Below are 56,796 nucleotides of genomic sequence, written 5' to 3'. Positions count from 1 at the left end.
GCTTGTGCAGCACCAGCCCGATCACGGCGGCGGGAATGAAGGCGATCAGCAGGTTGCGCACGAACCGGATCGACACCGGGTTGCGCTTCAGCAGCCCCTCCAGCACCGCCCAGAAGGTGCGCCAGTAGAGCACCACCACCGCCAGGATCGCACCCAGCTGGATGACGACGTTGAACATCGCCCAGCGTGCCGAATCATAGCCCATCAACTCGCTGGCGAGGATCAGGTGCCCGGTCGAGGAGACCGGCAGGAACTCGGTAACGCCTTCGACGATGCCGAGCAGGATCGCCACCAGCAACGTGGTCATGGAAAGGGCTCCTTCAAGGGGTCGCGCCGGGCGACCCCCTGCAAGGCGCCGCCCGGCAGGGGGAACGGGATCAGGCGGTCGCGCGGAAGCGGCTGAAGCGGCCGGCCTGGCGGAAACGCACCAGCCAGCTCGGCGCCACCGTCGCCAGCGGCGTCGGCTGCACGCCCAGCGCGGCGAGACCCTCGGCACCCGCCGGCACGACATTGTCGGCCTGCAGCATTGCGAACTGATCGCGCGTGATCGGCGTGCCGGGCAGCGCGGCGATCAGGCCGCTGAGCGAGTCGGGCAGTTCGACGAAGCACGGCGTGCGGCCGATCGCCCCGGCGATCCAGCGCATCAGCGCGGTCATGCTCAGCACGTCGGGTCCGCCCAGCGCATAGGTTTTGCCGCCATGCGCCGCCGGATTGGCGAGCGCCGCGGTCACCGCCTGGGCAACGTCGGAGACGAACACCGGCTGGAACTTCGTCTCGCCGCGGACCACCGGCACCACCCCCAGCGGCGCCCCTGCGATCATGCCGGCGAAGCGGTTCACGAACGCATCTTCCCGGCCGAACACGATCGAGGGACGCAGGATGGTCGCGCCTGGGAACGCGGCGAGCACGGCCTGCTCGCCGGCCGCCTTGCTGCGGCCATAGGCCGAAGGCGAACCGGCATCCGCGCCGAGCGCCGAGAGGTGCACCAGCGCCGACGCACCGGCAGCCTTGGCGGCCTCGGCGACGTTGCGGGCGCCGTCGACATGCACCTTCTCGAAATCGCCCGAGAGGATGCCGACGAAGTTTACCACCGCATCGCTGCCTTGCAGGGCGCGAGCCAGCGTTTGCGGCTTGGTGATGTCGCCGACAACGAGTTGGGTCTGGCCCAGATTGCCCTGGGTCTTCAGGAACCACGCGTCGCGCGGCTTACGCTCGACGACGCGGACGCGCGCACCGGCGCTCAGCAGCTCCTGCGCCACGTAGCGGCCGAGAAAGCCCCCACCGCCGATCAGGGTTACCAGCCTGTCCTTCATCTTCCGCCTCACTGCCTCGCGAACCTGCGGCCCCAATGCCGTGTGGAGGGCTAAACGGCAAGCGCGACGCGAAGTCCAATATTTTTCGCAGAAAGTCGTTGACACCCCCCGCAAAGCTCCACTAGAGGCGCCGGCCTACCCCGTGCCCAGATGGCGGAATTGGTAGACGCACCAGCTTCAGGTGCTGGCGATCGCAAGGTCGTGGAGGTTCGAGTCCTCTTCTGGGCACCACTTCCCCTTAGGGGGAGGTAATCATTGGATTTCTGTAGCTTACGGCAGTCGGTGGCACATAAACCTGTCACAGAAGAGGCTCGCGACGTGTCGCGGAAATCCAACCTGATCCAGCGAAATGGGCGCTGGTCCTTCAACAAGGCGTACCCCAAGGAGCTGTGGCCGGTCGTAGGTCGCGCGCCTTTCCGTCTTGCGCTGAATACGGACGGCTTGGAGCAGGCGCAGCGCCTCCGTGGCTTCGCCGAGCAGCGGTATTGGGCAGCCGTTGATGAAGCCCGCAAGCGGTTGGGCGAAGTCGTCGCACGCCCCCTCACCAGCATCGAAGCCGTTGCCATCGTGTCCCGATGGTTCCTTCAGCGAAACGAAGAGCTGGACCACTCCCATCTTCATGAGCCCACCCCCCACGTCATCCTGGACGAGGTCAGAAACGAGCTGACGTACAGCGAACGCGAGCTGTCACGGCGCTTGGCGGACGGAGACATTCAGGGGTTTGGCGCGCTTGCGTCGAGGGTGCTGGAGGCGGAGACGTGGTCAACTGCTGTCCCCGTGGCTCCGCGAACAGGAAAGCTGCCTCGTCTGGGCGGCGGCAGGCGTGGGGAAGACGATGTTCACCTTGTCTCTGGCCCTCGCCATCGCGGGCGGCGGGAGCCTGATGGGCTGGACCTCGCAGCGTCCCCGCCGGGTCCTGCTGATCGACGGCGAGATGCCGTTGGACGACCTGCAAGAGCGCCTGCGGATGCTGGCGGGCACCATCGAGGGCATCGACCTAGGCGCGGCCGGTACGAACCTCACCGTTCTCGCCCGCCATGGCCAGTCACCGGACGCCATCTTCCCCGACTTCGGGAAGGAGGAAGAGCAGGACGCGAACCTTGCCCTGGTCCGCTCCTACAGGCCCGACGTGGTCATTCTGGACAACCTCACGCCTCCTCGGTCACCCGCGAGGATGCGCGCGGCGTCGTCGCCATGCTGCGCGACTTGCCGGCTGGGATGGGCCGCCATGCCGCCCTGAAAGGGCTGTCGGTGCCGCAGGCTATCGAGGCGGGCAAACGCCTGAAGATCGAGTCTATCAAGCCGGCAACGATCAACCGCGCCTACCTTGCGCACATCGCCGCGCTCTTCAAATGGGCCCTGAAGGAAGGCTGGATCACCAGCACGCCCTTCACTGGCCTGGCGGTCAGCATGACACCTGCGTCGCCATGGAGCCCGGCGCGCTCAATTTCGCGAGAGCTCGCCCACCGCGCCGAACCATAGGTGGTGACGTTGCTCGAACGGCGCGCACGCCAGAGCGAACCGAAGATCGCCGCCGCGCAGCCGATGAAGCCGCTGGCGCCGGCCAGCATGCCAGCCTTGTCGAAGACGACCGGGGCATAGGCATCATAGTGATACCGCCATGCTCTTCTTGACGTTCGCCAGATCGACGCCCGTCCCGTCCGCTTTCACGCGGGGCTTCACGTTGTAATCAAGCACCCGCTTGACCGGTACCAGGACCTTCATGCGCGCGCCTCCATACGTTCGATGACCATCGCGATACCCTGCCCGCCGCCGATGCACATGGTGATCAGGCCATAGCGCCCGCCGATCCGCTGCAGTTCATACAGTGCTTTCACCAGGGTGATCGCACCGGTCGCGCCGATCGGATGGCCGAGCGCGATGCCGCTGCCGTTGGGATTGACCTTGGCCGGATCGAAGCCCAATTGGGCCGCCACCGCGCAGGCCTGGGCGGCGAAGGCTTCGTTGGCCTCGATCACGTCGATCGCGGCCAGTTCCAGCCCGGCGCGGCGCAGCGCGATCGGCACGGCTGCGACCGGGCCGATCCCCATGATCTGCGGATCGACACCGGCATGCCCCCAGCCGAGGATCCGCGCCACAGGCTGCAAGCCGCGCGCTTCGACCGCGCTTGCCGACGCGAGCACCACTGCAGCCGCGCCATCGTTGAGGCCCGAGGCATTGCCCGCGGTCACCGATCCGTCGCGGCGGAAGGCGGGGCGCAGCGCCGCGAGGCTTTCCGCCGTCGTCTCGGCGCGGACATGCTCGTCGGTGGCAAACACCGTGATGCCCTTGCGCGTGCTGACCTCGACAGGGACGATCTGCGTTTCGAACCTGCCTTCGGCGATCGCGCGGGCGGCGCGGGCGTGGCTTTCGGCGGCCAATGCGTCCTGGGCTTCGCGCGAGACCTCGAAGCGATCGGCGACATTCTCCGCCGTGATCCCCATATGGACGGCGTCGAACGGATCGGACAGCGCGCCCACCATCATGTCGAGCATCGTCGTCTCGCCCATCTTGGTGCCCCAGCGCATGCCGGTAGCGAGATAGGGCGCGCGGCTCATGCTTTCGGCGCCACCGGCCACGGCCACGCCGATCTCGCCCAGCGCGATCATCTGCGCCGCCGAGATCACCGCCTGCAGGCCCGAGCCGCACAGCCGGTTCAGCGTGAGCGCAGGCGCAGCATAAGGAATGCCGGCGCGGACCGCCGCAACGCGTGCCAGATAGGCATCGGACGGCAGCGTCGGGATCACCTGCCCCATCACGACATGCTCGACATCGGCCGGAGACAGCGCGGCCCGGCGGACGGCCTCGCCGATTACCGTCGCGCCCAGATCCGCGGGAGGAACGTCCTTCAAGGCGCCACCAAAGTCGCCGATCGCCGTTCGGGCGCCCGCCAGAATGAAGATTTCTTCTGCCACCTGACCTTGTCTCCTTCTCGCGCGAATGCCCCCGCGCATCGGCCGGCCGAGCCGGCCTTTGGTGCGGGCGATCTAAAGGAGAAGCGCGCGAAACCGGAAGCAAGGACATGCTGCGGTGCGCAAAGATCACCCACGCGATGGCCGACGCGGCGCGCGCGTTCTGGATCAGCGCGCCCCGCGGTACATGCCGTAGTGGATACCAGCTCAGGTGAGCGTGAAGTTCGGCGCCCGCTTCTCCCAGAACGATTGGCGCTTCTCCTTGGCATCCTCGGTGGACTGCGCGATCATCACCGCACGGTTCTCCAGTTCGATTGCCGCTTCCAGGCTGCCGGCCGACTGGTTCAGCCACAGCGACTGTTTCGTCAGCCAGACGCCCAGCGGCACATTCACCATGATGCCACGCGCGATCGTCAGCGCCTCGTCCATCAGCCCGTCCGGCTCCACCGCGCGCAGGATCAGGCCGATCCGTTCCGCCTCTTCCGCTTCCACCGGCCGGGCGGTGAGCAGAATCTCGGCCGCACGCTGGCTGCCCACGGCCTTGCTTACGAGATAGGAGAGACCGAACTCAGCACCCGTGGCAGCGTTATGGATGGTGTTGATGAACTTCGCACCACGAACCGCGATGCACATGTCCGATGCCATCGCCAGCGTATATCCCACGCCTGCAACCGTGCCGTTGACGGCGCAGAGGATCGGCTGGGGCAGGGTCCGCATCGCCAGCGGGATGCGGTTCAGCCACAACATGCCCTGCCGATTGGCGTAGGGCTTGCCCAGCCCCTCCCGCGCATGGGGGAACGGGCCGGCGCTCTTGAGATCGTGGCCCGAACAGAAACCGCGCCCGGTTCCGGTCAGGATCACCACCCGCACATCGGGATCGGCGCGCACTTCCTCCAGCTTGCCGAGGAGCGCGGTGTAGATGTCCCAGTTCAGCGCGTTCAACACATCGGGGCGGTTGAGCGTCATGCGCAGGACACCCTTTTCGGGCGTGTCGAACAGGATCGGATCGGTCATCGCAGCAACTCCGGCGGGATCTTGAAGCCCGCTGACTTGCACGGGATAGGATGCCCGGTCCACGCGGCGCGCCCCGTCTGCGCGGATATCATGTCAGGGATGGGTGCCGCGCCGGACGGCCGCTATTCCAACGCGGCCTTGGGGCGAAAAAGCGCTTCCTGCACGACGCTGGCGATCAGCCGTCCGGCGCGGTCGAGCAACAGCCCGCGCGTGAGGCCGCGCCCCTCCCCCGCTTGCAGACCATCGCAATCATAGAGGAGCCAGTCGTCGCAGTGCGGCGGGTGATGAAACCACATGGCGTGGTCCAGGCTCGCCACCGATAGGCGCGGGGAACGATATTGGATAGGGTGCGGCAGCAACGCCGCGCCCGAGAATAGAAAGTCCGACAGATAGGCCAGCAGCGCCTGCTGGATGGCAGGATCGTCGCAGCCGGCAGCACTCGGAACGCGAACCCAGAACTGGCGGTGCGCGGAAGGGTCCGGCGCGCGCATTCGTTCATGGTCGACCAGGCGGACTTGCAACAGCGGGAAAAGCCTTGCCGCCACCACGATGTTGCCGAGCCCGTCCATCTCGCCCTCCACCGGCATCGCGGCGATATCCGCCAGGCTTTCCGGCGGCGGCACATCCGGCAGCGTCGCAACCTGATGCGCAAGGCCGGATTCGGCATCGTGAAAGGAACATTCCATGTGGAAGATCGCCCGGTCGCCCTGGCTCGCCACGACGCGGCGGGTCGAGAAACGGCCGCCGTCGCGGGTCCGCTCGACGTCGAACGCGATGCTTCGCCGCGCCGATCCGGCACGCAGGAAATAGGCGTGCATCGAATGGCAGCGACGCCCCTCCACCGTCCGGCTCGCCGCCGCCAGCGCCTGGGCAAGCACCTGGCCGCCGAACAGATGATCGTTGCGCGCGATTTCGCTGAACCGGTTGCAGAAGCGATCCGGCCCGACCTGCACGAATTCGAGCAGGCGGATCGCGTCCGCCCCCGGCAAGGCCTCGGCGATCGCGCTCGGTTTCTGTGCGGCCATGCCTGTCTCCACTTCGTTGCTGTGCTTGGTCGCCGGCAAGCCGCGTGCGCAGCCGCCATCCTGAGGTTCCAGGGGCTTCAGGCCATCGCCCTCAGATCCATCTTGGCGATCTTGCCGGTGGCATTGAGCGGCAGCGCATCCAGGAAGCGGACGGACCGCGGCACCTTGTAGTTCGCCATTTCCGCCTTGCACCAGGCGATCACGTCGGCCTCGGCCAGCGCCGTGCCCTTCTCCGGGACGACGAAAGCAAGGCCCACCTGCCCCAGGCGCTGATCTTCCACCCCGATCACCGCAACCGCCGCGATCCCGGGCATCTGCGCCAGGATGCGCTCGATCTCCGCAGGATAACAGTTGAAGCCGCCCACCAGATACATGTCCTTGATGCGGTCCGTAAGGTGCAGGTTCCCGGCCGCATCGAGCCAGCCCGCGTCGCCGGTGAGGAGAAAGCCGTCCTCGGTGAACGCTGCTGCCGTGGCTTCGGGATTGTCGAGATAGCCGGGCGTGATCTGCGGCCCCCGCACCGCCACTTCCCCCACGGTGCCGAGCGGCACTTCCCGGTACGCCGCATCGAGGATCTTCATCTCGATGTTGCTCAGCGGGTGGCCCACCGTGGTGGCGATCACTTCGGGCGGATCGTCGTCATGGGTGATCGTGAGCGAACCGGCCGCTTCGGTAAGGCCATATCCGGTCTGCACGATGGTGCCGGTCCCAAGCTGCGCGCGCATGTCCTCGATCAGGCGGACGGGTACGACGGTTCCGCCGACCGCCATCATCTTCAGGCTGGACAGATTCGTGCTCGCGCGATCGGGGTGATCGAGCAGTGCCTGCGCGACGGGCGGCGCCGTGGGCAGCATCGTCACGCCCTCCTTCTCGATCAGGCGGAGCAAGGCGCCTGCATCGAACGTGCGGGCAGGGATGATGCGCACGCCATTCAGCAACGACGCCTGCCAACCGGCACGATAACCGGCATTGTGCGCGAACGGAAAGGTGACCGCGAACACGTCGTCCGGCGTGAAGCGGTTGATTTCGGCGAGCTGGATGTCGCAGGCGATCAAGCTCTTGCGATGCGTGGTCAACACCCCCTTGGGGCGCCCGGTGGTGCCCGAGGTGAAAATGATGTCCGAAAGATCGGCGCCCGAGCCGGCGGCGATACGGGCGTCGAGCACGGCATCGTCAACGCGGTGCGGCGAAGCGCGAAGCGCAGCGAGCGACTGCAGCCGGTCGCCTTCGGGCCGGGCCCCCTCCTCGAAGAAAACGATCCGCTCCAGCGCCGGCAGATCCTGCGCCAGCAGGGCCTCGACAAAGTCGAAATCGCCGAACCCGGGATCACAGAAGATCAGCCTGGCGCCGGCATCGTTCAATATCCCCGCCACTTCGCGGCCGCGCAGCCGGGTGCCGACCGGAACCAGCACGCCGCCCGCCGCCTGGATCCCCAATGCCGCGATCACCCATTCCGTGCGGTTGACGGCCCAGATCGCGACGCGGTCGCCGCGCTCGATCCCCAGCCCGATCAGCGCCGCCGCCACCTCGCGGCTCGCCTGTTCGAGCGCACGGTAGGTCAGGTGCGCCTCACCCTCCGTGATCGCGACACGCTCCCCATGGATAGCAACCGTCTGCTGGAACCGATGATAGAGTGAAGGATCGTCCATGATGCCACCGTCTGTTGCTGTGTTGCACCTGCGGGCCCGGTCCTGGCACCGCCCATCGGCCGCCAGGATGCCACCCCAAATCCCGCGTGCGAGAGGCGCCGCCAGTCTATAGAAACCGAATCGCCGCAGCACATCCTTCTCGCGGACCGCCGCGGTTCGAAATCAGCGGGTTGATAAGGCGCGCCGCGAGCGCGGTTCTGCGCGCGGCACGATTGCGATGCTCCCATGCTCGGGCACAAGAGCCGCTCAGGCAGATTGGCTTGCCCAGGGAGCTTCACCGATGACCGATCAGGATTCCGTCGCCGCCGTTCAAGCGCTCTTGTTCGACTATATCGAGAAGTTCAATTCCGGCGACTTCACCGCCGCCGCCGCTTCCTATCACTTCCCCTTTTCGTGGATCATCGGCACCGGAATCGCGACCGCCTTCACGGCAGAGGACTTCATCACGCGGATGCACGCGATGCGGGACGGGCTTCTGGCGCAGGGGTTCGAACGAAGCGAGCTCGTCGCCTGCACTGTCCGGATGCTGGGGGCCGATGCCGCGCTGGCGGGCGTCGAGGTCGTCCGGCATTTCGGCGATGGCCGCGAAACCGAAACGACCGGCGGCACCTACACCGTGCATCATGACGGCGCGCAGTGGCGCCTGGCCAACATCATCGGCCACCCGATCGAAGCCATCGTGGGAAGGGGCGGCGCCGACTGACCGGCACCGCCCCAACCAAAACGGCGCGATCCGATCGCGCCGGCAGCCCAAGCCGCCGGCGCGCGGGATCAATGGCCGGGGAAGAGAAGCTTGATGGAATCGCCCAGCGGCGCCGGGCAATAGCCACCCCCCGGCCAATCGATGAAGCCCGATGCCGCGGAGGTGCCGCCATCGACATTGATGTTCACGCCGGTGATCGAACGCGACAGGTCCGAAGCCAGGAACACCACCGTGTCGGCCAGGTCGTCGGGAGTCGCCGCGGTTCCCCGGGGGATGTACATGGCCATCGCCTTTTCGATCACCTCGGGCGGCGTCTCCATCATCACGGCGGTCAGTTCCGGCAGCAGCGCGTTGGCGTTGCCGTTGCTCGGCGTGGTATCCGGCGTGATTTCGTTGACCCGAATGTTGCGGCGGGCGAACTCGACGGCGAGCGCGCGGCGAAGATTGGCGTTCGCGGCCTTGGCACCGGCATAGACCGAGAAGGTGGCGGCCCCGCGATAGGCCTCGATCGTGGTGAAATTGATGATGCTGCCGCCGGTCGTGCGCCGCTCGATCAGCGGCACCGCGAGACGGATCGACTGGATGACATAGCCGAAATTGCGTCGGATATCCTCCGCGTCCTGCTCGTCCGTGCCGGTAAGGAAATCGCGCTGCCGCACGCCGCCCGCGACGTTGACGACGATATCCAGGCGATCGAACGCCGCCCCGGTCTCGGCGTAGAAATCGCGCACATTGTCGCTGGAAAGGACGTCGCCTTCGAACGCGAGACAGCGGCGCCCCAGCGCCTCGACGGCAGCCTTGGTCTCCGCAAGCGCCGCGCCGTCCTTGTCGAACACGGCAATGTCGACCCCCATGCGCGCCAGTCCCAGCGTGGCCGCCGCACCGATCCCGCCACCGCCACCAAGCAGCGCCGCGACCTTGCCATTCAGATTGGCTTTTTCGTCCAGCATCGACCTCTCCTCACTCTACTTTCCGACCCGAAATCATGGGATCCCGGCCGTGCCCGGACGGTCCAGAACATATGGCAGGACAGGCGTCACGCTCCCGCGAGCGTGGCAGCTGCCCCTTGCAATGCACCGATCGTTCCGAATGCAAGCTGGCCGGGCAGTTCCCCCGGGTCAACGCCGATGCGGCTCCATGGCCGTCATTCATCCGGTGCATGATTTAGCGCGGAGAAACCGTTCACGCCGAACGGTGAACGGCACCCGCCTTCACCCTTATGATATTCGCTGCACCGGCTGGCGCCCGCCTGCCCGCAGAGGCAATCAAACAGCCTAAAGGACGTACAAGACAAGGAGAGCCCATGCCCACGGCGGTGCCGTTCACGATCGCCATTGCGGAATCGCGGCTCTCCTGGATTCAGGATCGTGTGCGTGCCTTTCCGTGGGACAGCGTTCCGGACGCGGGCGGCTGGGGTGCAGGGATGGCGAAGGACACACTTCGTCGCATCGTCGACCATTGGGCGAACGGCTATGACTGGCGCGCCGAGGAAGCTGCGCTCAACGGCCTGCCCCAGTTCCGGGCGGAGACCGATCAGGGGCGGCTTCATTTCGTGCATCTGCGAAGCCAGGCCGGCGCGACGCGTCTGCCGATCCTTCTTCTCCATGGCTGGCCGGGTTCTTTCGCCGAATTTCGCGACGTCGCGCCACGGCTGGCCCATCCCGAACGATTTGGCGGCACGGCCGCGGACGCGTTCGATCTCGTAATCCCGTCGCTGCCGGGCTTCGCCTTCTCCGACAAGCTCCGCGCCCCGATCGGTGCCCGGACGATCGCCGGCATGATGCACCATCTGATGACCCGCACCCTCGGTTATGAACACTATATCGTCCAGGGCGGCGACTGGGGCAGCGCGATCGGCAGCTGGATCGCGCACGACTATCCTCAGGCCTGTATCGGGCTGCACCTCAACATGGCGATACTGAGCCATGGCGGCGCACGCGCGGAAACCGAAGCGGAAAAGGCCTATCGCGCCGAACAGGCCCGCTCGCGCGACAGCGAAGGTGCCTATGCCCAGCTCCAGCGCACCAAGCCGCAGACGCTCGGCTTCGCGCTGGAGGACAGCCCGGTCGGGGCGGCCGCCTGGATGCTGGAGAAATTCGTCGCATGGTCGGACCTGCCGCATGTCGACGGCACACCGGACCTGGAGGCAGTCCATTCGATCGACCGCCTGCTGACCAACGTGATGCTTTACGTCGCGACCGGCAGCATGACCACGTCGACCTGGATTTATCTGGGAAATACCCACGATAACGCGGTGCTGCTCGAACATCCCGTCACGACGCCGACGGCGGTCGCGGCGTTCCCCGATCCGGTGTTCTCGCCGCCGCCCCGAAGCCTGGCGGAAAAGAGCTACAACATCGTTCGCTGGACACCGATGCCGCGCGGCGGACACTTCGCCGCGATGGAGCAGCCCCAGGCGTTCGCGGCCGATCTTCGCACCTTTGCAGAAACCATCGCCGCGCCGCCGAAAGCCGGGACGCATCCATCGCCTTGACAACACCGCGCTCCGCTCAACCTCGAAGAGAAAGAACACGCCATGTCCGCCCATATGATCGCCATGCTGTATGCCGAAGACTTCAGCTGGATCGGCGAATATTCTGCCAACGTTCCCCAGATCGTCCGCAAATATGGCGGCGACTATGATTTCGTTTCGGCCGGCATCATCGAGCGGCCCGAAGGCGAGATGCCGATACCCACCGGCATCGGAACCTTCATTTTTCCGTCGCGCGAGGCGATCAGGGACTTCCTGAACTCGGAAGAATACCGCCCGTACGTCGAATTGCGGAACCGCCACTCCAAAACCGAGATTCTGATTTTCGACGGCCGATCGGATTGATCCGGGCCTCGCGCGCATAACGGATCTGGTCTGCAGGCACCGGGGGCGGCCATGAAGCTGGGAATTGAAGGAAAGCGGGCGCTGGTCACGGCCAGCAGCAGCGGAATCGGCAAGGCCGTGGCGCAACGGCTTTCGGCCGAAGGCGTCCAGATCGTCATTCATGGCCTGGACCGCCGCAGCGTCGACCAGACGGCGAGCGCGATCATCGGCGACGGGGGAAGCGCCGAACGCGTGGTCGGCGATCTTTCGACGCCCGAAGGCGCCGCCGCGATCGTTGCCGAAGTCGCGGCGCGGGGCGACATCGACATTCTGGTGAACACGGCGTTCGAGCAGGGAGACGATGCGCCGGACTGGCTTTCGACCCCCGAACTGGGCTGGGAGCGGTGCTATGCGACCAATGTGCTGAGCGCCGTGCGGACGATCCGCGCCTTCGTTCCGGCGATGCGCCGCAAGGGCTGGGGCCGCATCATCAACCTCAGCGGGGCCAGCCCTTTCCTGCCCTCCGCCGATATCCCCGATTTCCAGGCGAGCGCAGCGGCGCTTGCCAATCTCACCATCAGCCTCGCCCGCTCGCTGGGAGGCACCGGCGTGACCGCGAACCTCATCAGCCCCGCCCCGATCCTCGCCGTCGGCCAGCGCGCCCCTTCGGCACGGCCGTCGTCGAAGGAAGGCAATCGCACGGGCCGGCTCACGCGGCAGCCCGACAAGACGGAGGAGTTCAGCGCCGCGGCCGCCTTGCTGGCAAGCAGGCTGGCCGATTCGACGACGGGGACGAACCTCCACATCGGCGGCGACAACACCCATGCGCTGCCGACCACCCATTAGCGCCGCGATCGCCTATCGAAAGGACCTGCAATGCAGACCACCCTCGCGCCGATACCGGCCCATGTCCCGCAAGCGCTTGTCCGCGACGTGGACATCTTCGCCATTCAGGCGATCGACCCGGACCTCCACATCGCCCTTAAGCAGTTGCAGGACGAAAGCCCCTCGCTGATCTATTCACCGCGCAATGGCGGCCACTGGATTCCGATGCGGGCGCACGTGATCGAACGCGTCCTGAGCGACCAGGAAGCCTTTATCAGCGGCGGCGCCTGGGTTCCGCCCAATCCGCCGGGTTCGCTTCCCCTGATCCCGATCCAGTCCGACGGTCAGCTGCATCGCGCCTATCGGAGTTTCATCATGCCCTATGTCCTCGGCAAGCCGCTGAAGGACGCCATCGACAGGGCGCGCGCGCTGGCGATCGAACTGGTGGAGGGGCTGCGCGACAAGGGCGCGTGCGACTTCACTCGCGACTTCGCGCAGCACCTGCCCATCGAGGTGTTTCTGTCGCTGGTCGACCTCCCCAGCGAGGACCGGCTGTTCCTGTCCGAACTGGCGGAAGTCGTGCGGATGCCCGATCCCGCCACGCGGATGGAAGCCTATGGCAGGATGTACGCCTATATCGCCGAGAAGGTCGACGAACGCATCGCGAACCCGGGCAGCGACATGATCAGCCGCATCGCCAATGGCGAAGTGCTCGGCCGCCCGATGACCCGCGACGAGATCGTCGGCGAATGCGCGCAGGTGCTGTTCGGCGGGCTCGACACCGTGGCATCGATGATGGGCTTCATCGCCGCCCACATGGCCGCCAATACACCGCTTCGGCGGCGTCTATGCGCCGAGCCCCAGCTGATTTCGCAGCGTATCGACGAGATCATCCGGCGCTTCGGCGTCGCCGGGCCCGCCCGCCAGGCCGCAGCGGACGTGGAATTCGACGGCATTCAGGTGAAGGCAGGCGACCCGATCTTCATCGCCACCGCGTTGCATGGCCTCGACGAGCGCCGCTGGACGGATCCACTGGTGATCGACCTCGACCGCAGCGCGACCGGACCGGACTTCCAGACCTTCGGCAGCGGCCCGCATCGCTGCCCCGGCGCCGCGCTCGCGCGCAACGAGATGATCCTGTTCCTCGAGGAATGGCTGAAGCGCATCCCGGACTTCGCCCTGGTTCCGGACAAGCCGATGATCAGCGGCTCGGGCAGCGTGATGGGCGTGCTGTCGCTGCCCCTGCAATGGGAGGTGTGATCGCACGGCAGGCGCCCGTTGCACGTCTGGACAGGATTGCAGCCCCCCGCCTAAGAATGGTGCAGCCAGAGCGACAAGATGCCGCCTGAACAGACCTTGACCCTTTGCGAGTAGATGCCGTGTCGGACGCGCCCGAAACCTATGTCTCGCAACGCGAGATGACCGGGAAGCATAGTCGTCGTCGCCAGCAGGCGATCGACATGGCCGCCGCGATCTTCGCGCGAAGCGGCTATCAGGGCGCGAGCACGCGGGCGATCGCCGATGCGCTGGGGATCAAAGTTGCGAGCCTCTACTTCCACATCGCTTCCAAGGAAGAAGCGCTGGCGGAGATCTGCCTGCTGGGCATGGAGCGCTCGCAAGGCTATCTCGATCAGGCCTGCGAAAAGGCGACGCTGGCCGAGCAGATCCGCCACTTCTTCAAATGCCAGCGCGAAGACCTGATCGAGCATGCCGATTATGTGATCGTCGCGATCCGCGAGCGCGCCCAGCTGAGCGAGCCAGCGCTGCTGCGGATTCGCAGCATGACCGCGCGGTTCCGCGCGACGATGGACCGGATGTTCGAGCGCGCCGCCGAGCGCGGCGAACTCGATCCCGCACTGACGCCGCGCCATTGCCGCTTCATCATGATCGGCACGCTGCGCGGCATCAGCGAGATGCACCTGAGCGGCCTCGATCTGTCGTCCAACAACATCATGGACAAATGGGTCGAGACGCTGATTCGCGGCATCGTCGCGAAGAATCGCCAGGAAGGCGGCGCGCGCGCCGACTAAGGCCCGCGCGCTCCCATGCCGGCCCCAGCGGTCCGACGCGGGAGTCGCACGGGTTCGATCAGCGCTCGGCGCGCAGCCGAATAACGCTGTCGCCGAACGGGCCGTCGCGGTTGGCGAGCGCCTGCTTCAGCCCGCCTTCGCGCATGTCCGAGCGGAAGCGCATCCGCGCCGGGCCGGTGCCGAGATGGGCTCGGGCATCCATTTCCCGGGCGAAGCGCTGGACGGTCATCATCCCCATCTGCTCCATGGCGATGTTGACGATGCGTTTCTGGGCGGCGGCGAGTTCCGGATCGACCAGCGCCACGCGCTGCGCCAGGTTCATCGCGAACGCGTCGATCTCGTTGGCCGGTACTGCATCGAGCACCAGCCCGATTTTGGCAGCGTCGCGGCCCAGGATGACGTCGCCGGTCAGCAACAGGCGCTTCGCCCATTGCGGCCCGACATGATAGGTCCACATGTGCGACGGCGGCGACCCGTTGGCGCGGGTGGCCGGGAAACCGATCTTGGCGTCGTCGGCGGCGACGATCATGTCGCAGCGAAGCGCGAGATCGGTCCCGCCCGCGAGGCAATTGCCGTGAATCTTCGCGATCACCGGCTTGTGCATCGACAGGATCAGGTCCGGGATCGCCTGAAAGCGCTCCATCCCCCAGCAGTCGTTCTCGAAGCTGCCATAGGCCGGTCGATAGTCGATCCCCGCCGCTTCGGCCGCCTCGCCCTGCCAGTCCTCGTAGGAAGAGGTGAGATCATAGCCGGCGCAGAAGTCCTTGCCCGCACCTTCCAGCAGGACGACGTTGACATCCTGCCGATCGTCGGCCTCGAGCAGCGCATCGCGCAATTCATAGACGAGCCGGTGCGACAGCGCATTGCGCTTTTCCGGCCGATTCAAGGTGACTCGAGCGACGGCGCCCACGATCTCGAAGAGCAGGCACTGCGGCTTGCGCAGCCATTTGCCCGAATAATCCTGCATTCCAATCCTCCTGAAAAGATGGGGCAGCTTATCCGGGGGCGGGGAGCGATCTCACCTCGAAAACACCGACGATCGGCCGAAATTACATGCGTGCTACCCGCGCGGCCCGCAGATCCCCGCGCCGCACCTTTCCGGCATCGTCGCGGATGCGATCATGGGTGAATTCAACCGATCGCGGCCGCTTGAACGGAGACAGCCGCTCGAATACCCCGGCCAGGAACGCGAGCCCGTCTTCCGGTGCCGCAATGCCCCCGCGCAATTCGACGATCGCGTGCAGGCGATTGCCGCGGTCCGCATCGGGCAGGCCGATCACTGCGCAGCACAACACCGCGGCATGGGATTCGATCGCCGCTTCGATTTCCGCCGGATAGACGTTCATGCCGGCAACCACGACCATGTCGGTGCGTCGATCCGCGATGTAGAGATAGCCGTCCGCATCCAGCCAGCCATGATCGCCAAAACCGTCCAGTTCCCCCCGGATGCGGCTGTCCGCACCGATATAGCTGTATTTGGTGCCCGGCCCCACCGCCGGCCGCCGGAAATGCACCTCGCCCACCTGATGCGGCGGAAGCTGGTTGCCGGCATCGTCGAGGATGACGATCTCGTCGCCCGACACCGGCCTTCCGACCGAGCCGGGATGCGCCAGCCATTCGTCCCCGAAGATCATCGTGGCGCCGATGCGTTCGGTGCCGCCATAGACTTCGAGCACGTGCTGCGCGCCGATCCGGTCGATCCACCAGCGCTTGATATCCGGTGGGCACGGTGCGGCAGCATGGAACAGGACCTGGATCGAGCCGAGGTCCGCCGCTTGCGTGATCTCGACGGGCAGCTTGGCGATCCGGCTCATCATCGTCGGAACCATGTTGACCGAATGGGGGCGGTGCGCCTCGACCAGGCGCAGCCATTCGACGGGGTCGAACTGCTCCATGCAGACGACCTTGCTGCCCTCCGCCAGCGGCAGGATCGCGTAATTATACGGCCCGGTATGATAGAGCGGCCCGCCGTTCAGGATGGTGATGCCGCTCGGGCGGAAGATCGAGGCCTTGTCCGCCCCCCATGTCGATGGCAGCGGGTCGACGATCAGCTTCGGGCGCCCCGTACTGCCGCCGCTGGCGAGGATCTTTCCAGGCTGGGCGATGGCGGGCGGCAAGGGCTCTCCCGGCAGGTCCTGGAGCGAGACGGTATCGACGTTGACGAAGGCGCACGACGCCGAGGGGGTCTGGCTGTCCCCCACCAGGCAGCGCGGATCCACCAGCGCCAGGATCGCATCGAACTCGGCCTGGACGAGCCGGAACGATATGGGACACGGCGTCGCCCCCAGTTTCCAGGCTGCATACATCGCCTGAATGCATTCCGGCCGGTTGCGCATACAGACGACGACCCGATCGCCCTGTCCCACGCCGATCGACTGGAGGTGCCGCGCCAGCCGGTTGGCTGCTCGATCCAGCGCGGCAAAGCTCAGTTGCTGCCCGCCAAGGACCAGCGCGGTCGCGTCGCCGTTGCGCTCGGCATAGGCCGACAACAACATGCCGAGCGGCGCACCGTCGCGCGGCCTGCCGTCCTCGTCCAGATACGCATCGAGGCCGGAAATCGATACGCGCGTGACGTGCCCTGGCATCTCAGTCCCCTTCGACCGCGAGGGTATCTAGTCTGGCGGGGGGATCAGCACCACGGCCAACCTGTCGCGACGCACCTTCATCACATTGGAGATCGCGCGCGCCCCTGCCCACCCGCCGCGCGGCGCACCATTACACTGGTGATATCACCGCAAACCGCGCCCCCGAAAACGACACAAATATTTGATATTAATGTATTTTACTAAACATCGACCAGGCTCGTCTGATTGACATGGTCATGAGCCGCTTCCTAACTGGCGAGGACGCGGGGGCGTACGACTTCCGCACCATTCCATCTGCCGAAAGCCCAGCCGATGAACGTTCTGATTGTATCCGCCCATCCGGATCCGGCATCCCTCACCGTCGCACTGCGCGACGTTGCCGCAGACCAACTCCGCGCCGCAGGCCACGCCGTGCAGGTGAGCGACCTGTACGCCATGAACTGGAAGGCCGCGGTGGATCGTGCCGACTTCCTGCACCTGACCGCAGACGAGCAGATGCGCCCGCCGGTCGCTTCGATGCAGGCGGCAGCGGCAGGTACGCTGACCCGCGACGTGCTCGACGAGCAGGAGAAGGTGCTGTGGGCCGACGCGGTCATCTTCTCGTTCCCACTGTGGTGGTTTTCCGTGCCGGCAATCCTGAAGGGCTGGATCGACCGGGTATGGTCGTCCGGCTTCGGCTACCAGAATGGCGGCGAACGCTACGGCGCCGGTCGACTGGCCGGAAAGCGCGCGATGGTGATGGTCACGATCGGTGGCCGGGAATCGCATTACAGCGATCGAGGCATCAACGGGCCGATCGACGACCTCCTGTTCCCGATCAACCACGGCATGCTCTATTATCCGGGCTTCGACGTGCTGCCGCCCTATGTGGTCTATCGCACCGATCGCATGGACGAAGCACGCTTCCAGGAGACCTCGAGGGAGATCCGGGAACGGATGGCAAGCCTGTTCACCATCGCGCCGATCCCGTTCCGACCCCAGGCGGGGGGCGATTATGTTGATAAGCTGGTGGAGCTGAAGGAAGAGATCGCCGCCACGGCACCCCGCGGCTTTGCCGCGCATCTCGATCATCGCCGGACGTAGCGCAATCCACGTGCGCCCGGCGCGCAGCACCGCGCGCACGTTTCCTTTCGCCGGCAGCAAACGCATCGCCCTCCTGCGGCAGGATCGGGCGCGTCTGGATGCGCGTTGGGCGTTGATTTCGGCCGAATCTATCTAGGATGTAATCTAGATCCGGCCGCGTTGACATCGCATCGGTCCGTGCCTCTCTTCTATCCCCGACAGCAGCCAAAACGGCGCGAGCGTCCCGCAAGACGAACTTCGAGGATACCGTTACACCATGCAATTGCTCGATACTTTGTTTGGCCTTCACGACAGGACGGCACTCGTCACGGGCGCCGGCAGCGGGCTCGGCCGCGTGATCGCGGAAGGCTATGCGCAGGTAGGCGCGCGCGTGATCTGCGCCGACGTCGTGCAGGATCGCGTCGACGAGGTCGTGGCGGCGATCGTCGCCGCAGGCGGCGAAGCGGAACCCTGTCTCCTCGACGTCTGGGACGAGCAATCCGTGGCCGACGCCGCCGCACGGGTGGGGGATGCGCCGCTCGACATCCTGGTCAATTTCGCCGGGGTCGCGACGCCGCCCACGCTGACGCACGAACTGTCGACCGAGGACTGGCAACGCGGCATCGGGATCAGCCTTACCGGCACCTTCTGGATGACCCGCGCCTTGCTGCCGAACCTGCGCGTGCGCGGCGGCTCGATCATCAACGTCGCCTCCATTCTGGGGCTTGGCGGCTATTTCCCGGGCTTTGCCGCCTCCAGCGCCGACTATGCCGCCGCCAAGGCGGGAGTCATCGGGCTGACCCGCCAGGTTGCGGTCGAATATGCAGCGGAGAAGGTCCGCGCCAACGTCATCGCACCTGGCTGGCATGGCGGCACGCGCCTCGGCGCCGGCCGTCGCGAGCGGCGCACGGCCGAGGAGGAGGAGCGCTTCTACGCGGAAATGCACCGGCGGATTCCCATGCAGCGCCGCGGCGAAGCACAGGAAATCCTGGGGCTTGCCCTGTATCTCGCCGCACCGGCGTCGGCCTATCTCACCGGGCAAGTCATCACGCAGGACGGCGGCTGGACGGCATGCTGAAACCAGCCCCAGCCTGGCTCCGCCGAATGAACCAGATCCTTTCTGAGGTTATCGCGAAATGATCCACGATACGACGCTGCACCCCAAGGGCGAATTGTCGCCGCTGCTCGCCAAAGCGAAGCGCCTCGCACCGATGCTGGCCAGCAAGGCGGAGGAAAACGAGGCGGCCGGGAAACTCAGCGACGAGACCGTCGCCGCGCTCCGTGAAGGGGGTTTTTTCGGGCTGATGGTGCCCGAGGCGCTGGGCGGGGTGGATTCCAATCCCGTGCAGGTGCTGTCGGTGGTCGAGACGCTGTGCAACATTGACGCGGCAACCGGCTGGGTGACGATGGCGGCGAACGTCGCGACCGCCTCCGCCGCCGCCTTTCTCTCCGACGACGCCGTGGAGAAGGTGTTTTCCACGCCCGGCCAGATGGTTGCCGGCGCCGGCGCCCCGCGCGGGCGGGCCGAGGTCGACGGCGACGGCTACCGCGTCAATGGCGTGTGGACCTACGGAAGCGGCTGCCTCCACTGCGACTGGATCCACGCGGGCGCGATGGTCTATGAGAACGGCGCCCCTCGCATGCTGCCCGGCACGAACGTGCCCGAGGTGCGCATCTTCATCCTGCCGGTCGCCGAAGTGGAAATGCTCGGCAATTGGGACGTGATCGGTCTGCGGGCGACGGGCAGCGTCGATTACGCCATTCGCGACGTTTTCGTTCCGGAGGAAATGACCCACTTCCCCACCGAATATGTCGGCAAGCGCGGTGGCGACAGCTATCGCATCGGCGTCGTGGGCTTCAGCTCGCTGGGGCACACCGGCTTTGCCCTGGGGCATGGCCGCCGCGTGCTCGACGAGCTTGCCGCGCTCGTGAAGACGCCCGACGGCCGCCCCGGTCCGCTGGCGGAAAAGGCCAATTCCGACGCGTTTCGGCAGGATTTCGCGGTGGCAGAGGGCAAGCTGCGCGCCGCCCGCGCCCTCGCCTATGACGTGTGGGGCGATATTCTGGAAACCACACGCAAGGACGAAGCGCTGTCGCTGCGGCAGTTCACGCTGGCGCGCCTGGTGCTCAACCATGCGACCACGGCCATGATGGAGAACTCGGTGTTCGCCCATCGCGTCGCTGGCGGCATCTCGTTGCACGCAGGCACCATGCAGCGTGCGCTTCGCGACACCTTCGCGGCGACCCAGCACGTCATGGTAGCGGACAACGCGCTGCGCGATTGCGGCCGCGACTTCCTCGGCTTCGCAGAAAACAAGCGGTGGACACCGCGAGGCCTCGTCGACCTCGTCTGATCGTCCGCGCTCGAACGGACGCCTGGAACGCGGGAGACCGCGTTGGGGAGACGCGCGTCCCGGTGCAATGGCACTTTGCCAAAGGGGTTAACAAAGCTGATGTTGCCGATCCAAATGCTTTATCGGGGGCTACGGGTCAATCCGGAGGGCGAGGCGCTGGTCCACGGCCCTGTCCGGATGACCTATCGGGAACTGGTTCGTCAGGTGGAAGCCGTGGCAACCTTCCTCCAGGAACAGCTGCCGACCCCGCAATCGCGGGTCGGCGCTTGCGGCCATAACAACTGGCAGCATGTCGTCACGATGCTCGGCATCTTCGCCTCGGGGCATGTCTGGGTACCACTGAATCCGCGCAATTCCGCCGCGGAACTGACCGGGATCGCCGAGGCGGCCGATCTCGCGCTTATCGTCACGGATCTGGAGTATGCGGGTCTGTTCGCCCAGTCCAATCGCCCGCTGGTACTGATGTCCGGACGCGCGGATGACCAGCTGTCCGTGGAAGGAATCTGCGAGGCATTCGCGGGCAGGCGGCCAGCGGATATCGCCCATCTGCGTGACGGCCTGTCGGCGATCAAGTTCACTGGCGGCACTACCGGCAGCCCCAAGGGGGTGTTGCAGCCCTATCGCGCCTTCATGAGCTGCATCGCCAGCATGTTGACGACGTTCGGCTTCGGCGAGGACGAACGGATGCTGGTGGTGGCGCCGCTCACCCACGGCGCCGGCACCTTCCTGTTGCCGGTGATGGCGGTGGGCGGCTGCAACATCCTGCTCGACGGCGCAAAGGCACCGGGGATTTTGGAAACGATCGGCGCGGAGCGGATTACTGCGAGCTTCATGCCCCCGACACTGATCTATTCGGTTACCGATCACGCACTTGCCGCAGGGATACGCTATGACGGGATTCGGCATCTCATCTATGGCGCCGCGCCCATGCCGCCGGCGCGGATCCGGCTGGCGCAGGAGGTGTTCGGCCCGCATCTCGCAGCCATCTACGGCCAGACCGAAGCGCCCACGATGATTTCGGCGATTACCGCGCACGAACTGGCCAACGAAGCGAACCTGCAATCGGTCGGCCGCCCCTGCCCGTTCAACGACGTGCAGATCATGTCCCCGGACGGACGGCTTCTGCCGCCGGGCGAAACCGGCGAAGTGGTGGTCCGCGGCGACCTCGTCATGGCGGGCTATCTCAACCGGCCCGACCTGACCCGGGAGACGATCGTCGATGGTTGGCTCCACACCGGCGACCTCGGCGCCTTCGACGCGCGCGGCTACCTGTTCTTGAAGGATCGGCTGCGCGACGTGATCATCACCGGCGGTTTCAACGTCTATCCCTCCGATGTCGAAGCCGTTCTTGCCACGCACCCCGACGTCGTCCAGGTCACGGCGATCGCCCGCGCCGATGCGTATTGGGGCCAGCGGGTTGAAGCTGCCGTGGTCCTGTCGGAACATGCTGCAGCCTCGGCTGCGGACCTGGTGCATTTCGCCAAGACGGAACTGGGCTCGGTCCGGGCACCCAAGGCAATTCATCTGCTACCGAAGATGCCGATCAATGCGGTGGGGAAAGTCACCCGGCAAAGCGTGCTGGATGCGGTGGAGCAGCTCGAACAACGGGCCTGACGGGAAGCGGCGGCCATCATCATACGGATGATCGCTGCCGCTGCCGCCGCGCCGAGTGTTGCAAACGCTTGATAACGATGCAACCCTCCGTCGAAATCACAAGAGAGGTTGCCTGTGACACTCCCTCCTCCGGACTCGTTCGCGCTGCAGCCGGCCTATGATTTCGTGATCGTCGGCAGCGGCGGCGGATCGATGGTCGCGGCGCTCTACGCCAAGCTGGCCGGCCTCAACCCGGTCATCCTCGAAAAGCGGGACAAGATCGGCGGATCGACCGGCTTCTCCGGCGGCGTCTGGTGGGTTCCGAACAATCATGTGATCAAGCGCTACGGCGTCGAGGATTCGAAGGAGCGCGCCCGGCGCTACTTCGCCGCCACGGTCGATTTCGTCGGCAAGGGCACGACCCCCGCCCGCCGCGAGGCTTTTCTCGACGAGGCACCGGAAATGATCCGCTTCCTCGAAGACCATGGCATGGTGTTCGAATATCCGGACGGATGGTCGGACTATTATGACGATCGCGACGGCGGCGAACCGCGCGGACGCTCGCTGACCGCGCTGCCGTTCGACCTTCGCAACCTGGGGCCGTGGCAGGAACATCTGTCCCGCTACGCGCCGTTCAACGGCATTCCGTTTCCTTCGCTGCCGCTCATCAAGATGCTGATGCTGAAGCGCACCTTCTACGCCAAGACGATCATGGCGCGGCTCGTCTTCGCGATGACGAAGAACAAGCTGCTGGGCCGCAAGATCGTCGCCCATGGCGGTGCCATCCAAGGGCGGATGCTGGAAATGACGCTCCGGCACGGCATTCCCGTCTTCGGCGGGTTCGCGGCCGACGCGCTGGTCGAGGAAGACGGGCGCGTCGTCGCGGTCAGCGGCACCTATCGTGGCCAGCGCACCACCGTACGGAGCCGGCTCGGCATCCTGATGAACGTCGGCGGTTTCGCCCGCAACGATGCGATGCGCCAGAAATATCAACGCCATCCGATCAGTGCCTCCTGGACCAACGCGAACCCCGGCGACACGGGCGAGATGATCGAGGAAATGATCCGGCTTGGCGCGGATACCGAGAATCTCGATGCGGCCGTATGGGTTCCGACCTCGCTCAATCCCGACGGGTCGATGCCCGAAGGCGCGACCGGCAAGGACGGGAGCCCCTATCCCTTCATGCACGTGGGCGAGATCGCCGTGCCGCACTATATGTGGGTCGACAAGCACGGCAGGCGCTTCGTCAACGAAGCCAATTCCTATGTCGAGCTGGGCGAGGCGATGTACGGCAACGACGCCGTTCCCGCCTTCGCCATCTTCGATGACCGGGCGATGCGCAACTACGCCTATGCGACGATGATGCCGGGCATGAAGCCGGTGAAGAAATGGCTGGAATCCGGGTTCCTGATCAAGGCCGATACGATCGAGGAACTGGCCCGGAAGGCCGGGATCGATCCCGCCGGTCTCGCCGCGCAGGTCGAACGCTACAATCGCTTCGCGGAAACCGGCGTGGACGAGGAATTCCACAAGGGCGAGCGCCAATATGACCGGTTCCGCGGCGATCCGACCCACAAGCCCAATCCGTGCGTCGGCGCGATCGCGAAGGCGCCGTTCTACGCCACGCGCATGTTCCCCGGCGATGTCGGCACCTTTGGCGGAGTGGTGACGGACGAGAAGGCGCGGGTGCTGCGCGGGGACGGCTCGATCATCGACGGGCTCTACGCGACGGGCAATTGCACGTCCTCGGTGATGGGCCGTTCCTATCCGGGGCCGGGCGCCAGCATCTCCCCGGCCTTCACCTTCGGTTATATCGCGGCCAAGGATGCGGTGGCCAGGAGCCACAATCAGGCGGCGTAGGGCGTTTTCACCTTGGGCGAAGACGCTCTACGTTCTTGATTGCCGCATTTTCCGAGCCGTTGACCGTAAACGGTCAACTTGAAAATGCTCTGGGGAAGCGCTCCGGCTTCAGCGCGGGATGACCATCTCGCCCTGCAGCAGGATCGACGCATCGCCTTGCGGCGGCAGCATGTTCCAGATGCCGCGCGCCGCTTCGACAGGTGTCATCACGCCCTCGCGCGAGGCGAGCTGGCGTGCCATCTGCGGGCCAAGCGGGTACGCATCACCGGGCAGCGTCGCCTCCGCCCGGGTGGAGGGCGTATCCACGAACCCCGGCCGGATCGCCACCACCCAGGTCTTGCGCCCGCGCCGCTTCAACTCCCGCCGCACCGTCCGGACCCACATCTCGACCGCCGCCTTGGCGGCACAATAGGCCGAGTGCCCCTCGAAGGGCGTGCGGGCGCCTGCGGAAGTGATCATCACCAAGCCGGTTTCATAGTGCTGTTCGACCGCGCTGAGGAACATGTCCCCCAGGATCAGCGGCGCCAGGCCATTGGCGACGAATTCCGCCTGATAGGCCGCGCGATCCACTTCGGTGACATAGCCCAGGCCGTGGACGATGGCATTGTGGATGAAGATCGCGCGCCTGCCCTTGAAGCCGCAAAGCGTCTCGCGAAAATGATCGCCGATCGCATCCCAACTGGCCGGCTTCGTCAGGTCGAAATGGAGCGACTCCAAGATCGGGTGCGGGCATATTCCCAGGTTGATCACCCGCGCATCCGCATAGGGGACCGTCGCCGCCAGGCCTTCACCCAGCCCTTGCGTCGCCCCGCTGATCCAGACGATGGTGTCGCTGCCCATTTGCGCCCTCCCCGTGCAAGCCTCGCGCATGCCCCGCGCCGCTGCGGCATTTAGAGCGAGGCTAGGGCAGCGCGGTGCGCCCACCAAGGCCCGACAGCGGCTGCGGCGCGGCAGCACCAAAATTGTCTTGAATGTGATTTATGGTGTATCCACAACACAGGAGGTCGAACGGCGACGCCGTCGATCTATACGCTTTCGCGCGGGAGCCGTCGCACCCAGACCGGATGCGGCGGCTCGCGCGCCAGTTAGGAGAGAATCTATGAGCGACCACCGCGGTGAACTCGAAGGTAAGGTGGCCATCGTCACCGGCGCAGCAATGCCGGGCAATATCGGCGCGGCAACGGCCGAAGTGCTGGCACGCGAAGGCGCCCGGGTAGTGCTGGCGGACGTCACCGGCGACCAGCTGGCCGACACGACCGCCGCCCTCGCCGCCAAGGGATATTCGGTGGCCTGCCAGGTTGCAGACATTTCGAGCGAAGATGCGGTGAAGGCGCTGATTGCCTTCACGCTGGAGAAATTCGGCCGGCTCGACGTCATCGACAACAACGCCGCGCGGACCAGTCCCGAACACGACCTGCTGGTGGGGGACATGGAAGTCGAGTGGTGGGACAGGACGTTCGCGATCAACACCCGCGGCACGATGCTGATGTGCAAGCATGCGCTGCCCGCGATGATCAAGGGCGGCGGCGGCTCGATCGTCAACATCAGCTCCGGCACCGTGCTTGGCGGCAACTTCTTCTCGACCGCCTATGCCAGTTCCAAGGCGGCGGTCGAATCGCTCACGCGCTATATCGCGACGCAATATGGTCCACAGAAGATCCGCTGCAATGCCGTCTCGCCGGGGCCGGTGATGACCTCGTCGCTCGAAAAGGGGCTGTCGCCGGAAATGCGCGAAATCTTCCGCCGGCATACCCTGACGGGCGACTATGCCAAGCCGTCCGAGATCGGGGAGGCGGTATCCTTCCTGGCCTCGGATCGTGCGAGCTTCATCACCGGACAGGTGCTCCAGGTCGACGGTGGGATCGGCGCACATCTGTGCACGTCGACCGATCTTGCCGAGCTCATGTCGCAGGGGATGTGACGCCGGGAAGGCGGAAGGCCGGGCAGCGGGTTGCCCGGCCGTTCTTCGCAACAGCAAGGGCAAAAAAAGGGGCACATGCAGCGTTGCATGTGCCCCTTGTGTTTCGCGTTCCGGCGATCGTTATGCGACGATGCCGGTACGCCCCTTCGGCAGCATGCGGCGGCCGTTTTCATACATGATCTTGCGGATATCCTCTTCGGACATGCCGCGCAGCGCCTCGTCGGCGAAGTCGCGGGGGGCGGCCACGCCCTCGGCATGGGGATAGTCCGATCCCATCAGGATGCAGTCCGACGTGCCGATATCGGCGACGATCCGGGCGACATCGTCTTCCGGATAGGCGACGACGAAGCAATGCCGCTTGAACACGGCGCTCGGACGTTCCTTCATCTGCCCCATCGGCCAGAAGCCGCTACGCGCCATGCCGCGCATCTTGTCCATCTTGTACAGGCAGCGCGGCAGCCACTCGGCACCGTTTTCGACGCTGGCCATCTTGATGTTCGGGAAGCGTTCGAAGAAATTCCAGTACACGAACGACGCCATCGTCATCATGACGGGCAGTTCGGAATAGCAGAACATCCACTGCCAGGCGGTCTGCCCCTTGCGGCGCGACTGCATCGGCTCCTCGCCCCATTCCTTGATGAGCGAGTGCATGAAGTTCGCTTCGGAGACGTGGAAGGTCACCACCACGCCGGCATCGTTCAGCACCTGCCACAGTGGATCGAAGATCGGATCGGCCGGCGCATGGCCGTTGGCGGGCCCCATCGGCATCACGCAGACGCGCATCCCGTTCTCGACCAGCCACTTGGCTTCCTGCACGGCCCAGTCGATGTCGTTCAGCGCGAGCACCGGCGTGGCATAGACGCGATCGTCGATGTTGAGGCCCCACTCCTCGACCAGATACTGGTTCCAGGCATGGAGCACCGCGTTCATGCCTTCCGGCCCCTTCTCGTCCGCCAGCACGCCGAGTACGCCGAAGGTGGCGACGAACTCGCCGACGAACATGATCGAGCCGTCGACGCCGAACTCCTTCATCTTCGCCACGCGCGCATCGCGTTCGTACATGTCGATGGTCGGGTCGGCCGAAGCGGCCACCGCCTCGCCGGTATTGATGGCCATCAGCCATTCCTTGAGCTTGCCCGGCGGCGGGATCTTGCCGTCTTCGCGGATATCGGCATTCTCCACCCGCGTCTCGCCCACGAACAGGCCGAACCGGCCGTCGCTGCCGTGCTTGCGGGCCGGCAGCCAATCCTTGTGATACTTCTCGGGAAGATATTTGCTGAAGAAGTTGTAATCCTTCTCCTGAATGTGCGTATCACCGTCAAAGATCGGGCCGTTATAGACCGGTGCCTCTGAATCAGTGGACTTCAGCGTTGCTTGCGAAGCGGCCACGTCTATCTCCTAAACGGTTCTGGAAAGGTCGGTGAACCGGTTCGGGAATTTCACGATCACCGATTCATAGGCATTTCATACCCTCGACCGAAAAGGCCAGCAAACAAAACCGAACGATCGCTAGGTTTTTTGAAAAACCGATCATGGATGCGATATGCGCAGACGCCCCGCACACGAAAAAGGGCGGCTGCGACACCGCAACCGCCCTGATCGACGTCCAGGGAAACCCCGGTCAGGCCTGCGCCTGCCCCAGAACATATTGCTCGAGCGTGCGGTGGAAGTTGATCACCTCCACCTCCTGCACGGGGTTCGGGCGGGCATAGCGGAACTTGCTCGATTTCATGCCGGCCTGCACCTCGGCCATGTTGGCGATGTCCTGATCGAGGATCAGGCACAGCCCTTCCTTGAACGGATCGGTGATCACGCGGGTCTGCACTTCCGGCTCCTTGCCCGGACCGTAGCGCTTGAGCGACCAGATCTCGAACACGCATTTGTCGGGATTTTCCGGATCGCGGCTGTCCGGCCGCGCCCGATACCAGATGGCGCCGTCGAAATAGGGCAGCGTCACGCAGTTGGGGAAGATGTGCCAGTCGCTGCCGGCCTTGGCCAGCGCTTCGAAGGTGAGCTGCGCCGGATAGTCGGTGCCGTCGGCCACTGCCGCTTGGCGGCCCAGCTCGATCGCGGTTCCCATCGCGGTCATCGGGTCGACGTCCTCGGGCAGGACGTCCATGATCTTCTTGGCGGCTTCGAAATCGCGATCGGTCTGGATCGCGTTGAGATCCTCCTCGATCTGGCGGAAGAACTCGATCACCCCGGCGCGCGCGTCCCGGAATCCGCCATCGGCGAGACGCGGCGACGCCGTGCCGATCGGCTGCATGTCCTTCCAATAGCCGAAATGCGCGTGCTTCCCCTGCGCGAAGCTCTGGGTATAGTCATTGCCGGCGACGGGCAGCAGCTGCGGATGGGTCGCCGCGACGTGATAGCCTTCCATGAAGGCTTCGAGCGCGACCTTCCAGTTGACCGGCAGGTGCAGCTCGGCCTTCCAGCGGAACCGCATCTTCTCCAGCTCGAACGGATCGAGGAATTCCGGGATCGTTTCCAGATATTCCGTGAGGCTTTCGCCCTCCATATCCATGTTGATCCAGACGAAGCCGCCCCAGCTATCGACGCGCACCGGCCACAGGTCGATCCGCTCGTCGTCGAGCGCGCCCTGCCAGTCGTCGCGATCCTGGACGAGCACGTTCTTGCCCTCCAGGTTGAACGTCCAGCCATGATATTTGCAGCGGAACTGGCTGGCGCGGCCGCATCCGTCCGCCAGGCGCCGTCCGCGATGGGGGCATACGTTGTGGTAGGCGACGAGCCCTTCCTTGCCGCGCGCGACGACGATCGATTCGGTGGCGACGTTGAACGTCAGGAAATCGCCGACGTTGCGGAGTTCCTCTTCGCGTCCGGCAACCAGCCACACCTTGGTCCAGAGATGCTGGTTCTCCGCCTTCGCAAAGTCGCCGGAAAGGTAATTCTCCACGCGCAGCCGGGGCGCCGGGCCTGGCTGCTTCAACTGTGTGGCCATGCCATCCTTCTCCTCAACCCACCCCGGCCGCGCCGGAGCATTTTCCATGCCCCTGTATATCTGTGTAGCACACACTACACAAATCGATTCCAGCGATCAGCCCTGCCATGCCGGCAGGTCGAACCGCGCGCCGTCCAGGGCCGCAGTAACGACGATCTGGCAGGCGAGACGGCTGTTCTCCTGCGCGGTGACGACGCAGCCCAGAAGCTCGCGTTCGACCGGCCCTGCCGGCGCGATCCGATCGATCGCGGCGCGCGCGACATAACAATGGCAGGTCAGGCAGCTCATCCCGCCGCCGCACTCGCCCACGATCCCCGCTACGCCCGCTGCCCGTGCCGCGCGCATCACCGTCTCGCCCACCGGCGCTTCGGTTTCGACGGTCGTTCCGTCATGCTCGACGAAGATCAGCTTCGGCACCGGCGGCCGCCTCAATCGATGCCGAGATCCGCCCGGATCGCGTCGGCGAGCAACAGCGCCGTGTCGTCCTCGCGCAGGCGCGGCGCCTGCATCCGGTTATGGGCGATCGCCACCGCCAGCCGGGTTTCGGGATCGGCAAACCCGATCGAATTGCCCGCGCCGGGGTGGCACAGCGCGCGGCGATGCTTGGCGGCTGCCACCGGAGGCTGCTCGCCGCCCAACCAGAAGCCGGCGATCCCCAGCGGCACGGGCATGCCGAACATCACCGGATCGGGCTCGTCGCTGAACGGGCGCGGCGTGTTGAACGTGGCGACGAGATCGGCGGGAAGAATGCGGACACCGTCCAGCGTACCGCCCTGGGCCAGCATCGCCCAGAACCGCGCACAGCTGCGCGCGGTGAAAATCCCGCCCACGCCGGCGATTTCGGCACGCCGCACGTCGGGCCGTTCGAATACTTCGGGGATCAGGTCCACCTGCGGCGGCATCGACGCGGTATAGAGCGGCGGCAGATATTCCGCCGGCACCGGCGGCGCGGCGTTGGTCAGCCGTGCGACCCGACCGATTTCCGCATCGGGCAGACCGACGAAGATGTCGGGCGCGCCGAGCGGCAGCGCGATCTCCTCGCGGATGAAGCGGCCGATGCTGCGACCGGCCGGATCGGTGCGGCGCACGATTTCGCCGACCAGCCACCCGAAGGTCATCGAAAGATACAGTGCCTTCTCGCCCGGTGCGGCGAGCGGGGTGAGATCCTGGATGCCCCGGATCATCCAGTCCCAATCGCACATCAATTCGGGGGTTACGCCCTCCGGCATCTGCGGCACGCCGGCGCGGTGCGTCAGCACGTCGCGAACGGTGGTCGAACCCTTGCCGTTTGCCGCATATTCCGGCCAGTAATCGGCAACGCGCGCATCATAGTCGACCAGCCCGCGGGCGACCTGGATGTGCAGTGCCGTCGCGGCCAGCGGCTTGGTCACCGAGAACATGTTGAACAGCGTATCGCCGTCGACGGGCTTCCCCGACTGCGGATCGGCGGTGCCGCCCCAGGCGTCGACGACCAGCTTGCCGTCCAGATAGGCGGCGACCTGGACGCCGATCTCCCTGCCCTCCGCGATGAGCCGTTCGATCGTGTCGTTCACGATCGGCGATCGGATCAGCGTATCGGTTGTCGTCATCGATGCTTCCTGCGTGCGAGTCGATGCGGCGAAAGCGCCGCAATGTGCTGGAAAGGCTGGCACAAGCGATGCGGGCCGCCAAGCGACGAGACCGGCTCTCCATGCCTCCACGCCACTCGATCACATGCCGGATAATGGCGTTGCCGGTCTGCGGTCCGCGCCGCCCCGGCGGCCCGGGCGCGCGAGGTCATTGCCCGCGGCGGAAATCGGGCTTTCGCTTTTCCGAAAATGCCTCGACCGCCTCGCGGTGATCGGCCAATCGGCTGGAAATCACCTCCAGCGCGAAGCCCGCGTCCGCCGAGGCCGCGAACCGCTGCCGGATGCCGATGTTGAGCAGTTGCTTGGTAGCGCGGATCGCCTGTTGCGCGCCGCCGGCCAGCTTCTCGACGATCCGCGCGACCTCGGCGTCGAGATCTGCATGGGCGACGACCTTGGCGATCAGCCCCATCGCCTGGGCCTCGCGCGCCGAGACCATGTCGCCGGTCATCAGAAAGTATTTGGCCTGCGCATAGCCGATATTGCCGGGCCACAGGATTGCACCGCCATCGCCCGCGACCAGGCCCACCCGCACGTGCGGATCGGCGAACCGGGCTTTTTCGGACGCGACGACGATGTCGGCGGAAAGCGCGAGCGTCGCACCCAGGCCGATCGCGTCGCCCTGGACGCGCGCGACGATCGGCTTGTCACAGTCGATCATCGCCTGCAGCAGGCGCTTGCCGTTCTTCACCCCGTCCAGGAAGACGCCGATATCGTCCAGCGCCGCCTGCATCGCGCTGATGTCGCCACCCGCGCAAAAGGCCTCGCCCGCGCCTGCCAGCACGATGACCCGCACCGCCGGATCCTGATCGCCCTCACGGAAGATCCGGATCAGCGCTTCGTCCATTTCGGGCAGAAACGCATTGCGCATCGCCGGATTGTTGAGCGTGACCGTGAGCACGCCATCCGCCCGGTCGATCGACAGGGCCGACATGCCATCCGGATTTGCCATATGCTACCCCCTCTCCCTGTTCCGCCCGCACCTTGCACCGATCGGACGGGCGCCGGCCAGCCCCGGCGCAGACCATCATCCTCGCGGCAGGCCGAGCCCCCGCTCCGCGATCAGGTTGCGCATGATCTCGTTGCTGCCGCCGGAAATGGTCCAGCCGAAGGAATTGAGATAATCGAACATGCCGACCAGATAGCGCTGCGAATAGAAAGGCTGGCGGTCCAGTCCCTCCAGCCCCTCGATACGGGTGGTCAGGTCGCCCAGGCGCTGGATCAGGGTCGTCTCGAACAGCTTGATCCGGGCAGCGGCCATTGCGGTGGTCGCATGCGGTTCGCCATTTTCATGGTCGTGCAGCAGCTCGCGGATCAGCCGCCGGCTCGCCTGCATGTCGGCCAGCAGGGTCATGAACTGGCGACGCAATTCGTCATCCTCCAGCCACGCGGCATTGGCCGCCCGCCCTTCGCGATAAAAGGCCTCCATGCGGTGGCGCCGGCGCTCTGCCGTCTCGAACGCGAGCAGGCCGCGCTCGGAGGCGAGCGTCGCCTGCGCCACTTTCCACCCGCCATTTTCCTCGCCCACCAGATTTTCGACCGGGATGCGAACGTCGGAGAGGAAAAGCTCCGAGAAGTCCGCCTGGCCATCGATCTGCTCGATCGGGCGAACGTCCAGACCCGGCGTATCCATGTCCATGATGAGGAAGGAAATGCCGGCCTGTTTCGGCCCTTCGGTGCTCGTCCGCACGAGCAGGATGCAGTGCTGCGCATAGCGCGACATCGACGACCAGATCTTCTGGCCGTTGATCACGTAATGATCCCCGTCGCGCACCGCCCGACAGCGCAGCGAGGCAAGGTCGGACCCCGCGCCGGGCTCCGAGAACCCCTGGCACCAGACCACCCCGCCCGCGGCAGGGGGCAGGTAGCGCGCGCGCTGCGCTTCGTTGCCGCACGGAATCAGCGTTCCGGGAAGATGGTTGAGGGTCACGACATACAGGCCGAGATAGGGCGCACCCGCGCGGGCCATCTCGTCGGCCACGATCATCTGGCCGGTGATGCCCAGATCCGCGCCGCCATAGGCGCTGGGCCAATGCGGCACCGATAGCCCTTGCTTGGCCAATTCACCGAACCACCAGCGCTGATACGCCATATGCTCGTCTTCGCTGCCGCGATCGGCGACCGCGTCCCAGTCGCGCGGCAGCGTCTCGGCCACCCAGTCGCGGATCGCCGAGCGGAAGGCGCGCGTGTCGCTCTTTAGGTCAATGATCATCACGCGATCTCCAGAACATCATCGCCGCCCATCACCGCTTCGCCGAACGCCTGTTCGGCGCGGTCACGCAGCAGCGCGTTGGAGGCGAGCATCATCTCGTTCAGCCGCACGCGCTTCAGATACACATGCGGATCATATTCCATGGTGTAGCCGACACCGCCGTGCAGCTGCACGCAATCGCCCGCCACGCGCACCGCAGCGTCCGTCACATTGGCTTTGGCCAGCATCGGCCACAGCCGCGCCGCCGGGGTGTCGCCGCCGAAATGGTCGACCGCCTGCCACACCATCCGATCGGCGACGATCGTGTGGACGAGGTGATCGGCCGCGCGGTGCTTCAGCGCCTGGAACGCTCCGATCGGCCGGCCGAACTGCTCGCGCTCCTTCATATAGCCGATCGTCCGGTCCAGAATGCCGCGCGCGGCGCCCGCGCTGTCGGCCGCAAGGGCGATGGCGAACAGCGCGTCGAACAGCGGCCGGGCCCCTGCCAGCGTGGCGATCGTCCTGCACCCGGAAGGGGCGATCGTAAGCATCGAGCGCGTCGCATCCCAGATCTGCATCCGCGACATGGCGGCACCGGCAAGGTCGATCAGCAGCAGGTCGTCGCCGCTGCCGGCCACCAGCGCCGCCGCGGCGCCTTCCGCACCCAATAGCCAGAGCTGCCCGTCGGCGACCGACTGGTCCGGTTTCGCGGCAACCGCCAGCGTGGCGCCGCCGCCGATCACCTCGGCGATCAGCGCCGACACGCCGGCATCTTCGGCCGCGCTGCTGCGCGCGAGCGTCTCGACCGCGATGCTGGTGGCGAGGAAGGCCCCCGGCGCTGCGACGCGCCCAAGCTCACCGTGGAGAATCGCCATGCCGGCGGCTCCGAGGCCGAACCCGCCCTGGGCTTCGGGAAGCGACACCGCCAGCCAGCCCAGTTCCGCCGAGAGCCGGAGCAGGCGCTCGTCGAGCGCATCGCGGCCGTCGATGAAAGCATGCAGCGCCAGGCTCGAACATTGCTCCTCGAGTACCGTCGCAATACTGCCCCTAATTTCCGCCAGTTCAGCGTCCATCTCCGCTCCCATTTCCCGCAATGCCTGCGGACCCGCTTTTGTCGAGCCGCTCTCTTCGGCCTTCCGCCAGCCCTCGCACAACCGCAGAAATGGTGAAATCGGGCTTCCGGCAGCAAGCCATCACCATCTGGATATGTGCGCCGCCACCGGGCATGCGTGGCGATGCCCATGCGCCGCCAAGGCAGCATGCGATCGAACGCGTCCATCGTCGGGAAGGGTGCCCAAAATCGATTTTAACCATTTAATATCAGCATCTTACTCAACTTCACTCGGAAGAGAGAGTGAACCGTACTCCCCTGGAAGGCCGCGTCGAGGCTCCGCGCGACCGGGATTTCGGGCGGTTCCGGCCATTTGCGCACCGGCGGGATATCGGACATGCCTTCCCCCCGCAGCACCTGTGCGGGCGACACCCCGCACGATCGCCGACAGCGGCCTCGCCCATGGTCCTTGCTGGAAAGCACCAGGCAGCCGGGCCGCGCGCAATGGAGAGGATAGGATGAACCAGATCAGGTTTGACGGCCGGGTTGCCGTGGTTACGGGCGCCGGCAATGGACTCGGCCGCGACTATGCGCTCGAACTGGCGCGCCGCGGCGCCAAGGTAGTGGTGAACGATCTTGGCGGCAGCGCCTCGGGCGTCGGTGCGTCCAAGGACGCGGCATCGCGGGTGGTGGAAGAAATTCGCGACCTGGGCGGTGCGGCCGTCGCCAATACCGACAGCGTGGCAACCCGCGCCGGCGGCGCGGCGATCGTCCAGACCGCGCTCGACACCTGGGGCAAGATCGACATCCTGATCAGCAATGCCGGCTTCCTGCGCAACAACCGCTTCGACGACCTGACCGACGAGCAGATCGACCCGATCATCGACGTCCATCTGAAAGCCGCCTTCTATGTCGGCCAGCCGGCCTATCGCGCGATGCGCGCGGCCGGATACGGCCGGATACTGTTCACCGGTTCGGCCTCGGCGATGTTCGGCCATGCCTGGCAGGCGAACTACGCTGCCGGCAAGGGGGCGATGCTGGGCCTGTCGAATGTCGTCGCGCTGGAAGGATCGGCCTATGGCATCCAGTCCAACGTCATCCTGCCGACCGCCTCGTCGCGGCTGGAAGGGGAAATGAACACGGGCTATCTGGAAATTCCCGAGTTCGCGAAGTCCCTGCAATCGGCGGACTTCTCCGCTTCCGAAGGGCGGGTGACGCCCGCGTTCAACACGCCGCTCGCGCTCTATCTGGTCAGCGAGGCCTGCACCGCCACCCACGGAGTCTATTCCGCCAATTCCGGACGCTACAGCCGCGTGCGGATCTGTGCATCGGAAGGCTGGTTCGCGCCGATGGGCAGCACGCCCCCCAGCGTGGACGATATCGCCGCGCATTTCGACCAGATCTGCACGCTCGGCGAGTATAGCGAACCGATGACGCCGTACGACGAATTCACGGCCGCAGCGAAGGCCGCGCGCAAGCAGGGCGTGCATTCCTGAGCCTCCCGCCGCTTTGATTGGAGAAACAACGATGCCGAAAATCGGAATCATCGGCGCCAACTGGAGCCTCAAGGTCCATGGCACGATCTGGCGCGAGCTGCCCGATGTGGAAGTAGCGGCAGTCTGCACCGCGCATCAGGATACCGCCGAAGCGGCCGCCCAGGCCTTCGGGATCCGCAAGGCCTATTGGAATGTCGCCGATCTCGTCGCCGATCCGGAAATCGACATCATCGATGTCGGCAGCCGGCCGGCCTATCGCTTCGACATGGTGATGGCGGCACTAAATGCCGGAAAGCACGTCTATAACGCCCTGCCCTTCGCCGTCACGCTGGAGCAGGCCAAGGCCCAGGCGGCGCTGGCCAGGGAAAAGAAACTGGTCGGCGTGGTCGATGCCCAGTTCCGCTGGGGCCCCGCCGCGCTCCAGATGAAGCAGATGATCGACCAGGGCTTTCTGGGCAACATCCTCGGCTTCAACATGCAGTTGCTGATGCCGCTTTGGGAGAAGGACGGGCTGCATTACCCCGCCTGCGCCTATCCGGAAGCGGGCGTCTCCCCCTATCTCTGGCTCGCCGACAAGACCAGCGGCGGTAGCGCGTGGCGCAATTTCGGCACGCACTCCACGCTGTTCCTCACGCATCTTCTCGGACCCGTCGCCGCGATCACCGGGATGCAGACGACGGGCGTGAAGGAATGGCCGCTCCCGGACGGCACCGTCCTGCATCCGGACACCGCCGATCTCGGCTGCGCGACGTTGCAGCTGGCCAACGGTGCGATCGGCAATCTCCAGACCGGGTGGTGCGTGCCCGATTCCGAAGTGATGCGCATCGAGATCTGGGGCGACCGCGGGCGCTTGCTCTATGTGGACCCCACCTTCGGCGACGGCGCGAGCGCCCGGCTGTACGCGGGCACTGCCAAGCACAAGGAATATGGCGCGCTCAACGGCGGGCCGGTGGACATCGCCCCCGAGCATTATGCCGTACCCGGCATGCCGTGGAGCAAGGAACTCGCCCCGCCCTATATGGTGGCGATGAGCTGGATGTTTTTCACCATGCTCGCCGCCATTCGTGGCGAAGCGCCCGCTTCGCCGAGCTTCGAGGAGGCCTTGCACGCGCACAAGGTGGTGCTAGCGCTGGAAATGTCGAACGACAGCGGCCGGCGCATCGATATCGCCAGCCTGTAGCCGCTGGTCTGGTTCCGGGTGCCGGACCAGCGACTATCGCTGATCCGGCACCGGGCCGCACATCACGCGCCGAACCGCACGTGGATATGGGCGGGAACCCGCATCATCACGCCGCGGATCTGCGGCGGCGGCATATCCGGGTCGAGCCGCAGATTGGGCAGATTGTCCAGAATGGCCTCCAGCGCGCGGGTCATTTCGACACGGGCGAGGTGCTGGCCGACGCAGATATGCGGCCCGCGCGAGAAGGAGTAATGCGGGCGCCGTTCGCGGAAGATGTTGAACTTGTCCGGATCGGCAAACAGTGCGGGATCGCGGTTCGCGGCGCCGGCGACGACGTCGATATAGGCCCCCGCCGGGATCTGCACGCCGCCCAGCTCGGTATCGTGGAGCGCCACGCGCAACTGGGTGAGGACCGGGCCGTCCCAGCGCAGCCCCTCTTCGATCGCCGCCGGAATCAGCGTGCGATCCTTGCGGATCGCCTCCAGCTGATCGAGATTGTTCAACAGCGCCGTGAGCAGGATGCTGGTGCCGCGATAGGTGGTATCGCCGGCGGCGTTCATCAGCTGGCGGAGGAACGAGACCAGCACCAGCTCCGGCAGATAGGTGCCTTCCACTTCGGTGGTCGCCAGCAGGCTCACCAGATCGTCGCCGGGGTTCGCCCGGCGCAGATCGATCAGCGCGCGGAAATAGTCACCTAGTTTCACCCCCGCTTCCTGGGCCTGCGGCATGTGATCGAAGTCGGTCTGGCCGATCGCCAGCCGCTGGAAGGTATTGACGTCCGATTCCGGCAGGTCGAGCTGGCGGTAGATCACTTCGAACGGATATTGGTGGGTGAACTCGCCGACCAGGTCGGCCTTTCCGCGCGGCAGGAACTTGTCCATCAACCCGTGCACGACCGGATCGACGATGCTGTCGCCCCAGGTCTTCACATATTGCGGCAGGAAAATGCGCTGAAAGATCCGGCGCCAGCGGCCATGCTCCGGATTGTCCATGGTGCTGATGCTGCCCATGCCGAACGTCGCGCCCAGCGTGGGATGATAGCCCGAGTTGGAGAAGCGGCTCGTGTCGGTCAGGACCGTTTCGGCTTCCTTGCTGCCCAGCACCGAGAATTTGGGCATTTCGCCATAATAGCAATAATGGCCCATATTCTCCCAATAGGATCCCGGGATGACGGCCCCCTTTTCGCGCAGGGCGTGGATGGCCGGATACGGATCCGCATCCGTCCCGAAATTGTCCTCATGGGACAGGAAGGGATTATAGCTGGGGTCGTCGAATTCCTGAATCGTCAACGCGGTCGCCATGACTCGGCCATCCTCTCGTTATGAAGTGCATACTACATAAAGGGAGGAGCGGAGACGGTCAACGCGTGGTCGGCGCGTCTCCCCACGGCCCCAGGGCGCGGCCGACCAGCTGTTCGATCAGCGACACGAGCTGTTCCTGCGGCGGCGCACCGTCGGGAAACAGCCATTCGCGCAGCAGAATGGACGAGGCGAGCATCCCGAAGGTCAGGCGGACGCCGAGCCCGAGGTCGAACGGCGGCGTTTCGCCCTGTTCCTCGTAGCGCTGGAGCTGCGCCTGGGTGGCGGCATCGAAAAACCCGAGCAGCCCGTTGAGCGACGGCGCACCCGTATCCTCCGAGCCTTCGTCCTTGCGCGAGATGACCGCGATGAACAGCTCACGGTTCCGCTCGATCATCTCATAGACCGCGGTGAAATTGTCGTGCTGCCCCGCCAGCCGTTCCTGCCGCGTATGGTGCTGCCCCAGAAAACCCTGCATCAACCGGTTGAAGGGCTGGGCGACCACCTCGTCGAACAGCGTCGCCTTGTCGCCGAAATAGCGGAACAGCAGTGTCTCCGAGACATCGGCCAGCCGGGCGATCTCGCGGGTGGTCGCCCCGCTATACCCCCGCGCCGCGAACAACTGCCGCGATGCTTCGCAGATCCGTTCGGTCACATCCTCTCGGGTTCGGCGTTTCCGGCGCACGCCGCCCCCCGGCGCCTGCGTTTGCGGGAGATTTTCAGTCGGGGTATCGATCGGCCTCTTCCTTTCCGCGAGTCACCGGCGCGCCGCGCCCTGGGCAGGCGGGCTGCGCGCGCCGTTCGGATCTGAATATGCCGCGCCAGCTATTGTCCATCCCTCCCGGATGCGCAAGCCGGCTGCCGCCCGCCCCGGCCGGTCGCCGCTTCAGCCCAGGAACGCGCGCAAGGCGGCTTCGGTCTCGTCCCAGATGCTGCCCATGTCCGGGTTGGTGCGGGCCTTGGCGACATAGCTGGAAAGCCGGGGGAACTCGGCCACCAGCTCGGGCAGATCGAAGATCCGGCCGACCAGCGTGCACAAGATCACGGTCGGCAGGAGGATACAGTCCGCCTTGCTTGCCTTGCCGCCCACGGCAAACGCCGCGTCGTCGATGAAATGCTCCACCAGCGTCAGCCCGTTGCGGAGCTGTGCCAGTTCGGCCGCCACCACGCCGGCATCGCGCGTTTCCGGCTTCATCTGGCGGAAGAGGCGCAGCGCTGCCGGCACGACATAGGATTCGGCGGTACGGACGGCATTGCGCACCCGAACCCGCTCCTGCGCGCCCGCGGGAAGGAGCGAGGGCTGGGGAACGCTGTCCTCCAGATAGTCGATGATCGTTTCCGATTCGGCGATGGCGGTCCCATCCGGCAGTACCAGTACCGGCAATTTCCCAATCGGGTTGATCGCAAGATATTCCGGCGAGCGCGTGCTTCCGCCCGGTGGCGGCGCCTGCTCATAGGGCACGCCCTTGAGGCGAAGCGCCAGGCTTACCCGCGCGGCGAAGGGAGAATGCGTGACGGCGTAGAGCTTCATGAAAGATTCCCCGGAAGGCCGGCCCCGCGCATCGGCGAGGCGGGCCGAGAATGATGGGATCCGTCGCGCACGGGAATGCTGCGTACCGCCTGGACGAATCGTCACCTGCCAGCGCAGGGACAGGTGCCGACCGCCAGGTCCGCGCGCCCGGTCCGTGCTGCACGGCGACCATGCCCGGATGGAACGCACAGACAAGCGCCGGCCCGCTGCAGCCCGAAACCAGCACATATGCGATAGCTGCTCCGCATGCCGTTCCCGACACCTCCGCCACAATCCGCGCGGCTGGATTATCAGGTCCGTGATCTTGCTTCGCGAGCAGGGCAAAGATCGCGCTTGCAAAGCAAGTGAACACTACACAGAAATCGCGCATGGGAGATTTCGACTATATCATCGTCGGCGCCGGCTCCGCTGGGTGCGTGCTTGCCGAGCAGCTTTCCGCCGATCCGGCGTGCCGTGTCCTGCTGGTGGAGGAAGGGCAGTCCGGCGACAGCTTCGTGGTCAACATGCCCAAGGGCTTCGGCAAGACGCTGACCGATCCGAACACCGCCCATTACTATCCCACGACGAACGCCCGCGAAGGTGGCGCCGGGCCCGAAGTCTGGCTCCGCGGGAAGATGCTGGGCGGCTCCAGCGGCGTCAACGGCATGGTATGGAACCGCGGCGTCGCAGCCGACTATGACCGGCTGGCGGAGCTCGCCGGCGAACAATGGTCGTGGGAGCATATGCTGCCTGTGTTCCGGTCGCTCGAAAACCACGCCAGCGGTGCCAGTGCCGATCGCGGCGTCGGCGGCCCGATCGAGGTGAAGTCGCATCCGGCGCCGTCGCCGCTGCTCAAGGCGTGGCTCGAAGCAGGCCGCGCGCTGGGCTTGCCGGTGAAGTCCGACCATTCCGATCCGCGGCAGGAAGGAATCGGCCCCTTGCAGTGGAACATCGATGCGAAGGGGCGCCGCGTTTCTGCCGCACGGGGCTTTCTCAAGCGGGCGCAGCATCGCCCCAACCTTCAGGTCGTCACCGGCGTGCGCACCGACCGGGTGCTGATCGAGCAGCGGCGCGTGACCGGCATCGCAGGCGTTCGCGGTGACGGCAGCCCCGTCCAGTTCGCTTGTGCCGGCGAAGTGATCCTCTCTGCCGGGGCGATCGGTTCGCCCCGCATTCTGCAGCTTTCCGGCATCGGCGCGGCGGAAGACCTCGATAGCGCCGGAATCCCGGTAACCCTCGACAGCCCCGGCATCGGCCATCATCTGCGCGAGCATGTGCTGGTGATGACGAACTGGCGGCTCAAGCACATGCGCGACAGCGTCAACAACCAGTTCGGCGGCGTGCGCCTGCTGGCGAATGTGGCGCAGCACCTCGCCGGCCGTAACAACATCATGAACTATGGCTCGTCCGAGGCGGCCGCGTTCGTCCGGGTCCTGGAAGAAAGCGAGCGGCCCGACAGCCAGCTGATGTTCGCGCCCTATACCATCGATCCCGGCAAGGGCATGGCGATGGAAACGGAGCCGGGCATGCAGATCTTCGCGATGACGCTCCGTCCGCGAAGCCAGGGCAGTGTGCGCGTCACCAGCCCCGATCCGGCCGCGATGCTCGCGATCGAACCCAATTATCTGTCCGACCCCTATGACCAGCGTGCCGCGATCGGCCAGTTCCGCTACGTCCGACGGCTGATGGCGCAGGCGCCGATTCAGCCCTTCCTGGTGGGCGAAACTGCGTTCTCCGCGCAGGCACAGAGCGACGAGGAGATCCTCGACCTGTTCCGGCGCTACGGATCTGCCGGCTACCACGCGACCGCCACGGTGCGCATGGGGAAGGACAATACCGCGCCGCTCGACGGCCGGCTGCGGCTGCGGGGCATCGAGGGCCTGCGGGTGATCGACTGTTCGGTTTTCCCCGAAATGGTCGCCGGCAACACCAACGCGCCGACGATGGGCATGGCGATGCGTGCGGCGCAGCTTCTCCGCGAGGATCGGCGCGCGTACAACTGAAGCGTGTGGCCGGTTCGGGCATGAACATCGTGCTGCGCATGGGGCCTGAGCGACGTGCAGCATCTATCGGCGAACCACCGCGAACTGTTCCTGCCGCTGGTCGACGGCATCCACGAGGACCCGCCCTGGGGCTTGTTCATGCGCAATCTGGTGGCACTGACCAATGCCCGCCGCGCCTTCATGACGATCGTGCTGGAAAATCGCGACTTCGCCCAGACCCCCACGGTCCTGCATGCGGCCGCCCCCCGCGCGGCGCACGAACCGCCGCTCGACTTCGAACGCATCCTGGCGCTGGGATTGTACCCCTATACCGCGTTGCGACCCGAACGCGTCTACGACCTCGATGAACTGCTGAACTATGACGATCCCGCCGCACTGCGGCGCCAGCGGGACGCATTGCATGCGATGAACATCAATCACGGGCGGTGGCTCCGGATTTCGGCGCGCGGGGCAGCCGATGCCTCGCTGTTCCTGGTGCGCGAGCGCGAGGATTTCTCGGCGCGTGCCAGCGCCGCGCTGAGCGCCCTTGCCCCGCTGATGGCATCGGCCCTGCGCGGACTGGCGGCGATCGCCGAGCAGCGGCTGCGGATCGCCCTGGCCGAAGATGCGCTGGCCCGCCTCGGCGCGGGGCAGCTCGCGTTCGACGCGGCCGGCCGGGTGATCGCCGCCGATGCCCTGTGCCGCGCCCTGCTGCCCTTTTCCTCGAGTCCGGATCCCGGCGTCGGGCAGCGGATGCAGCTCACGCCCGATGCGGCCCGCCTCTTGGAACACGCCTGTGGCAGCATCGCCAGCGGCGCATCGTCCGAGCAACTGGTTCTGCTCGATCCACACCAGTCCCTGTGGCTGTTGCTGCGCAAGGCCGATCTGGTGCTGCCCAGCCCGCATGCCGCACCCGTCGCGATCGGCACGCTGCGCATCGCGGGCCGCGGCGACGCGGACGCGGCAATCCGCCTGATCGCGAGCGTCTACGGGCTTTCGCCGCGCGAGGCCGCGCTCGCCCATGCGTTGACTCTCGGCGAACCGATCATCGATGCAGGCCTGCGCCTGGGCCTGACCGCCGAAACCGCGCGCAACTATTCCAAGCGCATCTACGCCAAGACCGGCGCGCGCGGGCAGAGCGACCTGGTCCGCATCCTGCTGAACGGCCTCGCCCCGCTATGCTGAGACGGCCGCCACCGCCTCCAGCACCATCGCCGCATGTTCCTTCCGGCACACCAGCAGGTCCGGCAGATAGCTGTCGTGCTGATTGTAGACGAGCGGACTGCCGTCGATCCGCGAGCAATGCAGGCCATGGGCCAGCGCCACGGCCACCGGCGCACAGGAATCCCATTCGAACTGCCCGCCCGAATGGAGATAGATGTCCGCCTCGCCCAGGATCACGCTCATCGCCTTCGCGCCTGCGCTGCCCATCGGCACCAGCTCCGCACCGATCGCCTCGGCGACGGCGACGGCTTCCCGCGCCGGCCGTGTTCGGCTGACGACCATGCGGAGCGTGGAGGGCGGCGCCGGCACGGTGCGCGGCTGATCCGTGCGGAGCACGACTCCGGCGCCGGGCAGCGCCACCGCGCCCACGCTGGCGACGCCGTCCACGGCGAGGCCGACATGCACCGCCCAGTCGGCGCGCGCCTCGCCATATTCGCGCGTGCCGTCGACGGGATCGACGATCCACGTCCTCGATCGAGTCAGGCGATCGAGATTGTCCTTCTCCTCTTCGGACAGCAGCCCGTCCTCGGGCCGCTGTTCGCGTAGCGCATGCACCAGAAACTGGTTGGCGGTGGCGTCCCCCGCCTTGCCCAATTTCTTCGCGCTGAAGGCCGCGCTGTCGCGCACCAGCAGGAGCAACCTGCCGGCGCAATCCGCAAGATGCGCGGCAAGCGCGGCGTCCTGGTCGAAGGCGGCACCGATCATGCCTGCTCTCCGATCAACAGCGATACGATGCGCTGCGCCGCCGCTTCCGGACTCTCCACCGTGGTGTCGATCCGGATTTCAGGGTTTTCCGGCGCTTCATAGGGGCTGTCGATGCCGGTGAAGTTCTTGAGCTGCCCGGCGCGGGCCTTGCGATACAGCCCCTTCACGTCGCGGCGCTCGGCTTCCTCCAGCGGCGTGTCGACGAAGATTTCGAGGAACTCGCCTGCATTTGCCATGTTGCGCACCATCTCGCGCTCGGCACGGAACGGGCTGATGAATGCGGTGAGCACGATCAGACCCGCATCCGTCATCAGCTTCGCCACTTCGCCGGCGCGCCGGATATTCTCGATACGGTCGGCTTCGGTGAAGCCCAGATCCTTGTTGAGGCCGTGCCGGACATTGTCGCCGTCGAGCAGGAAGGTGTGCTTGCCAAGCGCATGGAGCTGCTTCTCGACGAGATTGGCAATGGTCGACTTGCCCGATCCGGAAAGCCCGGTGAACCACAACAGCCGCGGCTGCTGGTTCTTGAGCGCCGCATGCGCCTCCCGGCTGACGTCCACCGACTGCCAATGCACATTCTGCGCCCGGCGCAGGCTGAAGTGGAGCATGCCCGCAGCGACGGTGGCATTGGTGATCTTGTCGATCAGCACGAAGCCACCGAGCATATGCCCTTGCGCATAGGGTTCGAACACCAGCGGCTTGTCGGTCGCCAGTTCCGCAACCCCGATCGCATTCAACTCCAGCGTCTTGGCGGCGAGATGCTCGAGCGAGTTGACGTCGACGACATATTTGGGCGGCTGGATCGTTGCCGAGACGGTCTTCGTCGCGAGCTTCAGCCAATAGGCGCGGCCCGGCAGCATCGGCTCGTCGTCGAGCCAGACCAGCGTCGCCTCGAACTGGTCGGCGGCCTGCGGCGGCTGGTCGGCCGTGGCAATGACGTCGCCGCGCGAGCAATCGACCTCGTCGGCAAGGCACAACGTGGCATATTGCCCGGCGACCGCCTGATCGAGATCGCCGTCCAGCGTGACGATCCGCGTGACCGTGCTGGTCTTGCCCGAAGGCAGCACGCGGATCGCGTCGCCCGGCCGTACCGTCCCGGTGGCGACCAGCCCGGAAAAGCCGCGAAAGTCCAGATCGGGCCGGTTGACCCATTGCACCGGCATGCGGAACGGCCGCTCGGCGTCCGCGGACGCGGCAATATCCACCGTCTCGAGGTGCTCGACTAGCGACGGGCCGGTGTACCAGGGCGTGTTGGAGGACGGGGCGGTGATGTTGTCGCCCTTGAATCCCGAGATCGGAATGGCGGTGAAGTCTTCGATCCCGATCGAGCGGGCGAATGCGGCATAGTCGCGGACGATCGCATCGAACACGGCCGCATCGTAGCCGACCAGGTCCATCTTGTTGACCGCCAGCACGATGTTGCGAATGCCGATCAGATGGCAGAGATAAGAGTGTCGGCGCGTCTGGACGAGCACGCCCTTGCGCGCATCGATCAGGATCACCGCAAGGTCGGCGGTGCTCGCGCCGGTCACCATATTGCGCGTATACTGCTCGTGGCCGGGGCAATCGGCGACGATGAACTTGCGCTTTTCGGTGTTGAAGAACCGATAGGCGACGTCGATGGTGATCCCCTGCTCGCGCTCGGCGGCGAGCCCGTCCACCAGCAGCGCGAAGTCGATCTCCGCACCTTGCGTTCCGACCTTCTTGGAGTCCGCCTGGAGCAGCGCGAGCTGATCCTCGAAGATCATCTTCGAATCGTAGAGCAGCCGGCCGATCAGCGTCGACTTGCCGTCATCTACCGAACCGCAGGTGATGAAGCGCAACATCGTCTTGCGCTGGTGCGTGTCGAGATAGGCATCGATGTCTTCCGCGATGAGCGCGTCGGTAACATAGGCGGCTTCCGCGCCGCCCGATTGCACGTTGATCTGGTCCATGGTCTGAGTCCTGCCCTGTGTTCCCGCATCGTGGGGAACGGCGTTGCCTGTCGGCGGGATCGTCTCTGATCGGCGCGTCGGGCGCCGCGTTTCAGAAATATCCCTGCTGCTTCTTCACTTCCATGCCGGCGCCGCCGGCATCCTTGTCGATCACCCGCCCCTGGCGTTCGCTGGTGGTGGTGAGCAGCGTTTCCTGGATCACCGCGGAAAGCGTCTTCGCCGTGCTTTCGACCGCGCCGGTGAGCGGGAAGCAGCCCAGCGTGCGGAACCGGATCGAGCGCTCCGTGATCTTCGGGCGATAGCCGAGCACCTTTTCGAGCCGCGCGATGTCGTCGGCCATGAACAAGCCGCCCTCCCACTCGAACGTCGGCCGCACGTCCGCGAAATATAGCGGAACGATAGGAACGTCGTTCAGCTGGATATATTGCCAGATATCGAGCTCGGTCCAATTCGATATCGGGAATATCCGGATGGATTCGCCCTTGTTCTTGCGGGCATTGTACAGGTTCCACAGTTCCGGCCGCTGGTTCTTGGGATCCCAGCCATGCGAAGCGGTGCGGAAGGAAAAGATGCGCTCCTTCGCCCGGCTCTTCTCCTCGTCGCGCCGGGCGCCGCCAAAGGCCGCATCGAAACCATATTTGTCGAGCGCCTGCTTCAGGCCTTCGGTTTTCCAAAGGTCGGTATGCAATGCGCCATGGTCGAAGGGATTGATCCCGCGAGCAGCCGCTTCGGGGTTCTGATAGACGATCAGTTCCATGCCGCTTTCGGCCGCCATCCGATTGCGCAGCGCATACATCGCCTGGAACTTCCATGTCGTGTCGACGTGCAGCAGCGGAAAGGGCGGTGGCGAAGGGTAGAAGGCCTTGCGCGCCAGATGCAGCATGACGGCGCTGTCCTTGCCGACCGAATAGAGCATCACCGGATTGGTGGCCTCCGCCACCACTTCGCGCATGATGTGAATCGCTTCGGCCTCGAGACGTTCGAGATGGGTCAGAATCCTTCGGTTTGCATGCGTGCTCATGAGTCAGAACTTCGTTGTTACATCCAGTGTCTTCGGGATGCCGCGCGGTGCATCGGCACGATGCTCCCATTTGGGAGCATCACGGTGCCGGTCGCATGAGCGCCACCTTCGCCACTGCCTGCAAGTTTGCACGAAACTTGACATAACTATTTGTTTTATTTTTCATATTTTAGCAGCAACAGAATGCAGCACAGCGCGGAACCGCCCGATCGCTTCCCGTCATATCAGAACCATGATGACCGAATGGTCGAGCGCGCGCAGAGAACGAACCTGGAACGCAGCGTCGCCTCCAGCAGGCGAAAGAGCGCCGTAGGGAGCGTGGCGGGTATCCAGCCGACAGCAAGCGAGGGATGCCCAGGGGGCACCCCTCGCACTTCCGTCTCGTTCAGGCGGGAAAAGCACGGCCGCTCGGGCCGGACGCAGTGCCGGGAAGCGGCGCTACCATTTCCGCCGCAGCTGGTTGCCGATCAGGCGCTGCCGCAGCTGCGCCTCGCGTGCCTCCGGCGTCGCCCGGGCGGATCGGGTGCCGAGATACGCAGCGACATCCGCGAGCTTCATCTTGCGAACCTCGGGCGTCGGCGTCGACGAACAGCGATACCAGCGGCCGATCAGCATGCCGTAGAGGTTGCCGCCCGTGTCCAACCAGTTGAGAAATCCGGGATCGGTATGCGCCAGGACGGCGCGGAACGTGCCGTCCGTGTCGATCGTGGCGGTATGGCCGTTCAGGCTGCTCTGGCGATAGGGGATATCCACCTGGTTCCACAGCCCGTCGATCACCTGGACGTTCCAGTAGGTCTGGATCTCGGGCAACGCGCTTTCGATCACCAGCGCTTCATCCGGGCCAATGTCGAACACCGTTTCGAAATAGGCCTGCGGCCAGTCTTCACCGTTGCCCATCTCCTGGAAGGTGTGGATGTGCATCTTGTTGACGAAGCCGCCGTCATGGGTTCGGCGGATTTGCGCGAGTGCGACGCGGCTCACGTCGCGCGCATAGGCGAAGAGCCTGCGCAGCCGCGCGTCGACCTCGTCGGCGCTGAGCCGCGCCTTGAGGCCCGCCGGCCGGTCGAGCCGCTCGATCGCGACGCGGGCGTCCTGCTCGCGCCCCCAGTCATAGGAGAATTGCCGCAGCATCAGGAAATCGGACTGCGGATCCAGATGCAGCCAGTCGCCGTCATAGCCGGCCGGTCGCTCCGCGCTGAAGATCACCGAGAATTTGCCCTCGGCATCCAGCGTGAGATCATTGGCGTCGTAATTGCCGAAGCCCTTGCCCATTTTCAGCCCGTCGGTACCGAACATCTTGTTGCCGGTCGCGAAGCCCACCACCGGCGCGTTGCCGCGCTCTCCGGTCACGCGGTAGGTGCCGGCGCCGTCCAGGCTCGCCACATAATAGATCGAATCGGGATTCGGCTGCAGCAGGAAGCCCGAATTCAGATAGGGAACGAACTCGGGATAGCGCGGGTCGCTCGCCATCAGCAGAAAATAGGCTTGCGACAAATTCATCGAAATCTGCCGATACAGATCGGCACGCAGCTGCTCGTCGACGGGCGCCGTCGCATCTGCCAGAATGTTCCCGGCAGACTTCAGCAAGTCGACATATTCTGACCAGTTCTGCATCGCCATTGGTTCCATCCCTCGTTCAAGGTCGTCGAATTCGCGTCATCCCTGCTGCATGGCCGCGCGTTGAATCTCCGCAGCCGTCGGGTTCCGCCGCAGGGTAAGGCCGCCGGTCACATGGAAGGTCTGGCCGGTCATGAAACACTCGTCGCCGGCCACGAACACCGCGGCGTTCGCGATATCCTCCACCGTTGTGATCCGGCCGAGCGGATATTCGCGGACAAAGGCTTCGACGATCGCCGGGGTGAACATGTCGCCCAGAATCGGCGTTTCGGTCAGGCCGGGAGAGATGATGTTGGCGCGGATGCCATATTGGCCATATTCGTTCGCGACGGCGCGGGTCATTTGGTTGAGCCCCGCCTTCGCGCCCATATAGGCAGCGTGTTTTTCGAACATGATGTCGGCGACCGCCGACGAGATGTTGACGATGGCCCCGCCCCCCGCGGCCTTCAGGGCGCCGATGGCGGCCTGCATGAACCAGATGCCGCCCTTGAAGATGATCGCGAGCATCTCGTCGATCTCGGCCTCGGTCATCGCCTCGAAGTCGCCATATTGCGCGGTGGCGGCGGCGTTGACGGCGATGTCCACCTTGCCGAAGCGCGCCTGGGCCTCGCGGAACAGCGCCATCACCTCGTCCTTGCGCGCCACATTGGCGGGTATCGCCACCGCCCCCGTCGCCGCGGCGAATGCCTCCAGTCCGGCCGCCGACCGGCCCGACACGACGACGCTGGCGCCTTCCGCGATAAACCGGCGCGCGATCGCCTGCCCCATATTGCCTTCGCGCGTCGCCCCCATGACGATGGCGACCTTGCCCGATAAGCTTTCCTTGCGCATTTTCATGCTCCGCGATCCAGTGAATTTCGTTGGTGTGCGCGCCGCCGCAGCCGCGATCATCCAGCCTCCGCGATGCGCACCCGCAGCCCGTCCAGCGCCTGGCTGAACACCAGCTGGCACGACAGGCGCGACTGCGCGGTACGATTGGCGGAACTATCGAGCAGATCGCTCTCGTCGTCGGAAATCGGCTGCAACCGATCGGCGAACGCCTCGTCGACATAGACATGGCAGGTGGCGCAGGAGCAGCAGCCGCCGCACAAGGCCTGCAGGTCGGCAAAGCCGTTGTCGCGGATGATTTCCATCACCGTGCGGCCGCTCTCGGCCTCGACCAGTCGCTCCTCGCCCGCAAGATTGGTGACCTTCAACGTCGGCATTTCCGCTCCTCGCGCAGCATCTCCGGGCGTGCGGTGCGCACCCGGGATCACATGCTCGCGGGGTCGTCGGCTGGATTGCGACGCCCCGCGCTTTCGCATCGTCGTCGTCGATCGCGGAGCGCCTGTCCACGCGCCCCGGCGAATATCAGCCATCGGATAGCTGCCACGCCGCCGCCGCCAAACCGCCGCGGCGCGCAGGTCGGGCACCGAACCCACCCCGTCGCACCCAAAGCTCCACGGATGTGATTGGTCCGGCGCGGCGCCGGATCGCCATGACTTCCGTTGCGACACGAGACTACACCTTGGCGCTGAGACGTGCAGCCGGCCCGAACCATATCCACGGGACAGTCGGGAAGGTCCATGCGCGCACCACAAGCGGAGGGGACAGGATGCGCAAGCTGGGCCTGGAATTTTTGGGCGTCTTCGGACTATCGCCCGTCGATCTCGTTCATCTCGCAGCCGATCTCGACTGTCAGTTCATCGGCACGGTACCCGCACCGCTACCGTTCAACCCGGAGGGCTATGCGCCCTGGAACCTGCTCGAGGATGCGGCGCTGCGCCGGGAGCTCAAGGCGGCGCTCGCGGATACGGGCATCGAATTGCTGCTGGGGGATGGCAACGCCTTCCTGCCCGGCGTCGACGCCCGGGAAAGCCTGGCGCCGCACCTCGACCTCTATCACGACCTGGGCGTCCGCCGGGCCAATTCCATCAGCTTCGATCCCAGCCTGGAACGCACGCACGACCAGTTCGCGATCTTCGCGGAAATGGCCGTCGAACGGGACATGCTGCCCACGATCGAGTTCTGCCCGATTTCGGTAATCGATACGCTGGAGGCTGGGGTAAACATCGTCCGCCACGCGGGCGGCGCTGCCCGGCTGCTGATCGATGCGATGCACTTCTTCCGCTCCGGATCGAGCCTGGAACAGCTGACCGAGGTGGCGGACCTGGTCTCGCACATCCAGCTTTCCGACGTGCCGCGCGCGCCGGCCTGCGAAGACTATCTCGAGGAGGCGATGTACGAGCGGAGGATCCCCGGCGACGGTGAGGCCCCGCTCGTACAGATCCTGTCGATCCTGTCGCACGTCGAAGCCATCGGCATGGAGGTGCCGTTGCGCGCGCTTGCCGAACAGGGCGTCGGCCCGCACGAGCGGATGGCGCGCTGCGTGGCAGGCGCACGAAGGACGATCGCGGCGGCCGATTGACGGACGGGCATCGCGGCCCGCGCCGCGACCCTCGCGCGGCCTCACCGCCCGTCGCGATCAACGCCCCAGCGACCGCCTTCGTCTTCTCCTCCATCCCCGGAACCGGGATATCAGTTTGCCGCCACGTTTTCGAAGAACGCCTTGCCGTCCGCGTTCGGCAGGACAAATTCCAGATAATGGCCAAGCTCGGCAGCGTAGACATAGGCATAGCGGATGAAGCCGGAATCGCCGGACATCACGATCGGCCTTCCCTCTTCCGCAAGCTTCTGCAGCAGATCGGCCCATTCCCGCTCGTTCCGCACGAAGTAGCCGTTATGGTGAAATCGGATGTCGGCGCCCTCGGGAAGCCAGGTCGCGTGCAGTTCCAGGCCCGGCCCACGCGCCTCGATCAGTTCGATCATCTGCCCGGCGCACCAGGCGAGCGCGATCCGCAGCGTCGCGCCGCCGTCGAGCGGCGGCACCGGCACCATCGTGAATTTCCGCACCCCGAAGGATGCGCCGATTTGCTCCATCGCCGCGTCCAGGTCGCGCACGACATAGGCATTCTGGAACAGTTCGAGGCCCAGCGAGCCGGCGGCAGGCGCCACGGCAGGCGGGCGGCGGACGACGATCCGATCGTCGTGCGGGAGATCAGAGGGCATAGCGCTGCACATAAGGCTTGAAGGGTTCCACCAAGGGGTCGTCGCGGTCGAGACGGTCGTAGCTATGCCCTTCGCCTCCCGACTCCGCATTCCGGTCCGCCCATTCGCGCATCGCGCGCTCCGCCTCCGCCGACAAGTTCAGGCCGAACGTGCCGTAGATCCGATGGACCACGCCCAGCGGGTCGCGCCGGATATCCTGTTGCAGCACGTTGACGAAGCGATCGGGATGGCGATCCTGCGCCGCCATCGTCCGGCGCACGCCTTCCGCCCAAAAGGCGGCTTCGCGTTCCAGGCGGCGCGCCCGGTTGATGCTCTTGCCGGTCACGGCGGTCATGAAATTGTCGAGCAGATTGACCACCGATCCCAAGGATGCGGCGGGATGCCGGTGCGTCTGCACCACAAGGGCGTCGGGAAAGACCGCCAGCAGCGCGTGGATGCCGAAGACATGGCTGGGATTCTTGAGGAGCCAGCGACGATCGTCGTTCAGCCCGACAAGCCGGAGAACATCCTTGTACCGCCGATAGGACGCCGTCTCATCCGCGGTCAGCAGCCAGCGATCGTAGCGCGGCAGGTCCAGTTGCGAAGGAAAGGAGTTGGAACAGAAGCTCTGCGCCATCGGCACCAGGCATTCGTCGACATCGTCGGGACGTACCCCGTGCGCGAGCATCGCCTGGGGCGCCAGCGCCGTCATCTGCTCGACCGCGGCCACACAGGCCCGATATTGCGGGTGCGATTCCCAGGTTTCGCGTGCCGGGCGCACCAGCGGCGCATCGCACAGCCATTTCTCGATGCCCTGGAACTGCGGATCCTGGCTGAGAAGATTGTAGAGCGCGGTGGTGCCGGTGCGCGGGACGCCGATGACGATGAGCGGCGCAACGATCGCGCGGCGCGCAAATTCTGGATGCGCCTTCCACTGCGCTTCGGTCTTCAGGCGCGAAACCAGCGTCTCGACGACAAGGCCTTCCGCTGCAGCCACTTCCATCGGGCCCAGCCAGCCTTCGTCGAGCGATTCCAGCAAGACGCGCAGCCCGTCATGATAGTCCGTCCCGCCAAAATCCGTCAGCCCGGTTTGATCGGTCGCACGCGCGTGCAGCGCTTCGAAACGCGCTTCCACTTCTGTCGTCATCCTCAGCTCCACGGATCGATCTGCAACTTGCCGCTGCCGCCTTTGCCATTGCGAAAATCCTCGAAGGCCGCCGATGCCTGTTCCATCCCGACGACGGTGCTCACCAGCGAGCGTGCCAGCACCGCGTCCTTGTCGATCGCATCGGCACAAGCGGCGAAATCCTCGCGCGTGAACGTGGTGGACCAGCGGATCGTCACGTCCTTGATCATCGCCATGCCGGGGATGATCGTGTCCGGCTGCAGACAGAAGCCCAGCCCGATGATCGTGCCGCCCGGGCGCACCAGATCGATCGCGCGTCCCACCACGCCGGGGACGCCGGCAGCTTCGAACACGATGTCGGGGGCACCGCCCAGGATGGCGCGAATCTCCTCGCCCGCGCTGTCCTTTTCCACCACGAACTTGTCGCCGCCCATGGACTCCGTCAGCGTCCTGCGCCGATCGCTGGACGCGAGCATGACGACATTTTCCACGCCGCGCTTGCGCAACCAGAACAGCACCGAAAGCCCGATCGGCCCGGGGCCGATGATGACGATTTTCGCATCCCTTTGCACATCGGACAGGCGGACGGCACGACAACCGACAGCGAAGGGCTCGACCAGCGCGCTGTCCGCCAGGCTCATCGTCGCGGGCAGCTTGGTCGCGCCCCGGGCGCTGACGCGGGCATATTCGGCGAGGCCATGCGCATAGCCGACATATTGGTTGGTACACAAAAGGTCGATGCCGCTCTTGCAGCCTTCGCATTGGCCGCAGCCGACGACCGTCATCGCGGCGATGCGGTCGCCCACCGCCAGGCGATCGACGTTCTTTCCGACGGCGACCACCTCACCGCCATATTCATGGCCAAGCTGGCTTCCCGCCGGCAGCACGAAGCCATGGCCGCTGGTGGCGTGCACGTCGGTTCCGCAGACGCCGCAACGTGCCACCCGGATGACGACCTCGCCCTCGCCGGGTTCGGGGTCGGGTATGGTTTCGAGCGCGAGCGGTTCGCCCGGCGATCTGAACAGCAATGCACGCATGTCGTCACCCTTTCCAAGAAACGATGGCCGGCCCGCGCGGCCGTGCGCTGGGCCGCGCGGATCGGTGGGTGCCCGCCCCCGGCCGCCACGCGCGCAACGCGGCGGCCGGATTGCGGGCTATGGTTCAGAACTCGATGGTCGCGGAAGCGCCGAAGGTACGCGGCGCACCGAACAAGGCGGTGGAATAGCCGAACGCCTGGAATTGCGCGTTCTGGAAGGTGATATATTCCTTGTCGAAGATGTTCCGCACCCACAATTGCCCGCTGACCGGCGAACCCAGGACGTGCTTCCAGTTGAGCGAGGCGCTGGCGAGGAAATAGCCTTTCAGCTCATTATACTTCTGCCCGAACGAGGCGTTGTAGGGCGCGAAGACGTTGGTCTGGCTGATCGTGCTCGTATAATAGCCGGAGATCGTCGTGGAGAGTACGCCCGACTTGGGATCTACCGGCCACTCATAGGTAATGGCGGCGTTGACCTGATGCTTCGGCGTCTGGGCTGGCGTAGCGCCACTCAGGTCGACTGCCGGCACCAGCGTGGCACCGGTTTTTCCGTCTCCGTTGCCCCCGACGGCAGGGAACCGGAAATCCTTGAACTCTGCGTGGATGTAGTTGTAGCTTCCATCCAGCGTCAGGTGCGGAAGAGGCGAGTATCGCGCCTCGAGATCCAGGCCATAGACCTCCAGCTTCGCCGCATTGAAAACGCCATATGCGGAGAATCCGTCGTCATAGTTGGCGTTGTAGTTGACTTGCTTGTTCGTCGTCCGACCGTAATAAACGGCGACGTTGGTACGAACCGGTCGACCACCAAGGCGCCAGTCCGCTTTCAAGCCGCCCTCGAACATCGTCGTGGTTTCGGGCTCGAAGAAAGGCACCTCGCGGATCGTGAAGTTCGTGCCGCCAGCGAGATAGCCGTGGCTGGCCTTGATATAGGCGAGGACGTCGCGGCTGAACTTGTTGGTCAGGACGATGTTCCAGCTCGGCGCCTTGAAGCTCTTGGCGCGTCTGGCGAAGCATAGATCCAGATTCTTGTCGGCATATCCCGCCAGCGCCAGAGCCGTACAGGGAACCGCCGCGTCGGGGAGGAATTTCGGGCCGACGATCGGCAGAATACCATTGGCCTGCGAAGCCGAAACGCGGGACGAGACGTGATCCCAGTTGTACCGAACGCCACCGGAAATGCCGAGTGTTCTGGTGATGTCGAACTCACCATTGAAATACACAGCCTTCGAATTGATCTTGTGCCGCTCGTAATTCCGTATGACGGTCACCAGCGGCGCTCCGAAGAATGCCTCGTACAGCGACTGCACCGCGTTGACATTGATACCCTGCGTCTTGTCCTGCAGGGATATGTATCCGCCCAAGCTCAAGCGAAGCCGGTTTTCCAGGGCCGAGTATCGCAGGGTAACGTCATCGTTCCACTGATCGATCTTCGTATTGTTGTAGACGTTGACGATGTAGAGGGCCGTTCCACTGGGCTCTTCCGACGTCGTGTTGTTATCGTGCCGAAATCCGATGACGTTTCGGAACGTAAGATTGTCCGAAACATCGATGTTCACGCGATGCTGAACACCGTACAGATCGGACTTTCCAAAGGACGGCGTCTGGATACCCGAAGGGTTCGGCCCCATATACACGGTGCTCCGATTGCCCGTCCGTCCCCCGAGCAAGGCAGGATTGACGCCCAAGGCGCTGGGACCGAAGGCGAGGGGAACGTAGCCGGGCTGCGCTTCGTCGCGATTATAGTAATCGACGATCAACACGCTTTCGACCGGGCCGCTGCGCATCAGCATCGTGCCGCGGAGCGAATAATGGTTCTCGTTGGACAGGCGGTCGGGAACGGCGCCCGCGCCGACAGGATTGTTCACATACCCGTCGCGCTTGACGTAATTTCCGGCGACGCGAAACGACAGCACGTCGTTCACCGGCAAGTTGACGACGCCTTCGAGCTCCCGCCGATTATAGTTCCCGTATCCGGCCTTGAGATAGCCTTCGACGTCCTTCGTGGGCAGGTTGGTGCGGACCGTGATCGTGCCCCCTGTCGTGTTGGTGCCGAACTGGGTGCCCTGCGGTCCCTTGAGAACCTCCACGGTCGAAACGTCGTAAAACGCATTGACCATTCCGACCGTCGAGATCAGCGGAACGTCGTTGAAGTAGAGCGCGACGCCGCCATCGATGCCGATTTCGGTCGCGGTGCCTCGGATGGCGAATACCGGCGATCCCCCGGTAGCGTTGTTCGAAATCGTCAGCCCAGGCGTCACCAACTGCAAGTCCTGGACGTTCAGGACGACCTTCCGGGCGATATCCTTGCTGTCCAGGGCATTGACGGTGATAGGAAGCGATTGCGACGATTCCGCGATCTTGCGGGCTGTAACCACGATATCGTCGAGTTGATCCGACGAAGCACCGGGGGGCGCTTTCTGCGCAAGCGCAGGGTCCACCGCAGAGATCGCGGCGATCGTGGTAAGCGAGACAACAGCCAAATACCGAGCGTTCACACGCATCAGGGCCTCTCCTCTCCGATTATTTGTTCCGAAACTGCCGTTCGGATCGGGAGAGCGTATGGCGTTCCGGCCGCCCTTTCGACCTGCTAATTGTCGCAAGCAGGAGCAATCAGAAATGAGATTGTGACTCATCAGAAATGAGATTTGGACGCGATGTGCTGGGCTTCATGGGCCGCGTCAAAGCTTGTCGGGCGTGGCCACCAACTCGCCGAGGAAGCGGAGGAAGCGCGCGGCGTCCGCACCGTTGATCACGCGATGGTCGTAACTCAGCGACAGCGGCATCATCAGCCGGGGTTCGAACGCGCGCCCCGTCCAGACCGCCGCCTGCCGCGTGCGGGTAACCCCCAGGATCGCCACTTCCGGCTGATTGATGATCGGCGTGAACGCGGTACCGCCGATGCCGCCCAGCGAACTGATCGTCATGCAGCCGCCCGACATCGCGCTCATCGGCAGGCCCTTTTCCCGCGCCTGCGAGCTCAGTACCGCGATTTGGGCGGCGATTTCCGCCAGCGTCTTCGTATCGACGTCGCGCAGCACCGGCACCAGCAGGCCAGCCGGGCCGTCGACGGCGATGCCGACGTTGCAATATTTCTTGAGGATCAGCGTCTTTCCATCTTCGGAAAGCGATGCGTTGAATTGGGGAAAGGCCCGCAGCGCCAGTGCCAGCGCCTTGGCGAGATAGGCAAGCGGCGTGACCTTGACGGCAAGGCTCTTGCGATGCGCCTCCAGCGCCGTGACGTCGATGTCATCCTGGTGGGTGACGTGGGGGATCGCGTTCCAGCTCTGCGAAAGCCGGCGCGCGACGACCTTCTGGAAATTGCTGAGCGGCTGGGTTTCGATTTCGCCAAACGGCGTGAACTGATCCTCGAAGCGAAATTCCGTCATCGCGATGTCCCCCTCTTCAAACCTGGGCTGTTCGGGTCAGCCCTTGAGCACTTCCATAAGCGTCTCGCCGAGCAGCGAGGGGCTGGGGGAGACGCGGATGCCGGCGGCTTCCATGGCTGCGATCTTGTCTTCGGCGCCGCCCTGGCCGCCCGAGACGATCGCGCCGGCATGGCCCATGCGGCGGCCCGGAGGGGCGGTGCGGCCCGCGATGAAGCCGGCCATCGGCTTCTTGCGGCCACGCTTGGCCTCGTCGATCAGGAACTGGGCCGCTTCTTCTTCCGCCGAGCCGCCGATCTCGCCGATCATGATGATCGACTGGGTGGCTTCGTCGGCGAGGAACAGCTCGAGCACGTCGATGAAGTTGGTGCCGTTGACCGGGTCACCGCCGATGCCGACGGCCGTGGTCTGGCCCAGGCCCGCATTGGTGGTCTGGAACACCGCCTCATAGGTGAGGGTGCCCGAGCGCGACACGACGCCCACCGAGCCCTTGGAGAAGATCGAGCCCGGCATGATGCCGATCTTGCACTCGCCCGGCGTCAGCACGCCCGGGCAGTTCGGGCCGATCAGGCGCGACTTGGAACCGGAAAGCGCGCGCTTCACCTTCACCATGTCCAGCACCGGAATGCCTTCGGTGATCGCGACGATCAGCGGAATCTCGGCATCGATCGCCTCGAGGATCGAATCCGCCGCGAAGGGGGGCGGCACGTAGATCACGCTGGCATCGGCGCCGGTCTTGGACTTGGCTTCGGCGACCGTGTTGAACACGG

52 protein-coding genes, 1 tRNA gene and 2 pseudogenes (1 of these 55 cut by a window edge) are annotated in these 56,796 nt (G+C 65.3%); 20 read left to right on the top strand and 35 right to left on the bottom strand.

Going from position 1 to position 56,796, the window contains the following annotated elements; genetic code table 11:
- Both DD559_RS04315 and DD559_RS04310 read right to left on the bottom strand, forming a co-directional pair.
- Positions 1-307: the beginning of an undecaprenyl-diphosphate phosphatase gene (locus tag DD559_RS04315; protein ID WP_116468098.1), read on the bottom strand. The gene continues 500 nt to the left of window position 1, outside the view; only the first 307 of its 807 coding nucleotides appear in the window; it begins with the start codon at positions 305-307; its stop codon lies off the left edge, out of view.
- Positions 308-377: 70 nt separating this feature from the next.
- Complete coding sequence (locus DD559_RS04310; RefSeq protein ID WP_116468097.1) at positions 378-1,313, bottom strand: complex I NDUFA9 subunit family protein; 936 nt, start codon at positions 1,311-1,313, stop codon at positions 378-380.
- Between the two features lie 144 nt (positions 1,314-1,457).
- Between DD559_RS04310 and DD559_RS04305 the strand changes: the two genes are divergently transcribed.
- Positions 1,458-1,544 (top strand) — tRNA-Leu (locus DD559_RS04305).
- Between the two features lie 39 nt (positions 1,545-1,583).
- Here the strand turns inward: DD559_RS04305 and DD559_RS04300 are convergent.
- Positions 1,584-1,934 (bottom strand): hypothetical protein, encoded by a 351-nt coding sequence (locus tag DD559_RS04300; RefSeq protein ID WP_116468096.1) that lies wholly within the window; start codon positions 1,932-1,934, stop codon positions 1,584-1,586.
- Positions 1,935-2,034: 100 nt separating this feature from the next.
- On the opposite strand from DD559_RS04300, the gene DD559_RS04295 reads away from it, so the two are divergent.
- Positions 2,035-2,553 carry an AAA family ATPase gene (locus DD559_RS04295; protein ID WP_116468095.1) on the top strand — a complete coding sequence of 173 codons (519 nt, stop codon included), beginning with the start codon at positions 2,035-2,037 and terminating at the stop codon, positions 2,551-2,553.
- Entirely contained in the window at positions 2,532-2,795 is a 264-nt protein-coding gene (locus DD559_RS19565; RefSeq protein WP_165830974.1) for a hypothetical protein, read from the top strand. Before DD559_RS04295 ends, DD559_RS19565 begins: the two co-directional genes overlap by 22 nt.
- Here DD559_RS19565 and DD559_RS20070 read toward each other — a convergent pair.
- The 6 genes and pseudogenes from DD559_RS20070 to DD559_RS04265 all read right to left on the bottom strand — a co-directional run.
- Positions 2,720-2,935 (bottom strand): annotated as a pseudogene (locus tag DD559_RS20070) (conjugal transfer protein TraG); the annotation flags it as partial. The gene DD559_RS19565 and the pseudogene DD559_RS20070 sit on opposite strands and share 76 nt — an antisense overlap.
- A pseudogene (locus DD559_RS04285) lies at positions 2,934-3,038 on the bottom strand (electron transfer flavoprotein subunit beta/FixA family protein); the annotation flags it as partial. The pseudogenes DD559_RS04285 and DD559_RS20070, both read right to left, overlap by 2 nt.
- Positions 3,035-4,228 carry a beta-ketothiolase BktB gene (gene bktB / locus DD559_RS04280; RefSeq protein WP_497006768.1) on the bottom strand — a complete coding sequence of 398 codons (1,194 nt, stop codon included), beginning with the start codon at positions 4,226-4,228 and terminating at the stop codon, positions 3,035-3,037. The pseudogene DD559_RS04285 and the gene bktB, both read right to left, overlap by 4 nt.
- Positions 4,229-4,432: 204 nt before the next feature.
- Positions 4,433-5,239 carry an enoyl-CoA hydratase/isomerase family protein gene (locus tag DD559_RS04275; RefSeq protein ID WP_116468093.1) on the bottom strand — a complete coding sequence of 269 codons (807 nt, stop codon included), beginning with the start codon at positions 5,237-5,239 and terminating at the stop codon, positions 4,433-4,435.
- Between the two features lie 122 nt (positions 5,240-5,361).
- Positions 5,362-6,264: an acyl-CoA thioesterase gene (locus tag DD559_RS04270; protein ID WP_133243772.1), complete on the bottom strand. Its 903-nt coding sequence runs from the start codon at positions 6,262-6,264 to the stop codon at positions 5,362-5,364.
- A gap of 77 nt (positions 6,265-6,341) precedes the next feature.
- Complete coding sequence (locus DD559_RS04265; protein WP_116468091.1) at positions 6,342-7,913, bottom strand: AMP-binding protein; 1,572 nt, start codon at positions 7,911-7,913, stop codon at positions 6,342-6,344.
- Between the two features lie 280 nt (positions 7,914-8,193).
- Here DD559_RS04265 and DD559_RS04260 point away from each other — a divergent pair, with 280 nt between their 5' ends.
- Complete coding sequence (locus DD559_RS04260) at positions 8,194-8,616, top strand: DUF6841 family protein (RefSeq protein WP_165830973.1); 423 nt, start codon at positions 8,194-8,196, stop codon at positions 8,614-8,616.
- Positions 8,617-8,684: 68 nt separating this feature from the next.
- On the opposite strand, the gene DD559_RS04255 is transcribed toward DD559_RS04260, so the two are convergent.
- Complete coding sequence (locus tag DD559_RS04255) at positions 8,685-9,566, bottom strand: SDR family NAD(P)-dependent oxidoreductase (RefSeq protein WP_116468089.1); 882 nt, start codon at positions 9,564-9,566, stop codon at positions 8,685-8,687.
- Positions 9,567-9,919: 353 nt separating this feature from the next.
- On the opposite strand from DD559_RS04255, the gene DD559_RS04250 reads away from it, so the two are divergent.
- The 5 genes from DD559_RS04250 to DD559_RS04230 all read left to right on the top strand — a co-directional run bounded on the left by DD559_RS04250 (position 9,920) and on the right by DD559_RS04230 (position 14,286).
- Complete coding sequence (locus DD559_RS04250) at positions 9,920-11,110, top strand: epoxide hydrolase family protein (protein WP_116468088.1); 1,191 nt, start codon at positions 9,920-9,922, stop codon at positions 11,108-11,110.
- A gap of 42 nt (positions 11,111-11,152) precedes the next feature.
- Entirely contained in the window at positions 11,153-11,452 is a 300-nt protein-coding gene (locus DD559_RS04245) for a DUF1330 domain-containing protein (RefSeq protein WP_116468087.1), read from the top strand.
- A gap of 51 nt (positions 11,453-11,503) precedes the next feature.
- Positions 11,504-12,277, top strand: coding sequence for an SDR family NAD(P)-dependent oxidoreductase (locus DD559_RS04240; protein WP_116468086.1), 774 nt, complete (start codon positions 11,504-11,506; stop codon positions 12,275-12,277).
- Positions 12,278-12,307: 30 nt separating this feature from the next.
- The gene (locus DD559_RS04235) at positions 12,308-13,516 is read left to right on the top strand and encodes a cytochrome P450 (protein ID WP_116468085.1); all 1,209 of its coding nucleotides are present in this window, start codon (positions 12,308-12,310) and stop codon (positions 13,514-13,516) included.
- A 119-nt stretch (positions 13,517-13,635) separates the two neighbouring features.
- Complete coding sequence (locus tag DD559_RS04230) at positions 13,636-14,286, top strand: TetR/AcrR family transcriptional regulator (RefSeq protein ID WP_116468084.1); 651 nt, start codon at positions 13,636-13,638, stop codon at positions 14,284-14,286.
- Between the two features lie 58 nt (positions 14,287-14,344).
- On the opposite strand, the gene DD559_RS04225 is transcribed toward DD559_RS04230, so the two are convergent.
- Together DD559_RS04225 and DD559_RS04220 are read right to left on the bottom strand one after the other, a co-directional pair.
- Positions 14,345-15,253 carry a crotonase/enoyl-CoA hydratase family protein gene (locus DD559_RS04225; protein WP_116468083.1) on the bottom strand — a complete coding sequence of 303 codons (909 nt, stop codon included), beginning with the start codon at positions 15,251-15,253 and terminating at the stop codon, positions 14,345-14,347.
- An 82-nt stretch (positions 15,254-15,335) separates the two neighbouring features.
- Complete coding sequence (locus tag DD559_RS04220) at positions 15,336-16,871, bottom strand: AMP-binding protein (RefSeq protein WP_116468082.1); 1,536 nt, start codon at positions 16,869-16,871, stop codon at positions 15,336-15,338.
- Positions 16,872-17,183: 312 nt separating this feature from the next.
- Here DD559_RS04220 and DD559_RS04215 point away from each other — a divergent pair, with 312 nt between their 5' ends.
- The 5 genes from DD559_RS04215 (at position 17,184) to DD559_RS04195 (ending at position 23,740) form a co-directional block, all read left to right on the top strand.
- Positions 17,184-17,954 (top strand): NAD(P)H-dependent oxidoreductase, encoded by a 771-nt coding sequence (locus DD559_RS04215; RefSeq protein WP_116468081.1) that lies wholly within the window; start codon positions 17,184-17,186, stop codon positions 17,952-17,954.
- A gap of 256 nt (positions 17,955-18,210) precedes the next feature.
- Complete coding sequence (locus DD559_RS04210) at positions 18,211-19,011, top strand: SDR family NAD(P)-dependent oxidoreductase (protein WP_116468080.1); 801 nt, start codon at positions 18,211-18,213, stop codon at positions 19,009-19,011.
- A gap of 58 nt (positions 19,012-19,069) precedes the next feature.
- Complete coding sequence (locus tag DD559_RS04205) at positions 19,070-20,287, top strand: acyl-CoA dehydrogenase family protein (RefSeq protein WP_116468079.1); 1,218 nt, start codon at positions 19,070-19,072, stop codon at positions 20,285-20,287.
- 114 nt (positions 20,288-20,401) lie between these two features.
- Positions 20,402-21,901: a class I adenylate-forming enzyme family protein gene (locus tag DD559_RS04200; RefSeq protein ID WP_165830971.1), complete on the top strand. Its 1,500-nt coding sequence runs from the start codon at positions 20,402-20,404 to the stop codon at positions 21,899-21,901.
- A gap of 114 nt (positions 21,902-22,015) precedes the next feature.
- Entirely contained in the window at positions 22,016-23,740 is a 1,725-nt protein-coding gene (locus DD559_RS04195) for an FAD-binding protein (RefSeq protein WP_206364441.1), read from the top strand.
- A gap of 108 nt (positions 23,741-23,848) precedes the next feature.
- Here the strand turns inward: DD559_RS04195 and DD559_RS04190 are convergent, their stop codons facing one another.
- Positions 23,849-24,580, bottom strand: coding sequence for an SDR family NAD(P)-dependent oxidoreductase (locus DD559_RS04190; RefSeq protein WP_116468077.1), 732 nt, complete (start codon positions 24,578-24,580; stop codon positions 23,849-23,851).
- 259 nt (positions 24,581-24,839) lie between these two features.
- On the opposite strand from DD559_RS04190, the gene DD559_RS04185 reads away from it, so the two are divergent.
- Positions 24,840-25,661: an SDR family NAD(P)-dependent oxidoreductase gene (locus tag DD559_RS04185; protein WP_116468076.1), complete on the top strand. Its 822-nt coding sequence runs from the start codon at positions 24,840-24,842 to the stop codon at positions 25,659-25,661.
- A gap of 120 nt (positions 25,662-25,781) precedes the next feature.
- Here DD559_RS04185 and DD559_RS04180 read toward each other — a convergent pair whose 3' ends face one another.
- The 7 genes from DD559_RS04180 to DD559_RS04150 form a co-directional block, all read right to left on the bottom strand.
- The gene (locus tag DD559_RS04180) at positions 25,782-27,050 is read right to left on the bottom strand and encodes an amidohydrolase family protein (protein ID WP_116468075.1); all 1,269 of its coding nucleotides are present in this window, start codon (positions 27,048-27,050) and stop codon (positions 25,782-25,784) included.
- Between the two features lie 232 nt (positions 27,051-27,282).
- Positions 27,283-28,620: an aromatic ring-hydroxylating oxygenase subunit alpha gene (locus tag DD559_RS04175; protein WP_116470708.1), complete on the bottom strand. Its 1,338-nt coding sequence runs from the start codon at positions 28,618-28,620 to the stop codon at positions 27,283-27,285.
- A gap of 96 nt (positions 28,621-28,716) precedes the next feature.
- The gene (locus DD559_RS04170) at positions 28,717-29,037 is read right to left on the bottom strand and encodes a 2Fe-2S iron-sulfur cluster-binding protein (protein WP_116468074.1); all 321 of its coding nucleotides are present in this window, start codon (positions 29,035-29,037) and stop codon (positions 28,717-28,719) included.
- An 11-nt stretch (positions 29,038-29,048) separates the two neighbouring features.
- Entirely contained in the window at positions 29,049-30,209 is a 1,161-nt protein-coding gene (locus DD559_RS04165; protein WP_116468073.1) for a serine hydrolase domain-containing protein, read from the bottom strand.
- A gap of 187 nt (positions 30,210-30,396) precedes the next feature.
- Positions 30,397-31,197 carry an enoyl-CoA hydratase/isomerase family protein gene (locus DD559_RS04160; RefSeq protein WP_116468072.1) on the bottom strand — a complete coding sequence of 267 codons (801 nt, stop codon included), beginning with the start codon at positions 31,195-31,197 and terminating at the stop codon, positions 30,397-30,399.
- Between the two features lie 75 nt (positions 31,198-31,272).
- Entirely contained in the window at positions 31,273-32,457 is a 1,185-nt protein-coding gene (locus DD559_RS04155; RefSeq protein ID WP_116468071.1) for an acyl-CoA dehydrogenase family protein, read from the bottom strand.
- Positions 32,457-33,509: an acyl-CoA dehydrogenase family protein gene (locus tag DD559_RS04150; RefSeq protein WP_165830970.1), complete on the bottom strand. Its 1,053-nt coding sequence runs from the start codon at positions 33,507-33,509 to the stop codon at positions 32,457-32,459. The genes DD559_RS04155 and DD559_RS04150 overlap by 1 nt, the downstream gene beginning before the upstream one ends.
- 496 nt (positions 33,510-34,005) lie before the next feature.
- Between DD559_RS04150 and DD559_RS04145 the strand changes: the two genes are divergently transcribed.
- A complete protein-coding gene (locus DD559_RS04145; RefSeq protein ID WP_116468069.1) occupies positions 34,006-34,983 on the top strand; it encodes an SDR family NAD(P)-dependent oxidoreductase in 978 nt (325 codons plus the stop codon).
- Positions 34,984-35,014: 31 nt separating this feature from the next.
- Complete coding sequence (locus DD559_RS04140; protein ID WP_116468068.1) at positions 35,015-36,163, top strand: Gfo/Idh/MocA family protein; 1,149 nt, start codon at positions 35,015-35,017, stop codon at positions 36,161-36,163.
- Between the two features lie 62 nt (positions 36,164-36,225).
- On the opposite strand, the gene DD559_RS04135 is transcribed toward DD559_RS04140, so the two are convergent.
- The 3 genes from DD559_RS04135 to DD559_RS04125 all read right to left on the bottom strand — a co-directional run bounded on the left by DD559_RS04135 (position 36,226) and on the right by DD559_RS04125 (position 38,992).
- Entirely contained in the window at positions 36,226-37,464 is a 1,239-nt protein-coding gene (locus DD559_RS04135) for a cytochrome P450 (protein ID WP_116468067.1), read from the bottom strand.
- Between the two features lie 58 nt (positions 37,465-37,522).
- Positions 37,523-38,116, bottom strand: a complete 594-nt coding sequence (locus DD559_RS04130; RefSeq protein WP_240610116.1) for a TetR/AcrR family transcriptional regulator — start codon at positions 38,114-38,116, stop codon at positions 37,523-37,525.
- A 231-nt stretch (positions 38,117-38,347) separates the two neighbouring features.
- Positions 38,348-38,992 (bottom strand): glutathione S-transferase family protein, encoded by a 645-nt coding sequence (locus DD559_RS04125; RefSeq protein ID WP_165830969.1) that lies wholly within the window; start codon positions 38,990-38,992, stop codon positions 38,348-38,350.
- A gap of 368 nt (positions 38,993-39,360) precedes the next feature.
- Here DD559_RS04125 and DD559_RS04120 point away from each other — a divergent pair, with 368 nt between their 5' ends.
- Positions 39,361-40,974 (top strand): GMC family oxidoreductase, encoded by a 1,614-nt coding sequence (locus DD559_RS04120; RefSeq protein WP_116468064.1) that lies wholly within the window; start codon positions 39,361-39,363, stop codon positions 40,972-40,974.
- 54 nt (positions 40,975-41,028) lie between these two features.
- Positions 41,029-42,138, top strand: a complete 1,110-nt coding sequence (locus DD559_RS04115) for a helix-turn-helix transcriptional regulator (RefSeq protein WP_116468063.1) — start codon at positions 41,029-41,031, stop codon at positions 42,136-42,138.
- Here DD559_RS04115 and DD559_RS04110 read toward each other — a convergent pair.
- The 6 genes from DD559_RS04110 to DD559_RS04085 form a co-directional block, all read right to left on the bottom strand.
- A complete protein-coding gene (locus DD559_RS04110; RefSeq protein ID WP_116468062.1) occupies positions 42,130-42,882 on the bottom strand; it encodes a 3'(2'),5'-bisphosphate nucleotidase CysQ in 753 nt (250 codons plus the stop codon). The genes DD559_RS04115 and DD559_RS04110 overlap by 9 nt on opposite strands.
- Positions 42,879-44,816, bottom strand: a complete 1,938-nt coding sequence (gene cysN / locus DD559_RS04105) for a sulfate adenylyltransferase subunit CysN (RefSeq protein WP_116468061.1) — start codon at positions 44,814-44,816, stop codon at positions 42,879-42,881. Before cysN ends, DD559_RS04110 begins: the two co-directional genes overlap by 4 nt.
- 91 nt (positions 44,817-44,907) lie before the next feature.
- Positions 44,908-45,837, bottom strand: coding sequence for a sulfate adenylyltransferase subunit CysD (cysD, locus tag DD559_RS04100; RefSeq protein WP_116468060.1), 930 nt, complete (start codon positions 45,835-45,837; stop codon positions 44,908-44,910).
- Positions 45,838-46,275: 438 nt separating this feature from the next.
- The gene (locus DD559_RS04095) at positions 46,276-47,451 is read right to left on the bottom strand and encodes a DUF1214 domain-containing protein (RefSeq protein WP_116470707.1); all 1,176 of its coding nucleotides are present in this window, start codon (positions 47,449-47,451) and stop codon (positions 46,276-46,278) included.
- A gap of 42 nt (positions 47,452-47,493) precedes the next feature.
- Positions 47,494-48,285 carry an SDR family NAD(P)-dependent oxidoreductase gene (locus tag DD559_RS04090; RefSeq protein WP_116470706.1) on the bottom strand — a complete coding sequence of 264 codons (792 nt, stop codon included), beginning with the start codon at positions 48,283-48,285 and terminating at the stop codon, positions 47,494-47,496.
- 56 nt (positions 48,286-48,341) lie between these two features.
- Positions 48,342-48,659, bottom strand: coding sequence for a 2Fe-2S iron-sulfur cluster-binding protein (locus tag DD559_RS04085; RefSeq protein WP_116468059.1), 318 nt, complete (start codon positions 48,657-48,659; stop codon positions 48,342-48,344).
- Positions 48,660-49,048: 389 nt separating this feature from the next.
- On the opposite strand from DD559_RS04085, the gene DD559_RS04080 reads away from it, so the two are divergent.
- The gene (locus tag DD559_RS04080) at positions 49,049-49,861 is read left to right on the top strand and encodes a sugar phosphate isomerase/epimerase family protein (RefSeq protein WP_116468058.1); all 813 of its coding nucleotides are present in this window, start codon (positions 49,049-49,051) and stop codon (positions 49,859-49,861) included.
- 110 nt (positions 49,862-49,971) lie between these two features.
- On the opposite strand, the gene DD559_RS04075 is transcribed toward DD559_RS04080, so the two are convergent.
- The 6 genes from DD559_RS04075 to sucD all read right to left on the bottom strand — a co-directional run.
- Positions 49,972-50,502, bottom strand: coding sequence for a VOC family protein (locus tag DD559_RS04075; protein WP_165830968.1), 531 nt, complete (start codon positions 50,500-50,502; stop codon positions 49,972-49,974).
- Entirely contained in the window at positions 50,492-51,628 is a 1,137-nt protein-coding gene (locus DD559_RS04070) for a sulfotransferase family protein (RefSeq protein ID WP_116468057.1), read from the bottom strand. The genes DD559_RS04075 and DD559_RS04070 overlap by 11 nt, the downstream gene beginning before the upstream one ends.
- A gap of 2 nt (positions 51,629-51,630) precedes the next feature.
- A complete protein-coding gene (locus DD559_RS04065; RefSeq protein WP_116468056.1) occupies positions 51,631-52,644 on the bottom strand; it encodes a zinc-dependent alcohol dehydrogenase in 1,014 nt (337 codons plus the stop codon).
- Between the two features lie 124 nt (positions 52,645-52,768).
- Complete coding sequence (locus tag DD559_RS04060) at positions 52,769-55,276, bottom strand: TonB-dependent receptor (RefSeq protein WP_116468055.1); 2,508 nt, start codon at positions 55,274-55,276, stop codon at positions 52,769-52,771.
- Between the two features lie 45 nt (positions 55,277-55,321).
- Positions 55,322-56,029, bottom strand: a complete 708-nt coding sequence (locus DD559_RS04055; RefSeq protein WP_116468054.1) for a 2-oxo acid dehydrogenase subunit E2 — start codon at positions 56,027-56,029, stop codon at positions 55,322-55,324.
- Positions 56,030-56,065: 36 nt separating this feature from the next.
- Positions 56,066-56,796, bottom strand: a 731-nt coding sequence (gene sucD, locus DD559_RS04050) for a succinate--CoA ligase subunit alpha (protein ID WP_240610115.1), incomplete at its 5' end; no start/stop codon positions are given.

This window comes from Sphingomonas pokkalii (genome assembly GCF_003096275.1).
GTDB classification, from domain to species: domain Bacteria; phylum Pseudomonadota; class Alphaproteobacteria; order Sphingomonadales; family Sphingomonadaceae; genus Sphingomonas; species Sphingomonas pokkalii.
Note: the sequence above shows the minus strand (reverse complement) of the source record. Positions and strands in the feature narration are given on the sequence as shown.

Bases quoted from the DNA above. Each gene is read 5' to 3' on its own strand.
- DD559_RS04070 (WP_116468057.1), bottom strand. From the start codon at position 51,628: ATGACGACAGAAGTGGAAGCGCGTTTCGAAGCGCTGCACGCGCGTGCG.
- DD559_RS04205 (WP_116468079.1), top strand. From the start codon at position 19,070: ATGATCCACGATACGACGCTGCACCCCAAGGGCGAATTGTCGCCGCTG.
- DD559_RS04225 (WP_116468083.1), bottom strand. From the start codon at position 15,253: ATGCAGGATTATTCGGGCAAATGGCTGCGCAAGCCGCAGTGCCTGCTC.
- DD559_RS19565 (WP_165830974.1), top strand. From the start codon at position 2,532: ATGGGCCGCCATGCCGCCCTGAAAGGGCTGTCGGTGCCGCAGGCTATC.
- DD559_RS04190 (WP_116468077.1), bottom strand. From the start codon at position 24,580: ATGGGCAGCGACACCATCGTCTGGATCAGCGGGGCGACGCAAGGGCTG.
- DD559_RS04125 (WP_165830969.1), bottom strand. From the start codon at position 38,992: ATGAAGCTCTACGCCGTCACGCATTCTCCCTTCGCCGCGCGGGTAAGC.
- DD559_RS04185 (WP_116468076.1), top strand. From the start codon at position 24,840: ATGAGCGACCACCGCGGTGAACTCGAAGGTAAGGTGGCCATCGTCACC.
- DD559_RS04145 (WP_116468069.1), top strand. From the start codon at position 34,006: ATGAACCAGATCAGGTTTGACGGCCGGGTTGCCGTGGTTACGGGCGCC.
- DD559_RS04065 (WP_116468056.1), bottom strand. From the start codon at position 52,644: ATGCGTGCATTGCTGTTCAGATCGCCGGGCGAACCGCTCGCGCTCGAA.
- DD559_RS04165 (WP_116468073.1), bottom strand. From the start codon at position 30,209: ATGACGACAACCGATACGCTGATCCGATCGCCGATCGTGAACGACACG.
- DD559_RS04095 (WP_116470707.1), bottom strand. From the start codon at position 47,451: ATGCAGAACTGGTCAGAATATGTCGACTTGCTGAAGTCTGCCGGGAAC.
- DD559_RS04300 (WP_116468096.1), bottom strand. From the start codon at position 1,934: ATGAAGATGGGAGTGGTCCAGCTCTTCGTTTCGCTGAAGGAACCATCG.
- DD559_RS04235 (WP_116468085.1), top strand. From the start codon at position 12,308: ATGCAGACCACCCTCGCGCCGATACCGGCCCATGTCCCGCAAGCGCTT.
- DD559_RS04200 (WP_165830971.1), top strand. From the start codon at position 20,402: ATGCTTTATCGGGGGCTACGGGTCAATCCGGAGGGCGAGGCGCTGGTC.
- DD559_RS04135 (WP_116468067.1), bottom strand. From the start codon at position 37,464: ATGGCGACCGCGTTGACGATTCAGGAATTCGACGACCCCAGCTATAAT.
- DD559_RS04160 (WP_116468072.1), bottom strand. From the start codon at position 31,197: ATGGCAAATCCGGATGGCATGTCGGCCCTGTCGATCGACCGGGCGGAT.
- DD559_RS04250 (WP_116468088.1), top strand. From the start codon at position 9,920: ATGCCCACGGCGGTGCCGTTCACGATCGCCATTGCGGAATCGCGGCTC.
- DD559_RS04140 (WP_116468068.1), top strand. From the start codon at position 35,015: ATGCCGAAAATCGGAATCATCGGCGCCAACTGGAGCCTCAAGGTCCAT.
- DD559_RS04215 (WP_116468081.1), top strand. From the start codon at position 17,184: ATGAACGTTCTGATTGTATCCGCCCATCCGGATCCGGCATCCCTCACC.
- DD559_RS04090 (WP_116470706.1), bottom strand. From the start codon at position 48,285: ATGCGCAAGGAAAGCTTATCGGGCAAGGTCGCCATCGTCATGGGGGCG.
- DD559_RS04055 (WP_116468054.1), bottom strand. From the start codon at position 56,029: ATGACGGAATTTCGCTTCGAGGATCAGTTCACGCCGTTTGGCGAAATC.
- DD559_RS04210 (WP_116468080.1), top strand. From the start codon at position 18,211: ATGCAATTGCTCGATACTTTGTTTGGCCTTCACGACAGGACGGCACTC.
- DD559_RS04085 (WP_116468059.1), bottom strand. From the start codon at position 48,659: ATGCCGACGTTGAAGGTCACCAATCTTGCGGGCGAGGAGCGACTGGTC.
- DD559_RS04175 (WP_116470708.1), bottom strand. From the start codon at position 28,620: ATGGCCACACAGTTGAAGCAGCCAGGCCCGGCGCCCCGGCTGCGCGTG.
- DD559_RS04275 (WP_116468093.1), bottom strand. From the start codon at position 5,239: ATGACCGATCCGATCCTGTTCGACACGCCCGAAAAGGGTGTCCTGCGC.
- DD559_RS04220 (WP_116468082.1), bottom strand. From the start codon at position 16,871: ATGCCAGGGCACGTCACGCGCGTATCGATTTCCGGCCTCGATGCGTAT.
- cysD (WP_116468060.1), bottom strand. From the start codon at position 45,837: ATGAGCACGCATGCAAACCGAAGGATTCTGACCCATCTCGAACGTCTC.
- DD559_RS04260 (WP_165830973.1), top strand. From the start codon at position 8,194: ATGACCGATCAGGATTCCGTCGCCGCCGTTCAAGCGCTCTTGTTCGAC.
- DD559_RS04265 (WP_116468091.1), bottom strand. From the start codon at position 7,913: ATGGACGATCCTTCACTCTATCATCGGTTCCAGCAGACGGTTGCTATC.
- DD559_RS04270 (WP_133243772.1), bottom strand. From the start codon at position 6,264: ATGGCCGCACAGAAACCGAGCGCGATCGCCGAGGCCTTGCCGGGGGCG.
- DD559_RS04120 (WP_116468064.1), top strand. From the start codon at position 39,361: ATGGGAGATTTCGACTATATCATCGTCGGCGCCGGCTCCGCTGGGTGC.
- DD559_RS04240 (WP_116468086.1), top strand. From the start codon at position 11,504: ATGAAGCTGGGAATTGAAGGAAAGCGGGCGCTGGTCACGGCCAGCAGC.
- DD559_RS04080 (WP_116468058.1), top strand. From the start codon at position 49,049: ATGCGCAAGCTGGGCCTGGAATTTTTGGGCGTCTTCGGACTATCGCCC.
- DD559_RS04110 (WP_116468062.1), bottom strand. From the start codon at position 42,882: ATGATCGGTGCCGCCTTCGACCAGGACGCCGCGCTTGCCGCGCATCTT.
- cysN (WP_116468061.1), bottom strand. From the start codon at position 44,816: ATGGACCAGATCAACGTGCAATCGGGCGGCGCGGAAGCCGCCTATGTT.
- DD559_RS04255 (WP_116468089.1), bottom strand. From the start codon at position 9,566: ATGCTGGACGAAAAAGCCAATCTGAATGGCAAGGTCGCGGCGCTGCTT.
- DD559_RS04245 (WP_116468087.1), top strand. From the start codon at position 11,153: ATGTCCGCCCATATGATCGCCATGCTGTATGCCGAAGACTTCAGCTGG.
- DD559_RS04060 (WP_116468055.1), bottom strand. From the start codon at position 55,276: ATGAGTCACAATCTCATTTCTGATTGCTCCTGCTTGCGACAATTAGCA.
- DD559_RS04075 (WP_165830968.1), bottom strand. From the start codon at position 50,502: ATGCCCTCTGATCTCCCGCACGACGATCGGATCGTCGTCCGCCGCCCG.
- DD559_RS04310 (WP_116468097.1), bottom strand. From the start codon at position 1,313: ATGAAGGACAGGCTGGTAACCCTGATCGGCGGTGGGGGCTTTCTCGGC.
- DD559_RS04150 (WP_165830970.1), bottom strand. From the start codon at position 33,509: ATGGACGCTGAACTGGCGGAAATTAGGGGCAGTATTGCGACGGTACTC.
- DD559_RS04155 (WP_116468071.1), bottom strand. From the start codon at position 32,457: ATGATCATTGACCTAAAGAGCGACACGCGCGCCTTCCGCTCGGCGATC.